At 43.5% G+C, this 57671-nt stretch carries 52 protein-coding genes and 1 pseudogene (1 of these 53 running past the window's edge); 14 read left to right on the top strand and 39 right to left on the bottom strand.

Features of this window, described 5'->3' with window-relative positions; all coding sequences use genetic code 11:
* The 3 genes in view from H9629_RS11135 to H9629_RS11125 are tightly spaced (at most 22 nt apart) and all read right to left on the bottom strand, a layout consistent with a single transcriptional unit that may run on beyond the window.
* A protein-coding gene (locus H9629_RS11135; RefSeq protein ID WP_191731096.1) for a M3 family metallopeptidase crosses the window boundary here: on the bottom strand, window positions 1–379 show its start. Its footprint begins 1628 nt before the window's first position; the window shows 379 of its 2007 coding nt (coding positions 1–379); its start codon is at window positions 377–379; its stop codon lies off the left edge, out of view.
* A gap of 20 nt (window positions 380–399) precedes the next feature.
* Window positions 400–2202: an ABC transporter substrate-binding protein gene (locus H9629_RS11130; protein WP_191731095.1), complete on the bottom strand. Its 1803-nt coding sequence runs from the start codon at window positions 2200–2202 to the stop codon at window positions 400–402.
* 22 nt (window positions 2203–2224) lie between these two features.
* On the bottom strand, window positions 2225–3982 hold the full coding sequence (locus tag H9629_RS11125; RefSeq protein WP_064101800.1) for an ABC transporter substrate-binding protein: 1758 nt from the start codon (window positions 3980–3982) through the stop codon (window positions 2225–2227).
* 739 nt (window positions 3983–4721) lie between these two features.
* Between H9629_RS11125 and H9629_RS11120 the strand changes: the two are divergent.
* The 5 genes and pseudogenes from H9629_RS11120 to H9629_RS11100 all read left to right on the top strand — a co-directional run bounded on the left by H9629_RS11120 (window position 4722) and on the right by H9629_RS11100 (window position 10063).
* A pseudogene (locus H9629_RS11120) lies at window positions 4722–7390 on the top strand (TonB-dependent receptor).
* A gap of 149 nt (window positions 7391–7539) precedes the next feature.
* Window positions 7540–8244 carry an energy transducer TonB gene (locus H9629_RS11115; RefSeq protein WP_064101801.1) on the top strand — a complete coding sequence of 235 codons (705 nt, stop codon included), beginning with the start codon at window positions 7540–7542 and terminating at the stop codon, window positions 8242–8244.
* Window positions 8245–8280: 36 nt separating this feature from the next.
* Window positions 8281–9180, top strand: a complete 900-nt coding sequence (locus H9629_RS11110) for a MotA/TolQ/ExbB proton channel family protein (protein WP_171255270.1) — start codon at window positions 8281–8283, stop codon at window positions 9178–9180.
* Window positions 9181–9196: 16 nt separating this feature from the next.
* Window positions 9197–9622 (top strand): ExbD/TolR family protein, encoded by a 426-nt coding sequence (locus H9629_RS11105; protein ID WP_064097007.1) that lies wholly within the window; start codon window positions 9197–9199, stop codon window positions 9620–9622.
* Window positions 9623–9643: 21 nt separating this feature from the next.
* Window positions 9644–10063 (top strand): ExbD/TolR family protein, encoded by a 420-nt coding sequence (locus H9629_RS11100; protein ID WP_064097008.1) that lies wholly within the window; start codon window positions 9644–9646, stop codon window positions 10061–10063.
* A gap of 55 nt (window positions 10064–10118) precedes the next feature.
* Here the strand turns inward: H9629_RS11100 and ftn are convergent, their stop codons facing one another.
* Window positions 10119–10583: a heteropolymeric bacterioferritin subunit Ftn gene (ftn, locus tag H9629_RS11095; protein WP_064097009.1), complete on the bottom strand. Its 465-nt coding sequence runs from the start codon at window positions 10581–10583 to the stop codon at window positions 10119–10121.
* Between the two features lie 336 nt (window positions 10584–10919).
* Here ftn and H9629_RS11090 point away from each other — a divergent pair, with 336 nt between their 5' ends.
* The gene (locus H9629_RS11090; protein ID WP_191731094.1) at window positions 10920–11987 is read left to right on the top strand and encodes an SDR family oxidoreductase; all 1068 of its coding nucleotides are present in this window, start codon (window positions 10920–10922) and stop codon (window positions 11985–11987) included.
* Window positions 11988–12064: 77 nt separating this feature from the next.
* Here the strand turns inward: H9629_RS11090 and ligA are convergent, their stop codons facing one another.
* The 5 genes from ligA to H9629_RS11065 all read right to left on the bottom strand — a co-directional run bounded on the left by ligA (window position 12065) and on the right by H9629_RS11065 (window position 20370).
* Window positions 12065–14104 (bottom strand): NAD-dependent DNA ligase LigA, encoded by a 2040-nt coding sequence (gene ligA, locus H9629_RS11085; protein WP_191731093.1) that lies wholly within the window; start codon window positions 14102–14104, stop codon window positions 12065–12067.
* Between the two features lie 115 nt (window positions 14105–14219).
* A complete protein-coding gene (locus tag H9629_RS11080) occupies window positions 14220–15206 on the bottom strand; it encodes a cell division protein ZipA C-terminal FtsZ-binding domain-containing protein (protein WP_191731092.1) in 987 nt (328 codons plus the stop codon).
* Between the two features lies 1 nt (window position 15207).
* Window positions 15208–18660, bottom strand: a complete 3453-nt coding sequence (smc, locus tag H9629_RS11075) for a chromosome segregation protein SMC (protein WP_191731102.1) — start codon at window positions 18658–18660, stop codon at window positions 15208–15210.
* Window positions 18661–18671: 11 nt separating this feature from the next.
* The gene (locus H9629_RS11070; protein WP_191731091.1) at window positions 18672–19367 is read right to left on the bottom strand and encodes a GntR family transcriptional regulator; all 696 of its coding nucleotides are present in this window, start codon (window positions 19365–19367) and stop codon (window positions 18672–18674) included.
* Window positions 19368–19566: 199 nt separating this feature from the next.
* Complete coding sequence (locus H9629_RS11065) at window positions 19567–20370, bottom strand: sulfite exporter TauE/SafE family protein (RefSeq protein ID WP_064097015.1); 804 nt, start codon at window positions 20368–20370, stop codon at window positions 19567–19569.
* A gap of 27 nt (window positions 20371–20397) precedes the next feature.
* Here H9629_RS11065 and H9629_RS11060 point away from each other — a divergent pair, with 27 nt between their 5' ends.
* Together H9629_RS11060 and H9629_RS11055 are read left to right on the top strand one after the other, a co-directional pair.
* Window positions 20398–21153 carry a biotin--[acetyl-CoA-carboxylase] ligase gene (locus tag H9629_RS11060; RefSeq protein ID WP_064097016.1) on the top strand — a complete coding sequence of 252 codons (756 nt, stop codon included), beginning with the start codon at window positions 20398–20400 and terminating at the stop codon, window positions 21151–21153.
* 14 nt (window positions 21154–21167) lie between these two features.
* Window positions 21168–21908, top strand: a complete 741-nt coding sequence (locus H9629_RS11055; protein ID WP_191731090.1) for a type III pantothenate kinase — start codon at window positions 21168–21170, stop codon at window positions 21906–21908.
* On the opposite strand, the gene H9629_RS11050 is transcribed toward H9629_RS11055, so the two are convergent.
* The 3 genes from H9629_RS11050 to ffh form a co-directional block, all read right to left on the bottom strand.
* Window positions 21862–22467: an RBBP9/YdeN family alpha/beta hydrolase gene (locus H9629_RS11050; protein WP_191731089.1), complete on the bottom strand. Its 606-nt coding sequence runs from the start codon at window positions 22465–22467 to the stop codon at window positions 21862–21864. The genes H9629_RS11055 and H9629_RS11050 overlap by 47 nt on opposite strands.
* A 143-nt stretch (window positions 22468–22610) precedes the next feature.
* The gene (locus tag H9629_RS11045) at window positions 22611–23177 is read right to left on the bottom strand and encodes an RBBP9/YdeN family alpha/beta hydrolase (RefSeq protein WP_064097019.1); all 567 of its coding nucleotides are present in this window, start codon (window positions 23175–23177) and stop codon (window positions 22611–22613) included.
* A 151-nt stretch (window positions 23178–23328) separates the two neighbouring features.
* Window positions 23329–24735, bottom strand: a complete 1407-nt coding sequence (gene ffh, locus H9629_RS11040) for a signal recognition particle protein (RefSeq protein ID WP_064097020.1) — start codon at window positions 24733–24735, stop codon at window positions 23329–23331.
* A gap of 138 nt (window positions 24736–24873) precedes the next feature.
* Here ffh and H9629_RS11035 point away from each other — a divergent pair, with 138 nt between their 5' ends.
* Window positions 24874–25683 carry a cytochrome C assembly family protein gene (locus tag H9629_RS11035; protein ID WP_064097021.1) on the top strand — a complete coding sequence of 270 codons (810 nt, stop codon included), beginning with the start codon at window positions 24874–24876 and terminating at the stop codon, window positions 25681–25683.
* Between the two features lie 106 nt (window positions 25684–25789).
* Here the strand turns inward: H9629_RS11035 and H9629_RS11030 are convergent, their stop codons facing one another.
* The gene (locus H9629_RS11030; protein WP_191731088.1) at window positions 25790–26515 is read right to left on the bottom strand and encodes a class I SAM-dependent methyltransferase; all 726 of its coding nucleotides are present in this window, start codon (window positions 26513–26515) and stop codon (window positions 25790–25792) included.
* Between the two features lie 211 nt (window positions 26516–26726).
* Between H9629_RS11030 and H9629_RS11025 the strand changes: the two genes are divergently transcribed.
* Entirely contained in the window at window positions 26727–27662 is a 936-nt protein-coding gene (locus tag H9629_RS11025) for a tRNA dihydrouridine synthase (protein WP_191731087.1), read from the top strand.
* A gap of 52 nt (window positions 27663–27714) precedes the next feature.
* Here the strand turns inward: H9629_RS11025 and H9629_RS11020 are convergent, their stop codons facing one another.
* From H9629_RS11020 to rpe, 4 genes are all read right to left on the bottom strand, one after another.
* Window positions 27715–28377, bottom strand: a complete 663-nt coding sequence (locus H9629_RS11020; protein WP_064097024.1) for a nuclease-related domain-containing protein — start codon at window positions 28375–28377, stop codon at window positions 27715–27717.
* 34 nt (window positions 28378–28411) lie between these two features.
* The gene (locus H9629_RS11015; protein ID WP_064097025.1) at window positions 28412–28894 is read right to left on the bottom strand and encodes a methylated-DNA--[protein]-cysteine S-methyltransferase; all 483 of its coding nucleotides are present in this window, start codon (window positions 28892–28894) and stop codon (window positions 28412–28414) included.
* Window positions 28895–28967: 73 nt separating this feature from the next.
* The gene (locus H9629_RS11010) at window positions 28968–29285 is read right to left on the bottom strand and encodes a DMT family transporter (protein WP_064097026.1); all 318 of its coding nucleotides are present in this window, start codon (window positions 29283–29285) and stop codon (window positions 28968–28970) included.
* Window positions 29286–29917: 632 nt separating this feature from the next.
* Complete coding sequence (gene rpe / locus H9629_RS11005) at window positions 29918–30604, bottom strand: ribulose-phosphate 3-epimerase (protein ID WP_064097027.1); 687 nt, start codon at window positions 30602–30604, stop codon at window positions 29918–29920.
* Window positions 30605–30772: 168 nt separating this feature from the next.
* On the opposite strand from rpe, the gene H9629_RS11000 reads away from it, so the two are divergent.
* A complete protein-coding gene (locus tag H9629_RS11000) occupies window positions 30773–31057 on the top strand; it encodes a DUF2218 domain-containing protein (RefSeq protein ID WP_064097028.1) in 285 nt (94 codons plus the stop codon).
* Between the two features lies 1 nt (window position 31058).
* Here H9629_RS11000 and H9629_RS10995 read toward each other — a convergent pair whose 3' ends face one another.
* The 9 genes from H9629_RS10995 to H9629_RS10955 form a co-directional block, all read right to left on the bottom strand.
* Entirely contained in the window at window positions 31059–32129 is a 1071-nt protein-coding gene (locus H9629_RS10995) for a M48 family metallopeptidase (protein WP_191731086.1), read from the bottom strand.
* 11 nt (window positions 32130–32140) lie between these two features.
* A complete protein-coding gene (locus H9629_RS10990; protein ID WP_064097029.1) occupies window positions 32141–33241 on the bottom strand; it encodes a YjgN family protein in 1101 nt (366 codons plus the stop codon).
* A 120-nt stretch (window positions 33242–33361) separates the two neighbouring features.
* Window positions 33362–34198, bottom strand: coding sequence for an S-formylglutathione hydrolase (fghA, locus tag H9629_RS10985; RefSeq protein WP_064097030.1), 837 nt, complete (start codon window positions 34196–34198; stop codon window positions 33362–33364).
* Between the two features lie 43 nt (window positions 34199–34241).
* Window positions 34242–35624, bottom strand: a complete 1383-nt coding sequence (locus H9629_RS10980) for a C13 family peptidase (RefSeq protein WP_064097031.1) — start codon at window positions 35622–35624, stop codon at window positions 34242–34244.
* Window positions 35625–35744: 120 nt separating this feature from the next.
* Window positions 35745–36566, bottom strand: a complete 822-nt coding sequence (locus tag H9629_RS10975; protein ID WP_191731085.1) for a class I SAM-dependent methyltransferase — start codon at window positions 36564–36566, stop codon at window positions 35745–35747.
* A complete protein-coding gene (locus H9629_RS10970; protein ID WP_064101820.1) occupies window positions 36560–37384 on the bottom strand; it encodes an undecaprenyl-diphosphate phosphatase in 825 nt (274 codons plus the stop codon). The genes H9629_RS10975 and H9629_RS10970 overlap by 7 nt, the downstream gene beginning before the upstream one ends.
* Before the next feature lie 16 nt (window positions 37385–37400).
* Window positions 37401–38066: a tRNA (adenosine(37)-N6)-threonylcarbamoyltransferase complex dimerization subunit type 1 TsaB gene (gene tsaB, locus H9629_RS10965; protein WP_191731084.1), complete on the bottom strand. Its 666-nt coding sequence runs from the start codon at window positions 38064–38066 to the stop codon at window positions 37401–37403.
* A gap of 142 nt (window positions 38067–38208) precedes the next feature.
* Complete coding sequence (locus H9629_RS10960) at window positions 38209–38736, bottom strand: gamma carbonic anhydrase family protein (protein WP_191731101.1); 528 nt, start codon at window positions 38734–38736, stop codon at window positions 38209–38211.
* Window positions 38737–38753: 17 nt separating this feature from the next.
* Entirely contained in the window at window positions 38754–39368 is a 615-nt protein-coding gene (locus H9629_RS10955) for an NUDIX hydrolase (protein WP_191731083.1), read from the bottom strand.
* A 123-nt stretch (window positions 39369–39491) separates the two neighbouring features.
* On the opposite strand from H9629_RS10955, the gene H9629_RS10950 reads away from it, so the two are divergent.
* On the top strand, window positions 39492–40040 hold the full coding sequence (locus H9629_RS10950; RefSeq protein ID WP_171255272.1) for an NUDIX hydrolase: 549 nt from the start codon (window positions 39492–39494) through the stop codon (window positions 40038–40040).
* Window positions 40041–40096: 56 nt separating this feature from the next.
* Here H9629_RS10950 and filF read toward each other — a convergent pair whose 3' ends face one another.
* The 6 genes from filF to filA form a co-directional block, all read right to left on the bottom strand.
* Entirely contained in the window at window positions 40097–42025 is a 1929-nt protein-coding gene (gene filF / locus H9629_RS10945) for a putative pilus system protein FilF (RefSeq protein ID WP_191731082.1), read from the bottom strand.
* A 20-nt stretch (window positions 42026–42045) separates the two neighbouring features.
* On the bottom strand, window positions 42046–43203 hold the full coding sequence (gene filE / locus H9629_RS10940) for a putative pilus assembly protein FilE (RefSeq protein WP_191731081.1): 1158 nt from the start codon (window positions 43201–43203) through the stop codon (window positions 42046–42048).
* Between the two features lie 7 nt (window positions 43204–43210).
* A complete protein-coding gene (gene filD / locus H9629_RS10935; protein ID WP_191731080.1) occupies window positions 43211–44875 on the bottom strand; it encodes a putative pilus system OmpP1/FadL family transporter FilD in 1665 nt (554 codons plus the stop codon).
* A 12-nt stretch (window positions 44876–44887) separates the two neighbouring features.
* Window positions 44888–46093, bottom strand: coding sequence for a putative pilus system protein FilC (gene filC / locus H9629_RS10930; RefSeq protein WP_144724239.1), 1206 nt, complete (start codon window positions 46091–46093; stop codon window positions 44888–44890).
* Between the two features lie 37 nt (window positions 46094–46130).
* Window positions 46131–46964, bottom strand: coding sequence for a putative pilus system C39 family peptidase FilB (gene filB, locus H9629_RS10925; RefSeq protein ID WP_064097041.1), 834 nt, complete (start codon window positions 46962–46964; stop codon window positions 46131–46133).
* A gap of 192 nt (window positions 46965–47156) precedes the next feature.
* Entirely contained in the window at window positions 47157–48254 is a 1098-nt protein-coding gene (gene filA / locus H9629_RS10920; protein ID WP_191731079.1) for a putative pilus system protein FilA, read from the bottom strand.
* A gap of 259 nt (window positions 48255–48513) precedes the next feature.
* On the opposite strand from filA, the gene H9629_RS10915 reads away from it, so the two are divergent.
* Complete coding sequence (locus H9629_RS10915) at window positions 48514–49845, top strand: anthranilate synthase component I family protein (protein ID WP_191731078.1); 1332 nt, start codon at window positions 48514–48516, stop codon at window positions 49843–49845.
* Between the two features lie 145 nt (window positions 49846–49990).
* Here H9629_RS10915 and hisC read toward each other — a convergent pair whose 3' ends face one another.
* Complete coding sequence (hisC, locus tag H9629_RS10910; protein ID WP_191731077.1) at window positions 49991–51079, bottom strand: histidinol-phosphate transaminase; 1089 nt, start codon at window positions 51077–51079, stop codon at window positions 49991–49993.
* A 142-nt stretch (window positions 51080–51221) separates the two neighbouring features.
* Window positions 51222–52523: a histidinol dehydrogenase gene (gene hisD / locus H9629_RS10905; protein ID WP_191731100.1), complete on the bottom strand. Its 1302-nt coding sequence runs from the start codon at window positions 52521–52523 to the stop codon at window positions 51222–51224.
* A 174-nt stretch (window positions 52524–52697) separates the two neighbouring features.
* Here hisD and H9629_RS10900 point away from each other — a divergent pair, with 174 nt between their 5' ends.
* A complete protein-coding gene (locus tag H9629_RS10900; protein ID WP_064101828.1) occupies window positions 52698–53045 on the top strand; it encodes a nuclear transport factor 2 family protein in 348 nt (115 codons plus the stop codon).
* Window positions 53046–53108: 63 nt separating this feature from the next.
* Here H9629_RS10900 and hisG read toward each other — a convergent pair whose 3' ends face one another.
* The 5 genes from hisG to H9629_RS10875 form a co-directional block, all read right to left on the bottom strand.
* Window positions 53109–53810 carry an ATP phosphoribosyltransferase gene (gene hisG, locus H9629_RS10895; protein ID WP_064101829.1) on the bottom strand — a complete coding sequence of 234 codons (702 nt, stop codon included), beginning with the start codon at window positions 53808–53810 and terminating at the stop codon, window positions 53109–53111.
* Window positions 53810–55066, bottom strand: coding sequence for a UDP-N-acetylglucosamine 1-carboxyvinyltransferase (gene murA / locus H9629_RS10890; RefSeq protein WP_191731076.1), 1257 nt, complete (start codon window positions 55064–55066; stop codon window positions 53810–53812). The genes hisG and murA overlap by 1 nt, the downstream gene beginning before the upstream one ends.
* A 7-nt stretch (window positions 55067–55073) precedes the next feature.
* A complete protein-coding gene (gene ibaG / locus H9629_RS10885) occupies window positions 55074–55325 on the bottom strand; it encodes a BolA family iron metabolism protein IbaG (RefSeq protein ID WP_004646023.1) in 252 nt (83 codons plus the stop codon).
* Between the two features lie 133 nt (window positions 55326–55458).
* A complete protein-coding gene (gene hpf / locus H9629_RS10880; protein ID WP_064097049.1) occupies window positions 55459–55791 on the bottom strand; it encodes a ribosome hibernation-promoting factor, HPF/YfiA family in 333 nt (110 codons plus the stop codon).
* Between the two features lie 184 nt (window positions 55792–55975).
* Window positions 55976–57427 (bottom strand): RNA polymerase factor sigma-54, encoded by a 1452-nt coding sequence (locus H9629_RS10875; RefSeq protein WP_144724233.1) that lies wholly within the window; start codon window positions 57425–57427, stop codon window positions 55976–55978.
* Between the last annotated feature and the right edge of the window lie 244 nt (window positions 57428–57671).

The following is a 57671-nucleotide window of genomic DNA, read 5'->3' as shown; positions in this document are numbered from 1 at the left end:
CATACAGTTTCGGATTCTGATACAGGGTGGTCTGGTATTTGCTGATTTTAAGTTCACAGTCATCGGCTGCCTGACGCAATGCAGGATCCGGATCGACATTACTATATAGTCCTACTGCAGCACCGAAATCACGGGCTTTGGCATGCAACTCATCCCATTCGGCCAGATAAGGCCCTGCCTTGGCATTATCTTTAATTTTCTTATTTTCAAATATCTGGATATTTTTTTGCATGGAAGCCAGACTGGCATCACATAAAGACGGAATTTCTGCAGCCTTGAATAATGGCAGCAGCTGTACTTGGGTATCTGCCGCTACACCTTGATACCCCCCCATCATCATTAAACATAAGGTACTTAATTTTAAAGGCTTTAACTTCATATTCATCTCCAGATTTTTTCTTACTTTTTCGTATTAATATCGATATACATCCATTCTGAAGACAGAATCGGATGGGACTTATGTCCGATAATTTGGGGTTGGGTCAAGGCATTACGGTAGCTGCTATAGAGCATCAGGGCCGGCATGTTGACTTCGAGAATCCGGGTCATTTTGCGGTAGAGCAGATCACGCTCTGGACCTGGCGGCATGCTCTGGGTTTGTTCGTACAGACGGTCAAATTCAGGATGTTTAAAGCAGGCATTGTTGGTGACATTGACATTCTTGCCATAGAACAGCTGCATAAAGTTGTCAGCATCAGGATAGTCGGCAATCCATGCAGAACTCTTGAACATGGTTTTACATTGCTTTTCCAGCTTGATACTTTCAGCAAATGGCATGGCCTTACTGGTCATTTGAATATGAATACTGTCCAGGGTCTTTTTCCAGAATTCACCCTGCTGCTGGCCCCGACTGGTATTGTAAACAATCATTTCAATTACCAGAGGTTTACCTTCAGGCGTCTTTCGCCAGCCATCTGCACCGATCTTGTAGTTATAGCGGTCGAGTAACATGTTGGCTGCTTTGACTGAATAGGGAATACTGCTTTTATAGGACGGTGAATAACCTGCTACTCCTGGGGGAATAGGCATGTGCAGTTTTGCTCCATCTCCCTTAAGTAATACATTGATCATGTTTTCTACAGAAAATGCCATTGCCATGGCTCGACGTAAGGCAATTTTTTCTGGCGCGAAACCACCCACGACCGGATTTTGCATATTCCAGTAATGGTAACTAATGGAGGGCTCTAAAATACGTGACAGCTTCACCCCCTGCTGGGCCAGCTCAGGCTTTAATTTATCGCCATCGAGCGCCTGTACGACGATATCGCCCTCAATTTCGAGCAGGTCCAGTTCATTTTTCTTAAATGCCAGCATCCGGGATTGCGCTTCTTCAATAACACGCACATCAATAGTGCCGATTTGAGGCATTTTTTTGCCCTGCATGGCTTTTACAATGGCCTGATCTTCTGCACCACTGGCTTTAAAGTCCCAGACAAAACCACGATAAGCTGGATTTGGTTTTAAGATAATCCGTGAGCCTGGTGTCCAGCGGCTGAGCACGTAAGGACCACTTCCTACTGGCCTATTCATGACCCAACCCGCCTTGTCTTTATATTTTTCAATCACTTCACGAGCTACTGCAGCGGCAGGCCCATGTGCCAGCAACATCGGAAAGTTCTGATCCGGATTATTCAGCTTTAATACCAAGGTATAGCGGTCTGGGGTCTGAATACCTTCAAACGGATTTTCATAGGCTTTGCCATTCTTTTTGGTTAGGGCCATCCATGCGTCCAGCCCTTTAATTCGGCCATCCAGCAACCAGCTGTTCGGTGAATGCAGCTTTGGGTCCAGTAGACGTTTCAAGCTATAAGCATAGTCATACGAGGTCAGTTCACGTTTTTTACCGCCAAAGACCGGATCATCGGCAAAGTAAATACCCTTTTTGATTTTGATGGTATAAGTCAGGCCATCCGCACTCACTTGAGGCAGACTGACTGCAGTCAATGGCACTAATTTTGCCGGTGAGGCCAGATAATCATAGGTATATAAGGTTTCGAAAATCGCCGAGTTAATCTTGGCCGAATAACGGTCATGGATATAGCCCGGATCAAAACCGGTTTCAGCTGCCAGAAATACTGTTTTTAAAACCTTATTCGGGTTGGCAGGATTGCTGGCCCATGTCGATGCACTCCCTGCCATCATCAAACCGGCCACTAACACCCCACTGGCCAGTTTTTTTAAAGTATTTTTATTCACATTCATACTGGTTCTTAATCTTCTCAAGTTATTTTTTAACAGGTTCAATATCCATATATTGCCAAACTGCTCTGGTCACCGGATGGGCTTTAAAGCCCTGTACATGCGGATGAATCAACCAGTTACGTATCCGGGTATTGTGCAGAATCCATGGATTATCGGCCTCCATCTGACGGTTCATCTGCTCATAATATGGCATCCGCTGCTGCGGCGGCAGTTTCATCGCGGTCTGGTACAACGCGTCATAGGCTTTTGAGGTATAGCAACTCAGGTTGCCTTGCTGCGCATTTGGCCCATACAGTAACTGGGCAAAGTTTTCCCCTTCCGGATAATCCGCAATCCAGGCTCCACCCCACATCATATGTTTGCATTGGGTGGCTTCTTTTAAATTGTCAGCAAAATTACTGACCTTGAACTCAATTCGTACCCCGATCGCATCCAGATTCTTTTTCCATAACTCTGCAGAAATCACCGAAGAGCTTGAGCTGGTCGAATTCATTTTTAGTATCAAAGGCTTTCCATCAGGCAAGGTTCGGTAACCATCAGCACCTTTCTTATAGCCAAAGCGGTCAAGCAGTTTATTGGCCAATAATGGGTTATAAGCAATACTGCTTTTATACTTCGGGTCATGTCCACCCACTCCCTCTGGCAAAATCATTTCAGCTTTATCGGCATGACCTTTGTACAACTGCTGGATAGCTTCTTTCTGGTTATAGGACAAGGCGAGAGCACGACGTAAGGCAATTTTTTCCAGTGAATTCCCACCAATTAACGGATCACGCATATTCATGATGGTATAGGTAATTTCCGGTTCTTTATTCGGATAATGCAGGATGCCTTTTTTCTTGTATTCGCTTTTCAGCTGCTTATTTTCCAGGGCCTGTTCGGCGCCGCTCGCAGTGAGTTTGTCATAGTCCAGTTGTCCAGACTTTAAAGCCAGCCAGCGAGACTGTTCCTCTTCAATAATACTGATTTTGATCTTGCCAATTTGCGGCATCTGCTTGCCTTGCATGGCTTTGACAATACGTTGATCCCATTCAGAACCATCACCCTTAAAGTTCCAGACAAAACCACGATAATTCGGGTTGGCAGTCAGTTCAATACGGCTACGCGGCACATATTTGTGTAATTGATACGCCCCTGTTCCAACCGGATGCTGACCTGCCCGATGACCATAATGTTCGATCGCTTCTCGTGCGGTACCACTAAAAGCCACATAGGCCAGAATATATGGAAAATTCAGGTCGGAACGGGTCAGGGTAATTTGTAAAGTATATTTGTCTAGTGCTTTTAAACCGGGAATAGCTGCATCGTAGTTGAACTTGCCAGTTTTTTTAGCCTGCTGGATGACCTGATCTGCCCCAAGGATTTTTCCCTCGATAAAAGAAAAAGAAGGAGAATGATTTTTGGGATCCATGATCCTTTGCATGGAGTAGATATAATCACGCGCCACCAGTTCACGCTTCTTGCCCTGAAATGCCGGATCTGGGCTGAAGTAGATTCCCGGCTTGACTTTAAAGGTATAGACTTTCCCATCCTGCTCAACCTTGGGTAAGGATTCGGCGGTATTTGGTACCAGGATTGCCGGCCGCGCCAGATAGTCATAACGTAACAAAGGTTCAAAAATAGCCTCGGCAACGCTACCACTATAAAAATTATAAGTTTTGACCATATCAAAACCATCATCAGGTGCTTCGAAAGCCAGGTTTAAAACCTTATCTGGTTGTGCAGGTGATTTTGCTAAGGTTATTTCCCCGGATACCACTGCCAGCGCTAAAACTGTCATCCTTATAATTGCTGATTTCAAATTCATACCTATTTTTGTTTATTTAAGCTATTTAAACGATTAAGTTTTTTTGAAAGCATCTATCTTTTTTTGATTGGCTGCATGTTTTTTATTTTTCAACACTCAGCCTATCTTATGACTCCAGCGTTTGAAAGCTAATTTCATGCCACTCTAAGTTTCAAGCAGTAATTAAGTTCTTTTTACAGCAAAAAACATATTTTTATTAATTATTTAAAATAATAATGATTTAGAAAATTATTCAGATAAATTCCGAAATATTTATTACATTAATCCTACAATGACTTTCATTATATTGCACAAAAATAATTCACCCGTGAGTCATTTTATAGCACATCTCAACTTTTCAATTTATAACTAAAAAAATAATCCTTTATATTTTAATAACTAAGAGCATGATCAATAATTGATCAATTATTCTCTACAGCCCATTTCATATCTATGTTACAGAATTTTTAAATGTGAACTATTTCACATATTTTCTAAATAACACTTACTAGAAAACAATTAATACTGATTTTCAATATCATTTTTTCTTATATTTTCCAATACAGCCTGTCTGCTTTCCATGACGCACAAGTTCTTTCTTTATAAATCCTTATAAAGTAAACATTTCTCAATATATTCAATATTTTTATAAGAATTACAGCTAAGTTGGCACTTGCTTTGCTTAAAAAGAATACAGCATTATCTTCACACAACAAGAAAGGTGAACTTTACGATGAAAATAAACAAACTAGTCGGATCTATGGGGGCTCCAACAGTTGGCAAAACAATACTCAAGTTAAGTACGCTTACCTTAAGTATGATGTGTTTGTCTTTGGCACATGCAGCCGATGAACCAGAAAACTCCGCTACGCAGCCGACCAAGGTGCAAAAAGTGACAGTAACGGGTTCATCTATTAAAGGGGTAGCTGCACAGAGTGCATCACCAATTACTGTACTTAAAGTTGAAGATCTGGTGAATCAGGGGGTCACCACTGTTGAGGAAGCACTGAATAGGGTCAGCGCCAATCAGGCCGGTTTTGCTGTATCCCAGAATATTGGTAAAAGTAATACTTCAGGCTCTTCTGCCAACCTTCGTGGTATTGGTACCGATAAGACCCTGATTTTATTAAATGGTCGCCGTCTGGCCAACAGTCCTTTCAGTACATCTGAAGTTAACTTAAATATTATTCCACTCGCTATGGTTGAACGTATTGAGGTGCTACGCGATGGTGCTTCTGCCGTGTATGGTGCAGATGCTATTGCCGGGGTAATCAACTTCATTCTCAAGAAAGAATACCAAGGTTTTGGCATATCTGGTGGACTTCAATTACCTGAACACAAGAATGGGGATGAATATGATGTTTCCATCTTCGGTGGCTATGGTGATCTGGACGAGCAAGGATTCAACGTCTATGGGGTAATCGATTATCGTACGTCCGACATGATCATGGCGAAAGACCGCAAAGTCAGCCGCCGCGGCGGTCTGATTCCTGAACTAGGGATGGCGATCGGTTCGACTGCTGGCTTTCCAGCAAATATTTCAAATCCAGGCGTGGGTATAGTTAACCCTTATATCACAACCAGAACTGTAATAATGCTCCAAATACGTTTATCTCTGGCACACGCTGCCTGCTGAATACACAGGCATTAATTGGTATTACTCCGGATGAAGAAGCCTTCTCCGCTTTAGCGAAAGGTACCTTAAAACTTACCGATTCATTAAACGCGGTCGCGGAATATGTTTACACTAAAAGCGAAGTGACCACTTCTATTGCACCTGATGTATGGGGTGGTAGCCTGACTATTCCAGACAGCAGCAAATACTATCCTGGTCAAGGAATCACTCCAGATATTCCCGGCTTGACAGGCACATCCTCAATACTTTATTTACGTTCCCAGGCTGGCAACCGTGTATCTAAATCAGAGAATGAATCCAACCGGATCTTTGCTGGAATCGAAGGTGAAGCCTACGGCTGGGACCTCAACGGTGGTGTAACTTATGCCAAAGGCGAAGCGACTGATAATTTCGTCAGCGGTTACTTAAACCAAAGTAGAGTCCAGGCAGCCCTGAATGACGGCACACTCAACCCGTTTGGCCCTCAAGCACCGGAAGATGCCGGAAAATGGTCTACTTTTGATGTCGCAGGTCCGACAAATCAGGCAACGCTAGATTCAACTACCGTGGATTTCACCCTAAGCCGTCCTATCTATGAATTGCCTGCAGGTGAGGTCGGTTTTGCCGTAGGTGGTAGTTACACTACCCAAGACTGGGAAGCCAAAATAAATTCCGATCTTGTCCGTCAGGTGCCAGGCAGTGGTATAGACCCGGACAAACCAATCAGTAAAGGTGATCGCGATATCACTGCAATATTTACTGAATTTCACATACCAATCGTAGCCGGGTTAGAAGCTCAACTTGCTGCACGTTATGATGACTATAGCGACTTTGGCGATTCTTTCAATCCGAAAGCCTCGCTACGTTGGGAGCCGGTAAAAGAGCTCATGTTCCGTACTTCATATAGCACAGGTTTCCGTGCACCGAGCTTATGGGAAATAAACTCTCCGCAAAGCGAAACCTATACCAGTTCACCTTTCAATAACCCGCGTTTCTGTAATGCTGATGGCACACCGAACAACCTTCAGTTTGCCGATCAGTGCGGTATGCAGTTTAAACGTAAACAAGGCGGTAACCCGGACTTACAACCTGAAGAGTCAACTTCTTATACTGCCGGTTTTGTCTACGAGCCAATCAAGAACCTGGTTTTCACAGCCGATTATTACAACATCAAGATTGAAGATCTGGTCGGTACAGTCTCTCCAGATATGATTTTTGATGATCTTGATCGCTATGGCAACCTGATTGTTTATGCACCAGATGGCCGTATCCAGTATTTAAATACGACCTTACAAAATATGGGTGGCCTAAAAACTCAAGGGATCGACCTCAGTCTGAACTATTTAAGTCCAATGACAGCGACTGGCCGTTTTGGTTTCGGAATTGATGGGACTTATGTCATCAAAATGGATTACCAAATAGAACCAGGTGGTGAATGGGAAGATTACGTAGGTATTTATGATGATCCGGCAGTCGTTCGCTGGAAACATATTGCCAATGTGAACTGGACTTATGAAAACTGGAGAATGTTGCTGGAGCAACAATATATCCGTGGATATAAAGATTTTTCAGAAACACGTGATGTAGGTGCATGGATGGTTTACAACTTTGCAGGAACATATAAAGGATTCAAGAACCTTGAATTGACTGCAGGGATCAAGAACATGTTTGATAAAGAACCACCTGCGTCTGATGCAACCAACAATGCACAATATGGCTATGACCCTCGTCATGGTGACCCTACAGGCCGTAGCTACTTCTTACGCGGTACTTATAAATTCTTTTAATTAATCACTTTGCAAACACTGCTGCCAAGCGGTGTTTGCAGTTTTCCCCGTTTAATTTTGGCCAAACAAAAAATAATGCAGCCTGTAACTAAAAATAATTTTCTCATCAGTGCACTATTTCCTGTTTGTCTTAAATTCTAGGAGTCATGATGGGCACAAAGTTTGAAGACTTAGAAAAAAACTCCGCCAAAAAACTGACTGGTATTGGGGTGGTAATTTTATTGCATATTCTGGTGGGCCTGGTGCTGATAGCTGGTATGGCAAAAGAAATAATAAAGCCGTCAGAACAGCCGGTAGAACTGATGATCATTCAGGATATTAAGCCGCCTGAACCTGAACCACCAAAAGAAACACCACCTGAACCACCCAAAATAGTGGAGAAAGTGGCACAAGTGCCTGAAGTGAAACCGGTTGAAAAAGTCGTTCCTGTACAGAAAACACTTCCAACGCCGACTCAACCGACAACTGTTGCAGTACCTACCCCTGTTGCAGCCAGTCCTTCGCCAAGTCCAGTAGCAGCCCCGGCTCCAGTTGTTGCAGCCGCTCCAGCACCAGCTCCACCTCAACCTTCTGGAGTCACTCGTGGTGTTTCTCAAGGTGAAGCGGGTTGTAAACGCCCAGACTATCCACGTGATGCACTAATGAATGAAGAACAAGGTGAAGTGCTGATCTCTGTATATGTAAATACTGCTGGCAAGGTCCAGGATGCGAAGGTGAAAAAGTCGAGCGGGAGCCGTGCATTGGATCGTGCAGCATCGAAGGCCTTCAGTTTATGTACCTTTAAGCCGGCAATGAAAAATGGCGAACCGCAAGAATCTTGGTATGACATTCCATATGAATTTGTCCTTGACTAACAGATACAACAGATAAAGAAAAAAATCAGGAGATCTATGATGAAAAAATCACTAAAACCTTTAAAAAATATGACTGCTGCCGGCGTAATTGCCATGAGCACTTTATTGCCTTTACAAGCAGTTTTTGCAGAACAGTCTGCTACACCCAATACCAGTGCTGTCACTGAAACAGCGGTAACAACACCAGCAACAGCGGCTACACCGACCCCGCCGCCATTATCAGCTGAAGCTAAGGATGAAAAGGCTGGATATAATCCTTATGGTCTGGAAGCCATGTGGAAAGAAGGTGATATTGTTTCGAAAATTACCCTGTTCATTCTATTGATTATGTCGATTGGTACCTGGTACATCATGATCAGCAAATGCCTGCAACAAGGCAAGATTCGTAAGCAAGCCAAGGAAGCTGAACACCAGTTCTGGGAATCGTCTTCTCTGGATAACGCAGCCCAAAACCTCAATGAAGCCAGCGTTTACCGTTTTATTGCAGAAAAAGGTATCAAGTCGACCCAAAATCATGGTGGTAATTTACTTGAACGTATTGATTTCAATACTTGGGTCACCATTTCGATTTCCCGTGCAATCGACAAAATCCAGAACCATCTGAGTGGTGGCCTGGCCTTCCTTGCCACAGTCGGTTCTACTGCACCCTTTGTTGGCCTGTTTGGTACGGTTTGGGGTATCTACCACGCGCTTACCGCGATTGGTGTTTCTGGTCAGGCTTCGATTGATAAAGTAGCAGGTCCAGTGGGTGAAGCACTGATCATGACTGCAATCGGTCTGGCCGTCGCTGTACCGGCAGTACTGGGCTACAACTGGTTGACTCGCCGTAATAAAGCGGTCATGGAAGAAGTGCGTACTTTTGGTTCTGATTTACACGCAGTATTACTCAGCGGTGAAATTACAACCAATAATCCTGTTAATCGTGACGTGAAATAAGAGTGAGGCATCAGCCATGGGAATGATGGTCAATTCAAACGACAGCGATGATGAGGTAATTGGAACCATTAATACCACCCCTTTGGTTGATATTATGCTGGTTCTGCTCATTATCTTCCTGATTACTGTACCGGTTGCCATTCATACCGTACCTGTCGATCTACCCGAAGAAAGAAATGTACCGTATGAAACCAAACCGGAAAACATCCAGCTGGCAGTCAACAAAACAGGTGATATTTTCTGGAACGAAATCTATATCGCAGATAAATCAGTTTTACTGACCCGTTTACAGGCAGAAGCCCAGAAACGTCCGCAGCCTGAAGTGCATATCCGTGGTGATCAGATAACGCCTTATGAGGCAATTGATCAGGTGATCAGCACGACCCAGCAAGCGGGTATTGGCAAAATTGCTTTTGTCACCACTCCGCCCGCTACACCTTAAGCACAAAGAGGGATTAAGTTTATGGGTATGAATGTTGGTTCAAATCAAGATGATGATGTGATGCTAGATGTCAACATGACACCACTGATTGATGTCATGCTGGTCTTGTTGATTATGTTTATCATCACAATTCCTTTACCAAACAACTCGATTAATATTGACCTGCCAAATGGCACACCGCCTGTAACCGAAGAAAAACCGCCTGAGCTGGTGGAATTACGTCTGGATGCACAAGGTAAGATTTTCTGGAATGATCAACCAGTAGAGAATACCCAGGCTCTGGAAAACTTATTCAAGACAGTAGCGCAAAAAGCGGATCAGGATCAGATTAAAATCAAGGCAGATCGTGCGACAGAATATAAGCATATCGCCATGGTCATGGCGGCAGCTCAACGGCTGGAAGTCAAAAAAATCGGGATCGTGAGTAATAATAATTCTTAAGTCATCAGTTATAAAAAAACCCAGCAAATGCTGGGTTTTTTTATAACTGCATATTTTACATTTGTGACTGAATATAATTTTGCAGACCAATCAGCTCGATCAAGCGTAACTGTTTTTCTAACCAGTAGGTATGATCTTCTTCAGTATCCGACATTTGCTGGCGCAGCATGTCACGGGTTACATAATCACCCTGCTCTTCGCAAAGTTTTACCCCTTGAGCCAGTTTTTCACGCACATGATATTCAAGCTTGAGGTCAGCTTTCAGACAAGTCACAACATCTGCACCCACTTCAATATCATCTCGCTGCATATTCGGCGTACCTTCCAGGAACAGGACACGACGGATCAGGGCATCTGCATGCTGTGCTTCTTCCTGCATTTCATGATCGATGCGTTCAAAGATTTTAGTCAGACCCCAATCTTCATACATACGAGAGTGAATCAGGTATTGGTCACGAGCAGCCAGTTCGCCACCGATCAGCATATTTAAATAATCTACGACTTCTGGATTACCGCGCATTTGCATTACTCCCTGCTTTTATCTTGCTATTATGGAGAAAAGATTTTTGATTTGCAAAATTAAAATTATTGTAAATATATGATTTTTATATAATTAAAATGAGAAGCACTTGCATTTACGCTCTCTGTTAGGCCAAATCCCATTTATAAAACAAGGTGTTGCATTTTTTGTACCCGCTTTATTCAGATGAACTGGCTGGAATATTCAAACGTTTATTTTTGTAAATATTAATAAGCACTTATCTTGTTACTTATTTTTGTCTTGGACTCACTAGTTTGGTCTGGTTCGTGCATAATTGTGACGACGATGCGAAGTTAAAACAACAATGGTTAAAATATGACATTACAACACAGTACAGCACCTGTTCTGGTGACCGGTGCATCTGGCTATATTGCCAGCTGGGTGATCCAGAAACTTCTGACACAAGGTTATACCGTACATGCCACGGTACGTGATCTAAACAAAAGCCAGAGTTATACGCATTTGGAACAAATTGCTGACAGCAGTCCGGGCACACTTAAACTGTTTGAAGCCAATCTGCTCAAGCCAGGTTCTTTTGATGCAGCCATGCAAGGCTGTGAGATTGTCTTTCATATGGCTTCGCCTTTTGTGGTGACCAATTATAAAGATGCGCTCAAGGATATTATTGAACCTGCGATTTTAGGCACACAAAATGTGCTCAACAGCGTCAATAAAACCGAATCGGTCCAACGTGTGATCGTGACGTCAAGTATTGCTTCAACTTATGGTGATGCAATTGATATTTTGCAAACCGAGCACACCAGCTTTGATGAATCACACTGGAACACCACCAGTTCAGAAACCCATCAACCTTATCCATACTCCAAGGTTATGGCAGAACGTAAAGCCTGGGAAATGGCTGAAGCACAGGATCGCTGGGATCTAGTCTGTATCAATCCTGCACTGGTTTTTGGGCAATCCTTAACGCCAAATACCCAGTCTGGCAGCGTAGAAGTCCTGCAACAGTTTGCCAACGGCATGACCCTGCTTGGCGTTCCACCGATGTGGAATGGCGTGGTCGATGTTCAGGATGTCGCTGAAGCACATATCCGTGCTGCGTTTAACCCACAAGCGCACGGTCGCTATATTGTCTGTAGTGAGACTTTAAGCCTGCTGGAAATGGGTAAAATCCTGCGTAAAGCGTTTGGTCCTAAATTCCCGTTCCCGCGTAATCAACTGCCGAAAACAGCCTTCAAGCTGTTTGGTCCTATGGCAGGCTTTAGTCGCAAGTTTGTCGAATTAAATATGGGCTATCCAATTTTCTTTAATGCACAAAAAAGCAAGGATGAGCTCGGCATCGAATACCGCCCTGTGAATGAAAGTCTGGTCGAACATTTCCAGCAGCTGCTGGATGATGGTCTGGTCAAAAAATATATTCCTTAATTTTTTCTTCCATTCATAAAAAAGCCACCTTCTGGTGGCTTTTTTATGAACTAAAAGTCTAAGAGATCTTGGAAAAATCAGCCCTCAAGCTGGCCATAGTTCTGCATCAAGGCAATAAATTGTTGTTCATTGATTACCGGTACGCCAAGCTTTTCTGCTTTGTCCAGTTTTGAGCCGGCTTTTTCACCTGCAACTACACATTTGGTCTTGCTAGACACACTCCCGCTAACACGGGCACCTAATGCCTGTAATAATTGAGTCGCTTCATCACGTCCCATCGAACTTAAAGTGCCAGTCACGACCCAGCTTTCACCATTCAGTGGCTGGCGCGTGGGTGCAATTGGTGCATCCCAGTGAATGCCTGCTGCCAGCAAACGGTCCAGAACTTCCAGATTATGTGGGGCCTGGAAGAAATCCACAATCCACTCAGCAGTAATATCACCGACATCCGGGGTTTTCTTTAATGCTTCAATATCAGCATCGCGTAATGCTTCCAAAGTCTGGAAAGTATTGGCCAGCATACGTGCCGTAGTTTCTCCCACGCCACGAATACCGAGTGCATAGATGAAAGCTGCCAGTGTGGTTTTCTTGCTGTTCTCGATAGAATCAATTAAATTCTGGACCGATTTCTCCCCCATTTTTTCGATCTGGAGTAACTGCTCACGGTGTTCATGCAGATGGTAAATATCTGATACATCTTTTAGAAGATTTAGATGTAGCAGTGACTCTACCCAGCGATCACCCAGCCCTTCGATATCCATGGCCTTACGCGACACAAAGTGACGAATGGTTTCGATCCGCTGCGCAGCACAATAAAGTTCGCCAGAACAGCGAGCCAATGCTTCACCTTCCGGCATCACCACTGGTGAATCACATACTGGACAATTGGCCGGTAAATGCACTACTACCGCATCGACTGGGCGGAATTCCGGCCAGACCTTTTCGACTTTAGGAATCACATCACCGCTGCGGTATACGCTGACTGTATCCCCGATTCTTACGTCTAAACGGTGAATTTCACCGATATTATGCAAGGTCACATTAGAAACTGTCACCCCACCGACTGCAACCGGATTTAAACGTGCGACCGGCGTCAGGGTTCCGGTACGACCTACCTGCCAGTCAATATTTTCTACTGTGGTCAGTGCAGCCACTGCAGGGAATTTATAGGCAGTGGCCCAGCGTGGTTCCCGGCTCAGAAAACCTAGTTTTTGTTGCTGTTTCAGATCATTGACCTTGATCACCATGCCATCAATTTCAACGCTCAGCTTTGGACGTTTCTCCATGACCTGCTCGTAAACCTGCTGCACTTCTTCAATACTGCTACAGACAAAATGGCACTCACCTACAGTAAAGCCAAATTGTTGTAGCCATTCCAGACTGCCCGACATGGTGCTTTGACCATGAGGTGGTACGCACTGGGCAATGCCATACGCATAAAATGCCAATGGTCGTGAAGCAGCAATATTCGGATCTAGCTGACGTAAACTGCCTGCAGCAGCATTACGCGGATTGGCAAAGGTTTTTTCGCCCTTGGCGGCATTGGCAGCATTCAGACGTTCAAATCCAGACTTGGGCATCAGTACTTCGCCGCGTACCTCCAGAAGCTCTGGAATAATTCCATTGACTGGAGGCAGGAATTTTGGCAGGTTACGGATCGTTTTGACATTCTGGGTAATATCTTCACCCGTTTCGCCATCACCACGCGTGACACCGCGCACCAGTACGCCATGTTCATACCAGAGTGAAATCGCCAGGCCATCAAATTTCAGCTCAACATCATATTCAATTTTTTGATTTGGCAAACGTTCTTCAATACGGCGGGCAAAAGCCAGCAGATCTTCCTGATTGAACACATTCCCTAAAGACAGCATCGGCACGGCATGCGTGACAGTTACAAATTTTGCAAGTGCCTGCCCCCCCACCTTGATAGTGGGTGTATCGGGTTGCTGCAAGTGTGGATATTGTTCTTCTAGGGCTTTGAGCTGATGAAAGAGCTGATCATATTCACTGTCTTCAATGCTCGGCTGATCCATCACATAATAAGCATGATTATGCTTGGCAAGCAGTTGAATCAATTGACGCATTTGCGCAATCACAGTGGCATCTTGGGTCATAATTTCACCATAAAAAAGGGCGGAAAATCCGCCCTGTAGAATATTCAGCTTTTGGCTATTATAAAAATTGCAGTCTACAGATTCAACTTGGAGATTGAACAAAGCAATCTTCGAGTCAGGTGGCCTGTCCCGGGCGATAATCAATCGCTTGATGGCGCCAGAATTCACGTAATTGCGGCGTGAATTCCTGTTGGTTCTGATCGTAGACCAGACCATCCACTTCACGAGCAATTAACCGCGAAATACTGTCCATGGTATCAAAAGCATTTTGTACATCACTATGCGGTAAAGCTAGGAAGAATGCCAGACCTTTGACTTCCTGAGTCGACAGGGTTTCCAGATCAAAGCCTTCCATACCTGTATCAGTCATTTGCAGTACCGAAAACAGCAGTTTTGAACCATCTTCACTATAACGGTGAAAACAGGCCAGCTCGCCATAACGCAGACCATATTTCAGTAGAACTTTCAAAGTTTTATCACCTGAAAGCACACGACCTTGCGGATAGATATGCAAAGAAATAATGGTCTCAGCACTGGATAATGCACTTTCTTCATCCACTATTTTCTGTTCATGCAGATGTGCATCCAGAATACTGCTTTCATCATTAAATTCAGAAATTTCAGCTTTTTCAATATTGCTGTTCAGACTGAATTCGGCAGCTTTATCTTTATTTTCGAGGTGATTGTTTTCCTGTTTTGTTTCAGCCGGCTTTTGCTCTATTGCTGTGTCGGCTACTTCTGTCGCGACCGACGTTGCCACCACTTTAGCCTCTGTCACATCGCTCGACTGGGCAGCTACAGGAGTTTCGACTGCTTTTGGCTCAACCGGAGTTGATTCAGCCTTGCGAAAAGCAGATGGCTTTTCAGGAGCCGGTTCATTTGCACTCAGGCTTGGCTCTATGCGTTGTGTTGAATCTGCGTCCTGCTTTGCCAGTTGCGATCGTACATGCCGAGGAATGACAGGGGTCTGGCTATCCGGGTCGATATGCAGGCTGGCATCCAGGGAAGGAGCTGCCTCGACAGGTTTTTTGAGCAACATTCTGATGCCCAACAGCATGATGATAATTGCAATAACAATCCCGATAATGGTGGTGATTTCCATATTATACCTCCGCAGCTAAGCCGTATTCTTTTGCCTGTTCCAAATTTACTGTCACTAATTTTGAGGTTCCCGGTTCAGGCATGGTTACACCTAAAAGATCAGTCGCCATCATCATTGCAAGTTTGTTATGGGTAATATAAATAAATTGCACTTGTTCAGAAAGCTCTTTGACTAAATTACAAAAACGTCCCACATTGGCATCATCCAGGGGTGCATCGACTTCATCCAGTACACAAAATGGTGCCGGATTTAAGCGGAAAATTGCGAAGACCAATGCCAAGGCAGTTAAAGCCTTTTCCCCGCCAGAAAGTAACGCGAGTGAACTGTTACGCTTGCCTGGTGGTCGGGCCATTAGTTTTACACCCGATTGCCATCCATCTTCAAGACTTAAACTCGCTTCACCGCCCTCAAATACTTTCGGAAACAGGTTTTGCAGCTCGGCATTGACCTGATCAAACGTGTGCATAAACAGTTTACGGGTTTCCTGGTCAATACTCTTCATCGCAGCCTGTAGCTGTTCAACCGTATTTTCCAGATCCTGCATCTGGTGACTCAGTTCCTCGTAACGTTTTGATACTTCTTCATATTCTTCAGAAGCCGCCAGATTCACGGCACCCAGCTTATCGAACTGGGTTTGGGCTTTTTCCAGCTTCGCCTGATGGGCTTTGATATCAATATTTAAGCCGCTAATGACATCATGGTTCAGTTCTTTCAGCTGTTCTGAATAATGCTGTAAATCAGATCTGGCTGCCTGCCAGGCTAAACGTTTGGCTTCCAGCTCGCTACGCAGCTGTTCATCCTGCTGTTGGAAACGATGACGCTGTTCGGTCAGCTGCTGCTGCTTGCTCTGCACCTGATTTAATTCAACCTGCCAGTCGGCCCAGGTCTTTTGCAGCTTTTCAGTGATCTGCGCCTGTTCATTAAACTGGCTCTGTAAAGCAGGTAATTCTAGCTGTACCGGATCGACAAATTTCTTGGCTTGTTCGATTTGTGCAGTAATTTGCTGAGACTGTTCTTTTAGGAAGACCTGATCTTTTTCCAGTAATTCGATCTGCTGCTGGGTTTGCACACATTGACGGCGCAGCAATTCCAGTTCCTGCTGCGCTTGCTGGCTAAGCTGCTGCGAGTCATCCAGCTGAGCACTCAATTCTTCTAGCTGAAATTGCAGGGTTTTATAATTCGGTAAAGCCTGTTCCAGCTTTAGATTCAGGGCATGCAGATCAATTTCCAGATCGTCTTTCTGCATGGCATCTTCTTCAAGCTGCTCATCCAGTTGTTGTAACTGATGCTGTAATTGCTGCTTTTGCAATGCGAAAGCCTGCGCACTACTTTGTACTTTGGCAATATTGACATCGAGTTGCTGCAGCTGTTTTTGGGTATGCTTGTGCTGCTCGCCGATGCTTTGAATCTGGCTTTGCAAAGCTTTAACCTGATCGGTGAGTTCAGGTAACTGCTGCTCCAGCTGCATAAACCTAGGTTCAAGTTCTGCAAGTTGCTGCTCGATTTCATCCAGTCGAATTCGATGGCTTAAAGCACCTTGTCCGGCCTGACTGGCTTCATCATAATCCAGGGCAATGACCCAGTCTGCACCGACATGGTAGCCATCCAGACTTAAAATCGACTGGCCTGCGCTTAGTTGGGTTTGCAAATCAAGAGCATGTCTAAAGTTCTCAGTCACAGCCACCTGTTGCCAGAGTGAATATTGAGGCTCATCAATCCAGTCTGCCAGACATGGGAGACCGGCAATCTGAATTTTATCCTGAACAGCCTGTTGCTTTAACTGACGCGCACAATCTTCAAGGAAGTACTCGCCCTCAGCCAGAATCTGGGCAGACAGCCATTTTGCCAGAAATTTTTCGATCAGGCTGGCATGTACCTTGCCTGCATCATTGAGCTTAAGTACATGCATCAGCTGTACCGCATCACTCTTGTTATTCGGGTTGGCTTTGGTCAGTAATTGGCTCAGGTTTTTCTGTTCTGAATGTAGCACCTGAATTTCAGATTTGAGCTGCATCAAGCGCTGTTGTTGGGTCGCCTGCTCTTCCTGAATCTGCTCGAATTGAGTTCTTAAATTTGTTAATTGAATTTCATAGCCAACGATTTGCTGTTCAGCTTGGGCTTTGTCTGCCTGATATTGCTCCAGCTCATCTTGCTGCGCCTGTTGCTGAATCTGTGTGCTTTGCTGTTGTAGCGTCTGTTTCTGCTGTTCAATCCGTTCAATATTCTTTGCCAGTTGCTCGCTTTGAGCCAGCATTTGCAATTTACGCTGTTGCTGCTGTTCGACCTGAGTTTTAATCTGTGCGAATTGCGCTGTAATTGTACTCTGCTGGGATTTGAGCTCACTCAGATTCTGGCTATGCGTCTGACTCTGGCCATCTTGTTGCTGCAATTGTGCCTGTTGATCTTCAAATTGCTGCTGCAAGGTTTCGAGTTGCAGTTCAATCAACTGCAAACGCTCTTTGGTCTGGGCTTTTTGCTGTTCCAGTTTGATCAAACTGGTAGAATTCTGCTCCAGCAAAGACTGCTTTTGCTGCAGGGTCATTTCCAGTTCAGCCAGTTTTTTCTCGGCCTGTTGCCATTCGCTTTGCAAAGGGGTGGATTGCTGAATCAGACGCTGGAACAGTTCACTGGTACTGCCTAAATCATGTTCTACGGTAGTCAGTTCAGAACGCACCAGCTTAAACTTTTCCCCGAGCGTATTCATCTCAAGGGTATATTCTTCCTGTAAGCGCTGACTCTGCTCACATTGAAAAGACAGAATTTCAATCTTGATCGTACGGATCTGCCCTTCCAGTTCTTTATATTGAATCGCACTTTCCGACTGACGTTTCAGGGTTTTTAGCTGAGATTTCAGTTCGGAGGCGATATCTTCCAGACGCGACAGGTTTTGTGTGGTGTGATCCAGATGCAGCATGGTTTCACGGCGACGCGCCTGATAGCGCGATACCCCAGCCGCTTCTTCGATATAAACCCGCATTTCCTCTGGCTTGGCATCGACCAGACGGTTAATCATACCCTGCTCAATAATCGCATAGGAACGCGGACCCAAACCGGTGCCAAGGAAAATATCGGTAATATCACGACGACGGCATTTGCTGCCATTCAGGAAATATTCGGACTTGCCATCGCGGTTGACCTGCCGGCGTACCGCCAGTTCATTATAGGCATTATAGGCACCGCCGAGCTTGCCATAAGTATTGTCAAAGCGCAGTTCCACACTGGCCATACCGACCGGTTTACGCTTGGCAGTTCCGGTAAAGATGACATCCTGCATGCTGCCACCACGCAACTGACGCGCACTGGACTCGCCCATGACCCAGCGTATGGCATCAATGACATTGGATTTACCACAACCATTTGGTCCCACGACCGCAGTACGATTATCTTTAAAATGTAAGGTGGTACTGTCGGCAAAAGATTTAAAGCCTGAAAGTTTTAAACTGCTTAAACGCATAATGTCCTGATTTAACGTCGTGAGCGTCTGGCCCACGCGAGTTCAATTTGTTTCATCCGTGTCAGAGATTCCAACACAAGGTTGCGCAAGTGTCGACAAAAATCTTCCATAAATAAAGTGGCCTGATGGGTTTTTCGTATCAAAATTGCTTCAGTGACCAGTTTAAATAAGTCAAAAGATTCTTGTGACTCGCGTCTGGAAATATTCAGGGTCAGAAAATAGCTCCGACGTAAAGATGGCAGCAGTTCCTGATAGTAGCGCATCAGATAAGGATTCCCCACCATCTCATGCTGCTGGGCCATGCCCTGAAAGATCAGATCATAAAACTTTTCAGTGTGTCCTTGGCGGGTTTCTGCTTCCAATTGCTCTAATAATAGCTGAATGCGCTCAGCTTCATGCACCCGCCAGGTCTCCGCCATGCGATGCACCATCTGCCCGAGCAATAACGAGGTCATGTCAAATAAGGCACGTACCTGCAAGGCCGACATTTCTGAAACAATTGCTCCCCGGCGTGGAAAAATTTCAATCAGTTGGGTGCGTTCCAGCAACAACAGTGCTTCACGAACCGAACCCCGGCTGACATCAAGCTCCGAGGCAATCCTAAGTTCCTGTATACGTTCGCCTTCGACCAGTTCACCGCGAATAATCTGTTCGCTAATATGCTTGGCAATCTGCTCAGACAAACTTTGCGCTTGTTCTAATGGCATACCGTTCCTGTGTTTATTTTTATGGATAGTGGCTTAACCCTTTATTTGGGCTATGTTGCTATTAAACGGCTTTTTTTTAATGAATACTTTGACATTGTCAGACAATCTTGTGTCTATACAGCCAACTCCCACTTACAAAAAAGGAGAATAGTGACCTATTCTCCTGCAGCGACACATTGATTTAACCTGAACATTTGAATCAGGCAATGAAACCCTGATAAATAAAATACAGGCCGACGGTAGTCAGCAAGGCCGCAAAACATTTTTTCAATACAGCCGGTGAAAGCAGATGTGCCACTTTTGCGCCCAGTTTCGCAGTGAAAAAGCTCATCGTGCTGATACCGAGAAACGCATAAATATGAATATAACCGATGGTATTCGGTACGGTGACCTGCGCCTGTTTACCAAACCACATGAACCCTAATGCACCCGCGATTGCAATTGGCAAGCCACAAGCGGCAGAGGTCGCTACTGCTTTTTGCATGACAACCCCACAGCGATTCAGAAATGGAACCGTCAAACTGCCCCCGCCAATTCCAAAAATGGCCGATGCCACACCGATACCGCCACCCGCAGCAATTTGCAGCGGTGTTGAAGGTAATTTTTGGTTTGGGTCGACCTGAACATTGGCACCTTTAAACATTCGAAACGCTACCCAGACCGCAAAGAACCCGATTAACAATTGCAAACCTCGACCAGATAAATAATCGGCAATCCCCGCACCCACAAATGACCCTATCACCAGACCTGGCGCCAGATTACGAAACACGGGCCACAGCACTGCCCCTCGTTGATGATGTGCCATGACCGAGCTGATCGAAGTCACAATAATCGTCGCCAGGGAAGTACCCACCGCCATATGCATAATCACGTTAGGATCGTACTGAAGCTGGGTAAAAACAATGTAGAGGATGGGTACAATGATCAAACCTCCACCGACCCCAAACAGGCCTGCGGCAAATCCGGCAATTGCACCAATCAATAAATATATGATTAACTCCATAACGATATTTACCACGTTTAGATTCAAATGGATGTAGAAACTCGTGAACTGCAACAACGATTAAGCGATGCAGGCCAACTCCCGGAAGTATTACTCATCAAACCGATTACCACATCGACCAATGATGATGTGCGCGAATTGGCAACGAAAGGGGTACAGCAGGTTCTGGTATGCAGTCATGTGCAGACCCAAGGCCGTGGACAGCGTCAACGTCAGTGGATATCACCTGAAGGGAACATCTATTTAAGCACATTGCTGCATACACAAAAACCCATTGATGGTCGTCTGGCGCTAGAAATTGCGTTAAATATCCTGCAAATGCCAAGTCTAAAAGGCCTGGAATTACAGGTGAAATGGCCGAATGACCTGTATAGCCTGCATGGAAAATGGGGGGGTATTCTGGTCGAGCCGGTTTCAACCACGCAGGTGGTGGTCGGGGTCGGGCTAAATATTGATCCTCTGTCCACCGATCTTCCAGACCAGCAGGTCAGCTCCTTGAGCGAGCTGGGATTATCGCATACATCAAGAGTCGAGCTAATTGCCCAGTTATATCTGGCGATTCAGCAAGCCGGGCAATGGTTTAATTATGGCAGTCAAAACCTGGCGGCGCGTTTCAATCGATCGGCTGCATTTATGCAACAAACAGTTGAATTTACCGATGTGCAAGGGCAATATTCCGGTACTTTTCTCGGGATTCAGGACGATGGTGCAGTCAAGATTTTGACCGATCAAGGAATCCAGACCTTTTATCAGGGACAGCTCCGCCTTCAACACGGTGGATGAACAGGCATACAGCAATGAAAAAATTATGGTTGGATATTGGCAATACCAGACTGAAATACTGGATTACCGAGCATGATCAGATTATTGAACAGGCAGCGGAATTACATTTACAGTCTCCTGCTGATTTATTACTGGGCCTGATCCAGCATTTTAAAACACTGGGCTTGCATCAGGTGGGGCTATCTTCGGTCCAGGATAAAATCAGTAATGAGCGTATTCTCAGTATTTTAGAAAGTCTGCATATTCCAGTGATTTTTGCTCAGGTACAGGCGGAATATGCCGGTCTGATCTGTGGCTATGATGAACCTTCTCAGCTGGGCATTGACCGCTGGTTACAGGTACTTGCAGTGGCGACTCAAGCGCATGAAAATTACTGTGTAATTAGTTGTGGTACGGCACTGACCATTGATCTGGCGCAAGGACAACAACATTTGGGTGGATTTATTCTGCCGAATCTGTACTTGCAACGTGATGCACTGATTCAGAATACCAAAGGTATTAAAATTCCGGATGGTGCTTTTTCTGAACTTAATCCTGGCCGCAATACCCTGGATGCTGTACATCATGGCATTCTGCTGGGCCTGCTCAGCACCATTGAAAAAGTACTGCATGATTTCCCAGCACAGCTGGTTTTAACCGGTGGAGATGCCCCACTTTTTGCGCAGCATCTCAGCCATTACCATCCCCGGATTGAACCTGATCTTTTACTTAAAGGCCTGCAGCATTTTGCAGCTCATTTGCCAGACACTGTGTGATAATATCCAGCAATTGAGGGAATTCGGAAAAGCCATCAGATTTATTGAAATGTCCGGCTTTTTTGATCTCAAAAATTTTTGCATTCAAGCTATGGGCTAAACGCAAGGAAATCGGTGCAGGCACATAGGGATCATTACTGGAGATCAGCATCACCGCACGTTTATAGCTATAGGGCAAGTTTCTCAGATCGAGTCGCACAGCCTGCAGTATTTTATTCAGTTCTGACCAGGCCACCAAAGGTGTATCAAAGGCTGAGACCATAATGATACCGCCGATCTTGCGTTGCTGCTGAATATAATGTTCCTGTAAAAAGTTTAAAACACTGATGCAACTCAGGCCATGTGCAACTAAAAAGGTATGTTCATCCATGTGCGGAATGTGCAGTTTCAGATTCTGCTGCCACTCTTCTAAATCAGGCTGAAAAGGGTTGGCCAGCATAATCCGCTTGGACTCAAAACCGGCATTTTTAAGCTGGCGACTGAGCCAAGGGTACCAGTGATCATTGGAGGTCGCCTGATAATCCGGCACGATATAGACTTTTTTTATTATATTTTTCATAGTGCATTACTTATAATTATTGAACGCAAACGGCGTCGATAAAAATCAGTTTTAAACAGTCTGGAGATGGAATTCAAGTACCTTTTTGAACACCATCTCATATTAAATTTTAAAATTTAGTGAATACAATAACATGCTTAAATTTAAGATTTAATCAGATAAGGCTCGATCACTTTCCAGAGCTCCGGCAGATCAGTACAGCCTTGTGAATCAATAAAATGTCCGTGATGCTTGGCATTCACCACAATTGCATCAAGACTGTCCGCTTGTTCCAGACTAAATTCTGGTGCAACCCGGTCATCTCCTTCGGAGTAGATCACCACACGCTCTGCAACCTGTTGTTTGAGTAAATCAAAATCGATATCCGCGGCATCAATAAAAGGGTTTACTTCATCCAGACGACCCAGCCGGCCATTAAATCCTGCGATCAATACCAGTTGCTGAATTTTCTGCTGTTTTAATTCTCTGGATAGGTAATGTAATGCGGCCACAGTTCCCAAGCTATGTGCAATAAAAATACTGTCCTCATCAATTGCATCAATCTGTTCACGCATTTGCTGATCCCAGGTGTCCAGTGTCGGTGTAGTTGATGGATCCAGCCGGAGGACTTTTAAACTGACATTTTCCTGTTGGGCTTTTTCCTGAATCCAGGGGTACCAGTTTTCTTCCGGGCTTGCAGTATAACCATGTACGACAATTACTTGGTTCATTTGAAATTTCTCTTTATTTTGTGCTGATATTCCCGAGTCTGCCTGATTAGATTTTTATTTTGGGTAAGTAAATGTTGTTTTGTTTAAACCAGTTTGACCATCTATTCGCAATAAAAAAAAGGCGCATATTGCGCCTTTTTTAAAACAAAACTTATTTCTTGTCGTTGCCGCCGAACAATGGTCCCATACCACCGCCGCCGCCAAACTGTTTCTGCAGACCGCCGAGTGATTTCATCATTTTTGCCATACCGGATGGATTGGCAAATTTTTTCATCATCTTGGCCATCTGCGCATGTTGCTTGATCAGCTTGTTGACTTCTGCCACTTCCATACCACAACCTGCTGCGATACGTTTTTTACGGCTTGGGTTCATCAAGTCTGGATTACGGCGCTCTTTCAGGGTCATCGACTGGATAATCGCTTCCATTTTCTTGACCTGCTTTTCAGGATTGGCTTGCGCCAATGCATCTTGCAGACCGGCATTGCTCATGCCAGGAAGTTTGTCCAGGAAGCCCATCATGCCGCCCATCTTGTTCATCTGCTCAAACTGCATCAGCATGTCTTCAAAGTTGAAGCTGCCGCCTTTTTGCAGTTTTTTCGCCATTTTTTCGGCTTTTTCTTTGTCGACCTTACGTTCAAGTTCTTCGACCAAAGAAAGTACATCACCCATACCGAGAATACGCTGTGCAACACGCTCAGGATGGAATGGCTCCAAGGCATCGAGTTTCTCACCCATACCCAAGAATTTGATTGGCTTACCGGTAATTGCACGTACTGACAGTGCCGCACCACCGCGTGCATCACCATCAGTTTTGGTCAGGATCACACCAGTTAAAGGCAAGGCATCATTGAATGCTTTGGCGGTGTTTGCCGCATCCTGACCAGTCATGGCATCGACCACGAACAGGGTTTCAGTCGGGTTAATCGCTGCATGCAGCTCTTTGATTTCACCCATCATGTCATCATCGATATGCAAACGGCCTGCCGTATCGACAATCAGCACATCGGCAAACTGGATTTTTGCCTGTTCAATCGCACGTTTTGCAATATCAATTGGGCGTTCATCTGCGTGAGATTCTAAGAAAATCGCACCGACTTCACCCGCGACGGTCTGTAGCTGTTTGATCGCTGCTGGACGGTATACGTCGGCAGAGACCATCGCGACTTTTTTCTTTTGACGTTCTTGTAAGAAGCGTGCAAGTTTCGCTGCGGTTGTTGTTTTACCTGCACCCTGCAGGCCTGCTAGCAGGACAACAACAGGTGGTTTTGCAGCGAGGTCGAGGCTTTCATTGGCCTCGCCCATCATTTTGGTCAATTCGTCATGAACGATTTTGACAAAAGCCTGCCCAGGAGATAACTGAGTCATCACTTCCTGGCCCAATGCTTCTTCCTTAACTTTCGCGATGAATTCACGAGTTACAGGTAACGCAACATCGGCCTCAAGAAGCGCCATACGCACTTCACGTAACGTATCTTTAATATTGTCTTCGGTTAGCTGCCCTGAGCCAGTAACATTTCTTAAACTCTGCGTGAGTCGTTCTGTTAAGGTATCAAACATTGCAAAATCCGCTTAAAATAGCCATGAGCAAAAAATTGTTTCTTAAAATAGAAAATTTATGCATAGAATGCTATAGGATACTGTAGTTCGCAGCGAATTTATATAAATGAATATTCATCACCCTTAAAAAGGTTTGACATGGTTAGCCTCCCCTTGGTTTATACGATCTTAGCATTAGTCGCTTATACCGCTTCTTTCTGGTATCTGTTCATTCATTTAATGTCTAAACGTACTCCTAATCAATGGTTTGTTTCGCTAACTGCACTGCTTGGACTGAGCCTGCATGCACTGGTGTTATATGGTGATATGCATACTCCGCTAGGCATCAATTATGATGTCTTTTCCCTGTTTTCTTTTACCTCGGGTTTGATGCTGCTGCTCAGTATTATTTACAGTACTTATCGTCCGATTATTGCCCTGAACCTGATCGGGATTCCAGTGGCTGCCACAGGTTTGATCCTCGGTTTTGTCTTTACCCAGCCAGCTAAAATTATTATCCAGAACTCTCTAGGCTTGGACATTCATATTATTTTGTCTTTGTCTGCTTATGCAGTATTGCTCATGGCAACCATTCAGGCTGTAATTTTACGTTTTCAGGATCGTGAGCTGAAAAAGAAGCACAAACGCCGGGTTTGGGTCAGTTTGCTACCCTCTTATCAAGACATGGAATCACTGCTGTTTGATATGCTGATGACCGGTTTTGTTTTACTTACCCTCGCTTTGGGCTTTGGCTTCTTTACCATCGACAATTTCTTTGCTCAGCATCTGGCACATAAAACTGCGTTCAGTATTATTTCTTGGCTGGTTTATGGTTCACTATTAATCGGACACTGGAAGTTTGGTTGGCGTGGTCAGAAAGCCGTGCGCTTTACCCTGCTCGGTTTTGGCTTGCTGGCACTGGGTTTTATTGGGTCTAAATTTGTGCTGGAAATGATTCTAGGGCGATAATTCTGAGCCTTGAAATATTCAATTCATTGTCCAATAAAGTTCAATAAACAGGCTTTAGCTTGAATAATCTTTAAACGGTTATACGCCCCGCACGTACTGATAATGGCTAGCCAATGACTCTAGGCAATTCTGGATCTTCCCATTCTGGCAATAAGGCATCTGCCAGTACATTCAGTGGATTATGTCCAAGTGCGTTAGTGGCAGCTTTCACAGCTGACCAAGTACTCATATAACCAATTAACTGATAAAAGTTCCATTCAACCTCTAATACAGGTGGCTGAATCGCAATTTCCTGAAATGGAAATGGTAGATTTTTATATCCTTCATCTACATGGCGACGTTCAGGCGGCCAGTACGGTGCAAGCGTGACTTCATAAAAATGCTTAAAATACTGATTCAGATGTGGCTCATCCACACTGAACACGCCATAGCTAATTAAAGCCAGAATGGCTTTAGGTTTCGCGATGCGTCGAACTTCTGCGTAGAATTTTTCCAGATCGAGCCAATGCGCTGCTTGAGCCACTGAAATCAGATCAATACTCTGGTCAGCACACGGAATCTCTTCAGCAAATGCCTGACCATACTGAATTTTTGGATGCGGTTTGGCTTGGGCAAGCTGTTCAGCACTCGCATCAATTGCAATCACCTGATCAAAATAATTCGCCAAAACTTCTGAAAGCTGTCCAGAACCACAGCCGACATCTACAGCCAGTTTGGTACCTGGTGACAGCTCTGCCAATAGCTTTCCCAATGCATCCGGATAATGCGGACGAAACAAGGCATAATCCTGTGATTGCTGGGAGAAATGATCCTTGAAATGAGGCTGTTCCATACTACCACCTGATATATTTATGATTCTTTTCAATATAGCTATCAATCTTTAAAACTCTATTATTTTATTGTGCTGAAGACAGCTGTTTTGTTGATATGTCCTAAACCCATTCTCACTCTCTCTCCCCTTTATGAAGCGTGAAATTTAGACTGCCTGGACATTCAGGCTAAAAAAACGTATAACACCGTTTTAAATTTACAGGTGTGCATCGTTGAAACTTGTGCTTGCTCCCATGGAAGGCTTAACCGATCCGATTATGCGTGATGTGCTGACATCCGTAGGTAGCTTTGACTGGTGCGTGACCGAGTTTATCCGTGTCACCGACTCCATTCTGCCCGATCATATTTATCATACTTACTGTCCTGAACTGTTGAATGGTGGCAAGACGGCGGCAGGTACACCGGTACATGTGCAGTTTCTGGGAAATAATCCGGAGATGCTGGCAGCGAATGCCGCCAAAGTGGCAGCCATGGGCGCACCGGCAATTGACATGAATTTTGGCTGTCCGGCCAAAACCGTGAACCGTCATCGCGGTGGCTCAATCTTGCTCGATGAACCCGACGTGGTGCATGAGCTGGTTAAAGCCGTGCGTGATGCCGTCCCTGCGCATATTCCGGTTTCCGCCAAAATGCGCCTGGGTTATATGGACCGCAATTTCATGCTGGAAAATGCGCATGCCATTGAAGATGCCGGAGCAGCGTGGGTTACCGTTCATGCGCGCACCAAAGCCGATGGCTATACCCCGCCCGCATTTTGGGACCAGCTACAACCGATTCGTGAAGCACTCAAGATCAATGTAATCGCCAATGGTGAAATCTGGAACAATGCCGATGCCAAACAGTGCCGTCTGGAATCCGGTTGTGAAGACCTGATGATTGGCCGTGGTGCAGTGACCACACCCGACCTGACCCAATGTATCCGTCAAAACTCGGATGCACCTTTGATGAACTGGAATGAACTGCTGCAACTGCAAATTCGTTTTATCAACGGCCCAGCCAAAACTGAGATCGGTATGGTCGGTCGTTACAAGCAATGGCTCGGCATGATGTCGAAACATTATCCTGAAGCCAAAGCATTATGGGATGAGGTAAAACGAATTAAAGTTCTAGCCGAAATTATCGAAAAACTGAAAGCTTCAAATATTTAAAACCCAAAAGCCTTTGAATCATTCAAAGGCTTTTTTATGGGCTCATAAAAGCTTATGACTGCTTACGCTGCTTTAAGTTTTCTACGTGATCCCGATTGGTTTTCCAAGATTTTTCTAAAACTTCTTTTTCTAGCCGCAGTTGTATCCGTTTTAATTTCGTTTCCGAAATCATCTGCCGATCAAAACTTTTCACATAGTCAGTCCAGCCTGCCCCCCGAAACACATGATTTGGCATCGGCGTTTTAAACACGGCATCCGGCATAAATACAATCACAGAATGCAAAAGATCTGGTTCCACAATATCTGCCAGTAGCCGCTCCAATACTTTGATGTGCTTATAGTTCTGATGAATCGGATTCTGAAATTTATAACTGTGTTTATAGATTTTCTGGGTCCAGGTTTTTTGTCGCTCGTTTCCAAATATCCAGCCTTTATAGTTTTTGGTCTCAATCACGAATATTCCGTAAGGACTTAATAACAGATGATCGATCTGCGTGGTCGCGCCTGTCCCGTCTGGAAGAGTCAAATCATTGAGCAGAATATATTGAGGATCTTTTAAATACAGTTTGACATGGGCAGCAACCGCAAATTCTCCTAATTTCCCTTTTAAAAATGGCTTGAATAATTTAAAAATCATCACGCCAAAGAAAAGCAGAAGAATCCACCCTAAGCTGGACCAGAGTGGACTTAATAGCTGTATCGTAGAATGTTCCATATTCTAATTTTCATTTATTTTAAGTGTTTAAATATTAATGCGTTCGCTCAATATTTAACAGGATTTGTTTTTTATCCAAACCACCGGCAAATCCTACCAGCTTGCCACTGCGACCAATCACCCGATGACAGGGTGCAATAATCGAAATCGGGTTTTTGCCATTGGCTGCACCCACGGCGCGTACTGCTTTAATATTACCCACCTGTTCAGCAATATCGCGATAGCTTCGCGTTTGTCCGTAGGGAATATTCAGGAGCGCCTGCCAGACTTTTTTCTGAAAATCAGTACCGGCAAAGTCCAAAGGCAGGTCAAAAACATTGCGCTGACCGGCAAAATATTCCTGAAGCTGACGTCTGGTTTCAATCAATACCGGATGCTGCGGATCTTCAACCAAGGTCGCCAGTTTCACCCGATTCGGCTGTTCACAGTCCCAAAGCACGGCCACCAGTGCGGTTTCATTCGCGACCAGTCGTAACTGTCCTACCGGAGAATCCATATAGAGATAACTTAAGTTCATGATGGCGCCCTGTCCCAATCACTATAGTTCATTTTCTATATTAACCCAGTTCACCGAGATAGGCAGAAACAAATTATGAAGAGGATACTTTCATCAGGACCAGACCGGAAATGATGAGTACAGCAGCCAGCATACGCAAGGCGGTAGCAGGTTCACCCAGAACCCAAATACCGATGAGAAATGAACCCACTGCACCAATCCCGGTCCAAATCGTATAGGCTGCACCTAGCGGCAAAGTACGCATCGCATAAGCCAGCAAAGCGAAACTCAGTACCATGAAAACAATGGTAATGATACTGGGGGTTAAACGAGTAAATCCTTCGGACAGCTTCATCGAATAAGCCCAAACGATTTCAAAAATACCTGCAAGAATAAGTACAATCCAGGCCATGCAGCCCTCCTCCTTTTATATAAGAATCAGGCCGTCCTGACGATTTTTCCTGTAAATTTTGCACTGCAATCCACAAGGGAGGTCGTTCCTCCTCAATATCCAGATATAGAAATTTTATTAATTCGCGTGCTAACAATGTGGTCATTGTTACAAAACATGACTTTTAGAGATACAAATTAACTTTGTCTTACTCAAGTCCTCACGACATTCTTATCTGCTCTGGTTATGGTAGAGACTAAAAATGGAAGTTAGTATAGTTCCATACTCGGGCAGTTGAATTAATAACAATTAAATGAGAGTTGCTCAGAATGTTAAGTTATACACATTAATTAAATTCAAACATTTTAGGGATAAATTACATGATTAAACATAAATTCGTGAGAGATTGATCATTTTTTACTTGGTTGAATTATTAACTCATGATTAACAAATAACCACTAAACATAAGGGTTATATGTAATAAAAAGAACCCAATTTGAGTTCTTTTTATACAAATATTGTCTAAATCGCAATCAACCGCGGTACAAATGATTACATTTTATGCAACATATCCATATGGTTATCAACATAGATATCTACACACTTATCCATAAAGTTATCCACATATTTATGCGCATCTGATGTTTTAGCGATTAGAGTTGAATCTGTCCTACTCTGGCTAACTCTGCACGCATTTCATCAATCACAGCTTTATAATCTGGCTTACCAAAAATAGCTGAACCCGCCACAAACATATCGGCACCCGCTTCAGCAATTTCACGAATATTACTCGGTGTAACACCACCATCGACTTCGAGACGAATATCACGACCTGAAGCATCGATCAGTTGACGTGCCTGACGCAATTTATCCAAAGTCATTGGAATAAATTTCTGTCCACCAAAGCCCGGGTTTACACTCATGAGCAGGATTTGATCGACTTTATCCAGTACATAGTCCAGATAATGCAGTGGCGTTGCCGGATTAAATACCAAGCCCGCTTTGGCACCACCCGACTTGATCAACTGTAAAGAACGGTCAATATGATCAGAAGCTTCCGGATGGAAAGTAATGATGTCGGCACCCGCTTCGAGAAAATCCCCGATCATGCGATCTACCGGCTTAACCATCAAATGCACATCAATAGGTGCTTCGATGCCATATTTTTTCAAAGCCTTACACACGCCAGCACCAAAAGTCAGATTCGGCACGTAATGGTTATCCATAACATCAAAATGGACAACGTCTGCACCTGCTTCCAACACGTTCTCGACTTCTTCACCTAGACGGGCAAAGTCAGCAGACAAAATAGAAGGGGCAATTAAATAAGGCTTAGACATGGAGAACCTGGCTTGTTGAAATTGGATTTTTCCCATTATATCAAATCCGCTCCGGCTACTGTGACTTCGATGTTGCAAGAATAAAACGCTATGTAACGCTTTGCGGCTTATGATTCCACCCATGACTGGTTTAAAGTACAGGGGAATGATTACAAGTGTATAAGATCAATGAAGAAAAGTACTGCCCATATCCAGACACAACAAGCCTCACGCGTTGCCAAACGCCTGGCCAATCACTGGAAACATAAATTCAATATTGATGAAACTGAATCGGCTTTTCTGATTCATTTTCCAAGTGCGGAAGTGAACCTGGCGCCAGAGGCCGAGCATCTTACCGTAACGATTCAAAGTAACGATGACGCTACTGATCTGAATAAACTTGAAAATGTTGTGCTGGATCATCTGATCCGTATGGGCCAAGAACCACTGGAAGCAAATTGGCAACGTGATTAACTCAATCATGGCTGACTGCTTGCTTAGACATTTTTGCATCAAAGGCATGAATACGCTCGATGCGTTCCTGTTCTTCGGGATGTGTATTCAGCCATTTTTCAAGTTCAATCTGAATTACCAGCTCCTCTTTCTTCGGCTGTGATAAACGCAGGTTTTCCACCCGTTGTAAGAAATTGGATAAATAAATACTGGAAATGCCGCGTCCGTATAAATGTTTCATGGCATAGTCGTCTGCATCATATTCCAGATGTTTTGAATAATCGGCATCACTTAACTTCACTGCAGCTGCAGTGAGCATACTGCTGCCATCCTGGAAAATCATTTCCCATGCCATCGCGACACTGGATGCCGCAATCAGCTTTTGCATGGCATGCTGGCGTACAATATGACCTTGTTCATGCGCCAGTACTGCAAGTACCTCTTCTTCCATTTCTGCGATCGCCACCAATTCATCCGTAACTAAAATAGTATTGTTCGGAATCGCCAAGGCATTGGCGCCCAGCTCTTTACCTTTACGGAAAATCAGTTTAGCAGGTGCATGCGGATTTTCAGCAATTTCCTGTTGAAAACGCTGACGCATGCGACTTTGATAATCAGCACTTAAAGCAGATACTTCCGTTCTTTTCACCAAATTTTGTTCAGTAACATCACCAATGCGCTGTACCGTATTGTCTGGCACCCAGGCTGCAACTTGTTTGGCGCCCCACGGAATCACCCATTTCACCACGCTAAAGATCATGACCAAAGCCAATACTAGCAAGGTGAGCAACTGCGCAGGTGAGCGCTCCAATTGCCATATTGCGTCATAAATAGCTTTTTGTGGTTTGGCAAACCAATATGGTACACGGCTAATAAACTCAATACGTGCATCATTCGGAAGTTCTACAATCGCAGGTCGACGGCCCACAGCACCAATAAAAGCCATCATTTTATAAGGAATCTCTACATCCCGGTTTTCGTCATCGATATAACTTAATTGAATGAGGTGCTGATCAAGGGGGCGGATTAAAGCGGGATGTGCTATTGCAGAGCTACCATCATAATAAAGCACTTCAACAGGTCTTTTTTGCATGATGATTTCCCCTACAATGATGCATCAAAATCAAACATAGAACTGAATTCAGCTGCCAGGGAATTAGGGTCAGGCTGCAACATATTTTGTAATTTGTTAGGGTCATCCAAGACAAAGAGTTCCAACATACTGGTTTTATATTGATAAAAACGGATGTCGGCCCATGCGGATAACAGGCCCAAACTGATAATTTTTAATACCCAGTTTGACAAAACAATCCATGCATAACGCCATGGATTGGCACGTGTTTTAAAAAAATTCTCCCCTAGAAACAGATTGTTCCATGTGGTGATATAGATCCGTGCCAACATGATCGGTAAGATAAAAATCAGGCCAATGACCCACAGCAATAATAAAATCACAATCAACAAGTCATATTCTGAGTTTGACGATTGACTTGCATCGATCAGGGCCACCATCGCAAAGCTAAAAGCCAGCATCAACAGTAAAGGTCGATAGACAGCCGACATATAGTTTTTGTGGGTAGCGTTCAAGCGAAATTTAAATTGTCCCAATTGTAAATGATCGAAGCAATAATGCTTATAGAGCCAAATTAAACGAGGTAGCAAAATAAATAAACTTAAGAGAGTCTTGATTACCTCGACACTCAATAAGCGATATAAATATTTGTTTTCACCATAGAAATAAAAACGTGTATTGCCAAATTTGGTGTTGCGACTTCTAAATTTAAGCGTCAGGCGAAACAACCACGGTACCGCCATATACAACATGCCCAAGCCCAGAGTAGTCAACAACACCGAGTAGTTCGACACCACCAAGAACACTATATAAATTTCCAGGGCTAAAAGCCGGCCAAGAAAAATCTTGCTGGGTAAACCGGTAAAATCAAAGCGACGCTGCAAAAATTCGGTATTGCCATAAAAATAACGCTGACGACGCGATTTCGCCCAAGGTGAATACAAGGTCAAGGTCAATACTGTCAATAAAATATTACTCAACCAAATACCAAAATATTCCGAGGTACTACCATGAAACTTGAATTCATATCGCTGATATTTCGGTCTGACCGAAGGCGTGGCTTCAGTCGAAAAACTTGAAGCAGCTGGAAATAATGGCTCACTGACACGAATACCGCCTGCTGTCTGCTGCATGACGACCCCAATTTTTTATACTTTTATACAACTGATATTAAAAGAAAAACCCCCAGAATGTAAAAACATTTTGGAGGTTTTTTAATCTTTTTAGCGCTATTACATCTTTGCAATACCGATTTAAGGATTTAACTGCACGGCATGGAATTGCAAATGATCATCTACAAAACTTTGAATAAAGTAATACCCATGATCATAGCCCTGATGTTCACGCAAAGTTAAGGGCTGGTTCACGGTATCACAAGCCTGCTGAAACAAGGCTGGATTGAGCTGACTATAGAACTGGTCTGAGAACCCCTGATCAATCAGGATATCATTGAACAATGCGCCTTTCTCCTGAACCAAAGCGGTCGCATCATGCTTGAGCCATTCTTCACGGTTTTCACCCAGATAATTCGAAAACGCCTTGTCGCCCCACGGGCACTGGCTTGGCGCACAAATGGGTGCAAAGGCTGAAACAGATTTGAATTTTTCCGGATATTTAAATGCCAGGGTCAAGGCACCATGCCCACCCATAGAGTGGCCAAAGATGCCGATTCTACCGGAATGGATCACGAATTCCTCAGTGACCAGTGCATAGAGCTCATCCACAATGAAGCTTTCCATCTGGTAATGTTCAGCCCACGGCTCCTGGGTGGCATTGATATAGAAACCCGCACCCTGACCAATATCCCAGTTGTCACCTTCTGCCACGCCTTCACCACGTGGTGAGGTATCCGGTGTGATTAAAATTAACCCCAATTGTGATGCCAGGCGCTGGGCATGTGCCTTGATGGCAAAGGTTTCTTCAGTACAGGTCAAACCTGCCAGATAGAATAATGCCGGACAGCTATGACCTTCCAAGGCTTGAGGCGGCAGATAAATTCCAAATTTAGTCGGGGTTTTAAGATAGCGCGAATCAAAACGATAAATCCGCTGTTCACCTTCAAAGCTTCTATTGTTCTGTATAAGTTCCATGGCTATTCCTTATTATTGCAGCTGATCTATTGAGGATATTGGGCTAGGGAGACTGTATCGTGGTGCTGTTCTGGGGAAATAAACGCTGCTCCAGTTGAGGCAACATCAATTCCATATTCTTGCCAATCACCCATTGCGGTTCTGAAGGTTCGAAGCCCTGGACTGCCTCCCATTTAGCTACCGTGGTTTTAGCCTGTTCAAAAGAAGCTTTTAGACTATTATTTTCACGCATGGCTTCATCAAATAATGCCCGGCCAAAATAGGTATAATCCGCTTCATTGGAACAGCCAAAAGACTGGCGGTCAGCTGCTGAGGCAGTGATAATCAGGGTATTATCATTCTGCAAGGCAGAAGCAAAACTGCCCGAGAAACAGGCTGAAATCACAATCACCCGCCAACGGATTCCAGATGCATCCAAGGTATCACGCAACCATTTTGGATCGACTTGGGCCAGATCCAGTGGAGCATTTTCCATTTCGAACACATTTGGCAAACCGTGAGAAGTCATATATAAAAACAGCACATCACTTTCACGGTTCATCTGCTGCCCCATACGGCGCAATGCCAGTTCCATACTGGTTCTGGAAGCAATCGGTACGGTGGTACGTGTCGCCGGATGATTAACTAGGGCAATGGATCGGCCAAAAGTACCAAAACGGGTATCAAACTGTTCTTTAATCCGCTCGACTTCAGAATAGAATACATCCTGATAGCTGGCTCCAGCCACCCCCATGAAATACCAGTGCGACTGTGCAAATTCACCATATTCAATGCTTTCCAGCGCTTTGTTCAGCAGAACTGGCTGGGCATAGAATGCATCTTCAGCAAAACTTGGTGGAATTTCTTCAACTTTCCAGATGGGCTGATCTTTGACTGAAATCTGCCAGACCACCAGGGTAAACAAGGTCGCCAGCATGATCAGCGCACGTTCCCACCACGGCCATTTTAATTCACGCGAGATGACCCAGACCACTGCCAGACTTTGCCAGACAAACAGCATGACAAAGAGCGTTGGAATATAGTCATAGAGGATATATGGCAGGTAATCCAGATCACCCAGATACTGGATCAGGCACTGGAACAGCATGATATGGGTATCTAACACCAGCCATAATAGGGCCGGTACCAGCATCAGGCGTGGATTATTGACCCGTTGCGAAAGAAAAATACCAACAATCAGAGCAATAAAAGGCCATAGCGCATAACTGATCAGGCCTTGAGAGTTAAAATCTCCCATACGGCCTGAACTGAGCCAGCTAAATAAACTGTTGGCACAACCTCCCAAAATACCCCAGAACACCAGTTGCATGATGGATGGTCGAACCAGCTGTAAAGAACGCCGAGATCCCAAAAATAACCACATCCCGGCAGTTTGGTTGCTTTTAAAATCGTGCCAAAAATTAATGGAGGGTTTAAAGTCGATCATAGGATGTCAAGGAGATAAGTGGTTCGCCAATGTGCTGAATAAGTTTATGCTTGATAAGCATTTAATCAATGTTAATTTTAAATATATAACAAATCTTTGCTTAATAAAGAAGCCATTCTCCTATTCAGCTACAAGTTCATGCTGAAAATACGCATCAAAGCGACAAGCATCACCTTGCCATTGATGATTAGGCTCTTTTCCGGCCAGAAATACTGCCAGACGCGGACGCTTGACCACGACACGCCTGCCAATTTTTTGTGCCAGTTCCAGAAGATTATCGCCCAGATCCATTTCACCATCTTCAGGCAACAACATATGTAACAGCTGCATCTGTTTTTTGACCTGTGCCTGTTTTTTGACTGCCTGCTGGTTTTGGTCACGCTGAGGGAACATCGGGTCAAGATAAACCACATCAACAATCTGCTGCTGCTCGGCCTGCTGTTTTAAATAATCGGCTGAATCTGAAAATACCAGTCGAATCCGGGATACGACTTGACTCAGGAATACATCCGACTGGGCACGTGTATGGCTATCTTCCAGCAAGGTGAATAAAATCGGATGCCGTTCAACCAAGGTGACTTTCGCGCCTAAATGTGCCATCAACAGACTGTCATGTCCAAGACCTGCAGTAGCATCAATCAAACTTGGTTTCTCAGCTAAATTACAGGCGCGTGCAATCATTTCCGATTTTAAAGAAGCCCGTTTTAACCGTCCGGTTTCCGCTCGCCAGTCCGGTTGCATTTTCATACCGTTGGCACATAACCAGAGTCCGTCAGCATCAACACAAAGGGCCAGTTCAGGATTTAAACGGAAAAAACGTGCATTGAGTTTTTCAACGTGTTCAATCTCGACCACTACCCCACGAGCAGAAAGCACAGCCTTGAAGTGCTGTGCTTTCTCTTGATAGTCAGATTCGGCATATAAGCGAATCGTGCTTACCATAATTTCCAACCTGTATAGGCAAATAATAAAATCAGCAGACCTGAAACAATACGGTACCAGGCAAAGATCATAAAGTCGCGCTTGGCCACATATGCTACCAGCGCACGGATGAGTAACAATGCCGAAACGAAAGAAACCAGAAGCCCGACCGCAATTACGGTCCAGTCTTCAGTGGTATTTAGAACATCATAGCTTTGATAAAGATCGAGCAGGCCTGCACCAATAATCACAGGAATACCCAGAAAAAATGAGAATTCAGTTGCGGCCTTGCGTGATACGCCCAGGAACATCGCACCGATAATGGTTGCACCAGAACGAGACGTCCCTGGAATCAACGACAAGACCTGAATCAGACCAATCCAGCACGCATCTTTAATGCTGAGCTCTTCAACTTCATGGACACGCACTTGAGGTGGATTCTTTTCAATCCAGATAATAATCAGACCCCCAATAATCAGACCCATGGCGATGGCAATATCATTGAACAGAAACTGCTTGACCGTTTGGCCAAAAGTCAGACCAATCAATACAATCGGGATAGATGCCAGAATAAGGCCTATACCTAAACGGCGACCTTGTGGCTCACCACTGACAATCCCGGTCGCTGCTCCCCAAAGACGTGCCCAGTATTCATAAATAACGGCAGCAATTGCCCCCATCTGGATTGCGATGACAAATACATCACTCTTTTCCTTGGTCCAGAAATTCATTAATTCTGATGCCAAAATCAAATGGCCAGTACTGGAAATAGGCAAAAACTCGGTAATGCCTTCGACAACACCCATGAGAGCCGCTTTGAGTAGCAGTAAAAGATCCATGCTTTATCCTAGTTAATTATGCTTTACCTTGTTCTGGAATTTTTTTCCATACGTTATCACGTAAATATACCGGTAATGCCAATTCTGCACTGACCCAGTTTTCGGTTTGTGCTGCTACACGTGCAATGCTGGCAATATCCTGTGCGGTCGCGTGCACATTTTTATAAATTGACGTTTCACTTTGTACCAGTTCAGCTCCTGAACCGACCGGAGTATACTTTACTGCCTGACTACCCTCAGCATAATTTAACAGTTGCTCAGCATCGACCGGCTGCATAATTCCTTGGGTATCCAGTTGATAGCTCGCGATATAGACTTCGCTCATCCGAGCATCCAACACGGCAGACACTTCAGTCAACCCGTGTAAGCGGTAGGCGGCTTGAGCTAAAGCCTGCAAAGTCGACACCGGAATCACTGGCAAATCATTTGACCAGGCCAGAGCCTGAGTTACAGCAGCATTAATCCGCACACCACTAAATGAACCCGGACCACGACTAAAGGCAATCGCGGTCAAGTCAGTAATGTCCAGTCCAAGATCTCGCAGACCTTGTTCAATCATCGGAAGAATTGTTTGCGTTTGTGCCCTGGCGCGCGCATCAAGCTGAAAAAATAATTCTTGTGTATCATCGATTACAGAAACGGAACACTGCTCATTGGCAGTCTCCAATGCCAGCACTTTCATGCACAACCTTAATTCAGAGAATATAAAAACGCGGATATGATACTCCACTCATATCCGCTGCGCGAGATTTTCCCGAAACAGATACAAAAATGCCTAGAAAATCTAGGCTTACAATTCAGACTATAGAATAAAGAAAAGTATCCTAAAGTTGCACTTCTTCCAAGTCCTGAAAGTTTTGAAAATGCTCGGCATAATGCATGGCACTCATTTTCAGTTTTTGAATACTGTCATCATCCAGCGTTTTTACCACTTTACCGGGTGAGCCCATCACCACAGAATTGTCTGGAATCACCTTACCTTCAGGAATCAGAGCATTGGCACCAATAATACAATTCTTGCCAATCACGGCATTATTTAGAATAACTGCCTGAATTCCGATCAGGCTATTATCACCAATGGTACAGCCATGCAGCATGGCCTGATGGCCGATTGTCACATAATCACCAATGTGCATCTCAATGCCTGCATCCGTATGCAACACTGCATTTTCCTGCACATTGCTAAAGTCACCCAATTTAATTTTACTGTTATCTGCACGTACTACAGCCCCAAACCAGACACTGACTTGGCGCCCAAGTTCAACTTGCCCAATCACGGTTGCCGTTGGTGCCACCCAGCCATCCCAAGGCTGATGTGTAGCAGTAGGGGTATATTCCTTAAATTTATACAACATTGATAAAATCCTGTTCAATGGTTAAAAAAGTTTGGAGATTTAAAGGCCGGCGAATTCAGCAAAAATGGCCAGTCTTTCTTATAATCCAGTCCATACTGGAACAGAGAAATCAACATACGTGCGGTCAACCCCCAGACCACTTCATTTTCTACCCGCATACTCGGAAAATATAAAGATTGCTGGGCAAAACGGACTTCATAGGGTGTGGGCGTCACTTCAAGCAAATGCTGCAGTGAAGCAAAGAAAATCCGGTCAATTTCTGTTGGCTGTGGAATCAGTTGCACTTGCGGAGGAATCAATCCCACAATCGGCTTGACCAGCATACCATTTCGGGCTTTTTGCATGGGCAAATCACCCATTAAATGCACATCAAAGGGGTTCAATGCCGTTTCTTCATAGGCCTCTCTTAAAGCCACTACAATATTACTGGTATCTTGCGGATCACGCTTTCCCCCGGGAAATGAGACTTCTCCAGCATGATTATTCAAATAAGCTGAACGGCGTGTCAGCAATACTTTGGGGTCAGCTTCATCTGTAATTGCAATCAACACGGCAGCATGCGCAGATCGGATACGCTTGGAAAAACGTAATCTCTGCCGCAACCTTTGTGTCAATTCACATCCATCCATTCTTTCAGCCCTAGCAATGATCATAATTTCATCATAGCTGATTTTTGTCAGGACGGGAGAGAAATGATGCCAAATTTAGGTTTTTCAGTTATCCTGAGCTTACTTTTATCATTGATGATGAATATGAACTTCTGTGTGAATTGTGGACATAAAACCACAGCTAAAATTCCTTTGGGCGATCAGCAGATTCGCAGCGTGTGTGACTCATGCGGCTCTATTCATTATATTAATCCGAAAGTCATTTGTGGTGCTTTAGTCCTGTTCGAAAACAAGGTGCTGCTGTGCCGTCGTGCCATTGAACCACGCTACGGCTTATGGACGTTACCTGCCGGCTATATGGAACTGTTTGAAACCATGGAGCAAGGCGCGGCACGGGAAACCCGTGAAGAAGCAGAAGCTGAAGTAGACATTGAACAGCTGTACTGCATGTATAACATTCCGCGTATTGGTCAGATTTATGTGCTGTTTAAAGCCAATCTGATTGATGGAAAATTTGGTGCGGGTGAAGAAACTATCGAAAGCCGTCTGTTCGATGAAGCTGATATTCCCTGGACTGAACTTGCCTTCCCGAGTGTAGAACATACCCTCAGACATTATTTTGAAGACCGGAAAAATAATACTTTCCCAATGCATCTGGAAACCTTAGGCACACGTCTAGACCATACCGGCTAAATTCAGCATAAATAAAAAATCCCACACTAAGATGGGATTTTTTATTTTTAAAAATATTATTTGGCTTTGACTTGATAACAATCTGCCAGCTTAAACTCAACAGACCCGCCATTTAGTTTGGCCAGTTGAGTATCTGCAGGCGTTAAATCCTTATTATTGTTATTATAAACTTTCTGAAAACTGGCATAGGTATTGGCCCACTGCACTTCTTCACCTACCGAATTCAGGAAAGTGACACGTCCAGTCTGGCCAACATTGCTATTCAATACATTAGACAAATTAAGTAATGCACCACCGATCACAATCGAATCCTTTGGATCCGTTGAGGACTGGATACGCGAGTCAAGCCCGACCAATGCACCATTTAAGTTGCCAAACTTTTCATTGGCCAGAATTAGGCGCATTGATACCGCTTTATCGGCAACAAATGCACGACCTAAAGTGCCAAGTCGGTATTGCTGTACACCGTTGATTAACAGGTTACTGCCTAATACATCTCCTTGGCAACCTGCTACCGGGTCAGTTGCCAAATTGCTGGCAGATTGCATATTGGTACGTACATCCCCATTACTGTCAATCACAATTCCCAAGGTAATTGGATTCACTGTGCTATCGGTAAATTTAAATTCCAGATTGGCATACATTGGGAAAATATAACTCTGCCCAGGTTCTACGTTCTCCGCTGTTCTAAAGATCTGACGATCCAGATAACTAATCGGGAAAATCTTGTAGAGGTCAAAGCTTCCAGCATAATTCTCATTATCAGCCGCTAAGCGCCATAAACCCAAGTTGGCTTGATCAGAGGCATCTAGTACCGTTTTGTTAGTTACTTTTTTATAAAAAGCTTCCTTACCTGCGATCACATAATCATTCAATAATTTGCCTTGGTACAGTTCAAGCGGATTACTAGAATTCGCCACATTCAGGCGATAAGGCGTGGTGATGGTTTTTCTGGTTGGGTGAATCCAGGAACTTTGTGGATCTGCAGTCATCTGTACCGGCTTCACCTTACGGATAAGCTGAGCATTAATGCCCCCCAAGGAAGATAAATTTTCTGTCGCCATTTTTAACTGTGTATCACGCCATTGCAGGCCGCTACCAAAGGTATAGCCTTGGCGATCGGTAATCAGCATAAAATGGCCAAATAAATATTTGGTATTTTTATTTTTAATATCACATGGACTTAGGTTACAACCCACCAGTCCATCTGAACCCGACAGATTAGTACCAATTACACCTGAAGTTGAGAACAATGAAAACTCTGGCTGATACACGGCTGCATTGGCAATCGTTACCAGTTTTTTAACTGTGGCAAAAGCCACCTCATCAGTAATCTGGCTGACATCCACAAAATCTTTAATTTTCTTTTCAAAATCAGTATCAGTCAGGCTGATATTTCCGCTGGTTTTTGCCAGGTCTTTGCGCATCTCTTCGGTAATATATAAAGGCTGTACATCCGATGGATTTACAATACGCCCTTCTTGTAGCGCCAAAGCTTGTAAAATTTTAACCAGACGCATAGCCACCTGAACGGTAGGGTCTGTAGTGACCAAATCACCTACTCGGCGTCCGGTAATCCCACTTGCAATATCAATTACACTTAAACGCGGCAACTGGGTCTGGGCATTAAAAATGGCATAGTCGCTCAGTTTAATTTGACCTAAATTGATCTTGTTTGAAGCAAAACTTTGAATATAAAATTCAATATTATCTGTCTTTGTACAGGTTCCGGAAGCTACACCATTTTTACTATCAAATAATGTGATAAATGTATTTTCTGTATCACTACTACAGTTAAAGTTCAGACCATCGAGTGGATATTCCAGTCCCCATTCCACACAGTTGGTGGTACCCGGAGTACACGTACCATTGGTTGTGGCTTCATCATTTTTTTCTGGAATAACATTGGCACTTTCCCCACCGCAACCACCGAGTGTGGCCAAAAGTGCAGTTACAGCAAATGGGTATAATAATTTATTTTTCATTTTTTATACTCGAATAGTCCTTATCGAATAGCGACTAATTTTAGTTGTCCATGATTTGTCAGCATCTTGTCTTCGACATCTATAGCTGAGGCTAAAGGTGTCAATAATACGTATTCAGTTTTTGCAGGTATCTGCAGGATCCCTTCAATATGTTCATGTTGAATAATATTCGCCGGCCCTTCCTGATTTTTAAAACCGCCAGCTCCTTCCAGCACACAGCCACGATTGTCTAAAAATACAACAAAAGGCCAATAATAAGTTGGATTTTTTTGGCTAGAAGCATAAGAGTTAATCTGAATATTTTTAATATCAGATTGAAGTTTCACCACTTCAAAATCAAATTCGTCTGCTTTAAGAGGCACACGAGGCCACAGATTGATCGCTTTTTTAAGGCTAACTTCTTTAGCATTTTTAATTTTTTTATCGTTAAAACACTGTTTTCCTAAGCTATCGATGGTTTCAGGCTGTGATATACGATAATAACTTTGTGCCAGTACCACAGGACCGGAATCTACCTCTGGCGTTTGAAACAGGGCTTTTAACAGGGATTGCCCGACGCCTTTTTCACGCTCAATCGTCTGGATCCGGGTAGCTCCCATATTTTTGTCTACCACACCTTCAGGCATGCTATAGAAACGTTTTTTACCATCCACATTGAATTCTTTATTTTCCAGATATTCACTATCCACATATTCAATGCCTTCTATCTGGCTAAATCCAGGTTTTTGCATAGTTGCTGCAGAAGTTTTAAGGCCAGTATTAGCAATTTGAGGAACTTGAGCTTGTGATTCAGACTTCAATCGCATTTTAGACTGCGTCCGTTCTGGGGCAATAACTGGTTGTACTGGTTGTACTGGTTGTACTGGTTGTACTGGTTGTACTGGTTGTACAACCATATTATGGTCCTGCCTAGACTTCACTTGTCTATTTTCAGTGACTGGTATTTTTTCCAAGTTTTGCTGCACTGAGGAGGATTGGACTGCTACCACAGTTCCTGTTTTTTTGGAGGATGGATATTTTTCTTCTGTTTTTTTCTCTGCAGGGTTACCGGGTACAATTAATGGTCGCCCATCCGGACCAATAATCGTAATAAATTCTTTAGCATTTGTAGTGAAAGATAAGGGTACCAGATTTAATACCAGCACCGCTGCCCATCCAACTTTCCCTGTCTTGATCATGTCTTTGTTACCAACGCGTGCGATAGTTCAAACCTAAAATGGTAATTTTGGTATCTGTTTTGATGTTTAAACCTGCATATGGGTTTAATAGCAAATTATTTACCCCGGTCTGGTTAGCTAAACTACTGGTATTTGCTGGAATCTGATCCTTACTGCGTAAAAAACCAATCGATAGATCCAGATCAGTGTCTGCATCAAAACGATAACCCACGCCCAAGCCAAATAACTGTGCACCATTAATAGGTACCATGGTATTACGCTTATCTTTTGGAATGGCACTGGTTCGTGGCTCATAACCTGCGCGAAGTTTTAGACGATCTGTTGCCGAATACTCCACCCCTATGCCAAAGTTCCACGGTGACTTAAATCCCATGGGTAAAGCCAGACTAGAATCTGTCACATTTCCAGACAAAATTTTGGCGATCTTTAAAGCGGAAAGCGTACGATCAAACTCGAATTTAAACTTATCCCAAACCTTATAATCCGTCCAGCCGACATCAAAATTCACCTGTAAATCAGGCATTACCTTATAGGTGATCCCTGCTTGGAAATGGGCTGGATATTCGAAATCCATCGACACCAAACCGGACTCACTGGAAGGAATATAATTTGGAAATCCCAGAATTGCAGCCAGAATCTGTCCGGTAGGCGAGGTCATTAAACCTTTAATCATTTCTTGCGGTGCTTTGGCATTATCAATATGGAATTTACCTTTTAGACGCATTTTCGCAGCGCTTTGATAAACCATACCAAAACTAAAGTCTTCGCGCGGTTCCCATAATATACCCAAGTTATAGCTGGGACTTAAATTTTGCTCGAGTGACAACTGCATTTGACCAAATTTGCCAAATGGATTCATGCCTTCGTCAGCATTACAAATTCCGAGTAAAAGAATGTCAGTAATGATGTCGGAATTTTCTTTAAACGGCGTACAGACAACCTCATCGATCATTCTTAGCATGCCGATCAGTTCATTTGGAAAACGCAAGTCTGTTTTCATCGCAATAGCCTGATACGACATCCCGACAGATGCACCAATCGACAGCTGGTCGTTAACCTCATAACCGACAGATGGAGACAGATAAGTAATCCGCTCCAAGGCAACCTGCTGACCCATGAAGTTTGCAGGACTTCCATCTTCCTGACCAAACCCGGCCATTAACGGTGCATAAATTGCGGTCGCATAGGTTGCTTTAGAACCAGGTGGATTGTAGGCAGCCCCCATGGTCGGCGCAACCAAAGGAAGGCCTTCGCCCAAATCGACCATTTTTTTAAGATAAGGCACAAAAAGACTAACGTATTCTACATCACCACTGACCTTGCCTTTAAAATCAGTACATATATCGGATGAAACTTCAGGTCCATCATGACAAACCATGGGGTCATCAGAATAGCCAAATACGTTATATCCAGCCGGCACTGAAAACTCACGCTGGATATCAAAATTAGCGACAATAATCTGCTGTTCTGTTTGCAGGCCCTGAATCTTAGTCAGGCCTGCCGGGTTAAAGTGAATGGCATTGACCCCTGGAGGATCTGCAGTTACAGCATTCCCCATAGATAATGCGCGCAGATCCACCGAAAGGTTGGCCCCTAGTTGCGCAAAAGTATAACTTGAACAGCCCGCAAGAATGATTCCTGTTAATAACGGGCTAAGTCGAATGGTTTTCATACGACACCCCTATTAACTGATTTTTTTACCAAAACCTAAAATATCAAGCGGGAATGACAATCCCAACGAAACATCCGGCGCATCTTCAGTCAGCCCTAGGCCGACAGTACCATTTACAATTGTTTCTGGAGAAACCCTGACCCCTAATGAAATCGCAAAAGTAGCACTGGTCTGATCTGCAGCAGAATAACTTTCACCCGTGTTATAGCTAAACTCAGCTCCCGTATTGAAGCTTTGTTGATAGGACATGGTCATCGAAACATCATAGTTAAATGAGTAGGCGAAACCGAATGCAAAACCCCCACTAATTCCGGGATCAAATTCTTCAATAATACGATAACCACGACGTTGGTTCAGACCGGATTCTTTAAACCCATAGTTGGCAGAAATTGATGCAAACAGTACGACCGGATCAATGTATTTACGCGTACTGGCCCCTAGCCCCGCAGAATAATATCCTTTACCGATACCGAGATCCGTGGCTGCATTAATTTCGTAGGGGCTTTCACCCGTTTTGGTAGATAAATTTGCAAATAAAATCAGAGGAAGACGGCCTGCTTTTAACGGAAAAGGCTCCCAACGCGCGCCCATGCTAATATCACCCAACCCGGCAGTAGAGGTATCTTTTAAGAGGTCGGTCTTGGCCACCAAAGGTAGGGATGCAGTTAATGTCAGATTATCTTTCACCCCATATTGGAAAGTGAAAGTATTGGTCAGAGTATGTGTCGCATTTTCTTGCACCCGCAGTTGATATAATTGTCCCTGAGCCATTTCTAGGTCAAGTTGGGTATCTCGATAGTAGGTATAATCAATATCGTAATAAGAGGAAATATCACCTTTTTTAATCAGTGAATATTGACGTTCATTTGACGTAAATACTTCTTCAAGATTGGCTGCCTGAGTAGCATCGCCCTCTTGTTGCTGTAAAGCCTGAGATGCATCTGTGACCTGTTTAGGTTGAGCTTCTACAGGTACTGTAGTTTTAACAGTAGTATCTTCAACTACTTCATATCCCCCTAATTCCACATCTTCTGCAACCTGTGTTTCGGCTTGCTCAGTTTGAGGCTGTACTGCTGCTGCAGTTTCAACTACAACTTCCTCATCAACCGTTTCGTATTCACCTAGTGCTGGTTCTTCTGCAGCAAATGCAACGCCCATTACCATTTGAATGCTCAGTGCCAAGAACGTCTTGTTCATCCATTTACTGTTCATATCCATTTCACCATTTTAATTTTTATTACTGTTTTTCTTTACTTTATTTATTCTTGTAATACAGTCTCAGGAAATTATATTGATACTCCCCAAACTTTTCTGACTCTGTATTACGATTACGGTCCATACGGATCGTAGAAGCTTTATCAGCAATTTTATCCATATAAAACTGTGGATATTGCATGTCGACCAAGGCATAGCGGTTAATTGTTGCATCCTCTACATGGCGCATATCTGATTCTTTTAATGCCAGAAATTTTTTGCGATATTGCTCAGGGACATTGATCAGGAACAAGGTGTTATTTTCCCAAATATCCTGAAAACGTCGCTCATCAAAACTGATATTGCCAAGTGCTGGATCCGCAACATAAACCCGGCCATTTTTATAGCCCTTATACACCACAAAATGCTTAAATCCCGCATAGGAAATCGGAACAATGGCAGGCTGATCTTGATTGACTAAATCCTTGAATTCTCCTCGATAGCCTCCGCTTTCCAACCCTAAGGCTGAAACAAAGCGCTTCATATCAAGTAGAGAAAAACTACGGCGTTCAACAATTTTATCCGTTTCACCGAATTTCATCAGCCCACTCATGACTTGCTGCTCATCCAGCTGCGTACCGACATAACCGTTGAGTAAGGTAGTAAGTGCTGCTGAACCACAACTATAGTCATAAGCCTGACGTACAATACCCTGGAATTGATCCAGCAGTGCCGGCTTTATTTCTACTGTTTCGCGGTGCATGCGCTTAAAAGAATCATTTCTTGAATCAAGGACTTCAGTATAGTGAACAGCGCCCGGTGGCTGTTTTTTGATATCTAGAGCTTCTTTGGCAGCGTAATACATCAATGCCGAGCCCAACGCGATCTCTAACATAATTATTAACTTTTCTTATGATTGGCATAATGTGCCTATTTTTCTTTTTATAGAGTATTCACTCTACTTCCCTGTAACTAGAAAGATACCTACTTTTTCAAAAAAATACAGCATTTTTTTTATTTTTTAGATAAGTGAGATTCTCATAAAAAAAAGCGCGTGTAAACACGCGCTTTTTTTTATGACTGAAGATTAGTGACCAGAAATAGTAATAATTGCACCTGGATGGTATGTACCTTGCGCTGGACTATAATAAGTCTGCATTCCTTGAACTTCCATATCACCAATTGATGCAGCATTACGAGATCCTAGGTGAATACCTTTCACATAGGTATCATGCGCGCCACTTGTGCTAACGATACGGACATACCCTTTAGATGCGGTATCCTCACCAAATACGCTAATATTTTGATTTAAAGTTAAATCTTTAGAATTAGCATCTGCAAGTTTAATACTTTCGATAAAGATTTCACCTGCAGCACGTGTATCAGTTTTTGTTGAATTATCAAGAATACCCAAGTTGTTGATTGTCAAACCGCCAATCATACTCGCGCTCAACTTGATCATCGCGCCTTGAGGTGCTGCACCCAATTGAATGTTTGCAGTCATAGGCCCGGTTTTAAGAGATAAGCCAGACAAAATGTCATTAACTTTGCCTGTACCACCACGACGAATAGTATTTGCATTAGCAGCAGGTACAGCACCACTTGCTTGTACACCAATTTTACCAATATTAATGTCTAAGCCTGAAACTTGAGCTGCAATGTTAATGAACGGATCACCACCACCTGCATCTGAATCAATTTTTAAATCCATAAGGTTGCGCGAAGCTAGTAAATAAGCGCCACCATTATCATAGTTTGCACCAATGACAATACCATGGTTTTCATTCTTATCACCCGCTTTACTATTACCATAGATGACGATCGCAGCAGCCCCATCTGTACCACCTAAGCTAACATCTTTTGCAACAGGGTCATATGAAGCTGTTCGTGTAGGGATATTTACTACATTTCCACCTTGATTCGTTGCCAATTGGCCAGTTGTATAGACAATGCCACTTGCATTTGTTACTAAACCTGTTGATGACATTGTAGCATCAGAAGCTAAACCAGTATTATCATGAATAAATAGTTTTTCAATTTCAATTTTTGAAATACCGATACCAATACTAATACCATCTTGACCCGTTGTTTCGCTTAGAGATGCGTCATCCATTGCTTGCATCGCCATTGCATTGGCACTAAATGCAACTGAAGTCGCTAGAACTAATTTTGTGAATTTCTTCATTGTTTACTCTCCCAAGAGTACTATTTTTTTTGATTGTGAATTACTCAGTGTTTAGGCTGTATTTTTTATTTTCTGACAGCTTAAACATCTTTCCTTGAGTAATTTGCTAGCCCACTTAAATTAGCGTCGAGTCAGTTTTTGATCAACTGTCGTTGGTCGCAATCTGTCGCTTACCGATAAACGGTATTTCATGATTTAAAAATATTTTCCCGTCTTCTTGATATAAAATAGTAAGTCATCCCGAACTCCCCATAACTGAATGACCGAAGCTCTCTATCATCGTCCCTTAAACTTTGAATCGCCGCTAATTGCAGATCTATTATCTGCATTGAAGGCATTGGATCATCTGGTGTATTTAAATAATAATGGTCAGCCTTTCATTGCCTGTTGTGCTCAGGAATATTTTATTGCCCAGACCTCAGAAACCCAGTGTTTTAAAAGAACAGAGATTGAACGATATCAAGCTGTTCCATCTGAATTCAATTTAGAAATTGATGGATCAAAAACCCCTCAAAAGCATGGATTTTCTGGAGGCTATGTAGGCTTTATTAGCTATGATTACGCAGCTCAGCAATATATTGATTATCCAGACCGTCCCCAACCCGGTTTATTCATTGGTCAGTTCTCGTCCTACATTAAGCCAAGTTCTGAAGGCTGGATGTTCTATAGTCACGATTCGCAAGCCGAGCAAATTTTCAATCATATCCAAGGCTTGCTTGAACGAGATTTAAGTTATCCAACATTTCAGTTAAAAAGCCCTTGTACTGCACGCTGGAAAAAATCTGTTTACACTCAGGCTTTTCAGGAGATTCAAGATTATATTGTTGCAGGTGACTGTTATCAGATTAACTTGACCCAAGAATTTTCAGGTCGTGCCCAAGGCTCCCTCTTAGCGACTGCCCAAGCGTTCTGGTCACTTACTGAAGCACCCTATGCGGGTTATTTGCGCATTGGTGATTTTGAATTACTTAGCTGCTCACCCGAGTTATTTATTGATTTTGAAGCAGATCGAAAAATCGTTACCAAGCCGATTAAAGGCACCATGCCACGCTATAGCGACCCTGTGCTAGACGAGCAATCTAAACATATCTTAAAAACATCGGAAAAAGATCAGGCAGAAAATGTCATGATTGTGGATTTATTACGTAATGATTTAAGTGTTTATGCGGAAACAGGTACAGTCAAAACACCCAAACTGTTTAACATTGAAAGCTTCAATCAAGTGCATCATATGGTGAGTGAAGTTGAGGCAACTCTAAAGGAAAATGTGAATCCTTTTGAGGTTTTAATGTCTGCACTGCCAGGCGGTTCAATTACGGGTGCACCTAAAATTCGTGCCATGCAAATTATTGGAGAACTCGAAGGTGCACCGCGTGGGGCTTATTGTGGCTCAATGGGGTATTTTAATTTTGATGGTACAGGCTCCTGGAATATTCTGATTCGCTCTATTCAGAAGTATCAGGAGGAAGTGTCTTTATGGGCTGGTGGTGGCATTACCATTGCATCTGACTGTGATGCCGAATATCAGGAATGTTTTGATAAAGTTGAAGCCATGCTGAATTTACTCAATACCTGGTATGAGCCTGAATAAATGAAAAAAGCGATTCAATTGAATCGCTTTTTTATTTTGAATCCACTCTCACCTTCTTCACCAAAGGAGGGAATCCTCTAATTCAGTAAAATCAGGAAAGTCCTTCTTTTCTAAAGATGAGAAACACCGCTTCGCAAGGGAGAGATTAAACCAAAATCTCGTTTTTTAATGTATCTACCAAACGCTGATTCTGTTCATCCGTACCAATGGTGATACGCAGGAACTGATTTATCCGTGGTTTATTAAAATAACGCACGATGATGCCACGTTCACGCAACTCACTTGCAAGTTCGCCTGCATCCTTAGATGGCAATGAGGCAAAAATAAAGTTGGCACTCGATGGTAAGACTTTAAAACCGAGTTCACTCAGTTGAGCAACTAGCTTTTCGCGACTGGCAATGACTTTGGCATTTTGCGTTTCAAAGTATGCTTGATCCTCAAAAGAAGCCACCGCGGCAGCAATTGCAAAACGATCCATTGGATAGGAGTTAAAGCTGTTTTTCACCGCTTCAAGTGCAGCAATTAAATGTGGTTGCGCAATTGCAAAACCAACCCGTAAACCTGCCAATGAACGTGATTTAGAAGTAGTTTGACACACAACTAGGTTGTCATACCTCTGTACCAAACTTACTGCCGATTCGGCACCAAAATCCACATAAGCTTCATCAATCACCACAACCGAATTTGGATTGGCTTGAAGAATGTCTTCAATTGCAGACAAACCTAAATCAATACTGGTTGGCGCATTTGGATTGGTAATGATAATTCCGCCATTTGGCTGTTTATAGTCATCCACCACAATTTCAAAGTCGTCATTGAGTGGCAAGACTTTGGTTTTGACACCAAAGAATTGACTATAAACTGGATAGAAACTGTAGGTAATATCTGGATATAAAAGCGGTAATTCTTGAATGAAAAAGGCTTTAAAAATATGCGCTAAAACTTCGTCCGAGCCATTTCCAACAAAGACATTTTCAACAGCAACTTTTTGCTGTTTAGCGATCGCCTGTTTTAGTTCAGATGCATCAGGATCAGGATATAAACGCAATGCATCTGCTGAATTTTCCAGTATTTTTTGCACCGCTTCCACGACTTTAGGCGAAGGCGGATAAGGGTTTTCATTGGTGTTCAGTTTTAACAGGTTCTGGATTTTTGGTTGCTCACCCGGCACATAGGGCTCGAGTTCACGCACCTCGGGACTCCAAAAACGCATTTGTTCTGCTGTGATCTTCATTTTTAAATTCTCTAAACTTCCTCTCTTTCCAGGAGAGGGTTAGGGAGAGGTCTCTTGATCACCCTTCTCCTAACTTCTCCCTGAGCCATATATGGCACAAAAGAGGAAATATTCATTTCTTTATTGATTTCTGCGGAATGACTTACTGATAACGATAACGTGCAGAACGTGCATGGGCATCCAGATTCTCTTGTTGCGCCAAAATATCTGCTGTTTTTGCTAAGGTTTTCACACCGTCTTGTGAGCACATGATCAAGCTTGAGCGTTTTTGGAAATCATACACGCCTAGAGGTGATGAGAAACGTGCTGTACCTGAGGTTGGCAGTACATGGTTCGGACCGGCGCAGTAATCACCAATCGCTTCCGGAGTATAACGCCCCATAAAGATCGCACCGGCATGGCGAATTTCTTCAGCCATTTCGACTGCTTCATCCAAGCATAACATCAAGTGTTCAGGTGCAACCTGGTTAATGAGCTCTACACCTTCTGCACGATCTTTCACCAATACCAATGCACCACGATTTTCAATCGATGTTCGCGCGATATCGGCTTTTGGCAAGGCTTGCAAATGCTCTTCAATGGCATCGGCTACATCATTCAACAACTGCTCATCCGGTGTAATAAATACCGCTTGTGCCACCGTATCATGCTCGGCTTGTGACAATAAATCCATTGCCAGCCATTTGGCATTGTTCTGACCTTCGGCATAGACCAGAATTTCAGAGGGTCCAGCGATCATATCAATCCCGACTTGACCGAACACGGCTCGCTTCGCAGCAGCCACGAAACGGTTACCCGGACCTGTGATTTTATCGACTGATGGAATGGTTTCTGTACCATAAGCCAAGGCAGCCACGGCTTGTGCACCACCAATCGTAAATACGCGTGTCACACCAGCTAAATAGGCAGCGGCCAATACCAATGGATTGAGTTCACCATTGGGTGCAGGCACCACCATGATAATTTCAGGCACCCCCGCCACATGTGCTGGCACGGCATTCATCAACACAGAAGATGGATAAGACGCCAAACCACCGGGTACATAGATCCCCACACGATCCAGTGGCGTAACTTTTTGACCTAGCGTATTGCCTAAAGCATCGACATAAGTCCAGCCATCTTGCTTTTGTGCTTGGTGGAATTCCCGAATACGATTCGCTGCAAGTTCAAGCGCTTCCCGGACTTCCGTGCTTAGACCATCAAATGCTGCTTTCAATTGTTCCTGGGTCAGCTCAAGCTCTGAGAATTGATGCGCTGGATGTCGATCGAACTGTTGGGTGAGTTTAAGAACATGAGCATCGCCATGCTGACGAACATCAGCGATGATTTGATCTACGGTTTTTAAAAGTTCGGGGTCACTCACAGTTTCAAAAGCCAACAAATCAGCAAAGACTTGTTTAAAATTCTGATCTTGAGTCGATAAACGTCGCATCAATTTATCCACAATGAAAATAAAGGGAGGCTTTAGTTTACCTTGTTTCCTATATTTTGTGGGCAACAATCCTCCAGCTTAAGATAGGGTTTAATGAAAAATTATTTTTAAGCGCCTCGGTAAATGATTGAGTACCTTACTTTCAGGCTAGAATAATTTCAAAATTAAAAGAATAGGTGAATTTTGATGATGCTTACAGATATAGCCCAATGCTTTTCCACTGGGCAGTTTAGTCAAATCCAATCCTATTTTTCAGAAGACCTCGTATGGGAAATCGTTGGCGAACAACGGCTCTCAGGAATTGAGCAAGTCCTGAAACATTGCCAGTCTATTGAACACTATTTTCAGCTCACACCCCATGAATTTCAGATTCAATCGATTCATCAAGTTGGCCATCACGTGATTATTCAGGGTGAAGCGTATTTTTATCATGTAAATCAGACGACTCATATTTCTGCATGCGATGTCTATAATTTTAATGATTCAAATCAACTGTTTCAGGTCCAATCATATTGTATTTCAATCCAAGAATAATTTTTAAATTTGCAGGCATAAAAAAACCGCCCTATTAAGGACGGTTTTTGTGTTCAGCATAAATTATGCTTTTTTCGCTTGCTCACGTGCTTCAACCGCTTGTTCCAGTTGAGCCAAAATCGGATTTAATAATGCCTGCTTACGCTTAAAGCTGGCTTTATTGACGATCAAACGTGAAGATACTTTACAGATTTCTTCAAGTGGCTCCAGACCATTGGCACGCAAGGTGTTACCGGTATCAACCACATCGACAATGTAATCACCCAGACCAACCAGTGGTGCGAGTTCCATTGAGCCATACAGCTTGATCACATCCACTTGCTCGCCCAGGCTGGCATAGTATTGACGGGTTAAGTTGACGTATTTGGTAGCAATTTTCAGACGGCCTTTCGGACGCTCCATGCCCACTTTCCCTGCCGTCATCAGTTTACAAACAGCAATTTTTAAGTCGAGTGGTTCATAGACATTTTGCGCGCCATGTTCCATGAGTACATCTTTACCCGCAACACCAATATCTGCCGCACCATTTTCCACATAGGTCGGTACATCAGAGGCACGTAAAATTAAAATACGTACCTGTTTATGCGTGGTGGGGAAAATTAACTTGCGCGATTTATCTGGATCTTCTAAAAGATTAATACCAGCTGTTTCAAGTAAAGGTAACGTTTCTTTCAAGATACGTCCTTTACTCAATGCCAAAGTTAAACCATGATCAAAATTGCCCATTACGTCAAAGTTTGGATCATCGTTTCTCATATCGCTCATTAACTTACTCGCTTAATTTGGGCACCTAAACCTTGTAACTTCGCTTCAATATTTTCATAACCGCGGTCAATATGATAAATACGGTCAATCAATGTTTCACCTTCAGCGGCAAGTGCTGCCAATACCAAAGAGAATGAAGCACGTAAATCTGTCGCCATCACGGGTGCTGCAGAAAGTTTATCCACACCTGTTACGACTGCATCATTACCTTCCACCTGAATATTTGCGCCCATTCGTGCCAATTCAGGTACATGCATAAATCGATTTTCAAAAATGGTTTCTGAAATTGTCGCAAACCCATGACCAATGGCATTCACCGCCATAATCTGAGCTTGCATATCTGTTGGGAAATCTGGATGTGGCAAGGTACGGAAGCTCACTGCTTTCGGACGTTTACCCATCATATCCAGTTCAATCCAGTCATCGCCACGGGTGACTTCTGCACCCATTTCTTCAAACTTTTCCAGCACAGCTTCCATCAGAGTTGGATCTGTATGTGTGGTTTTGATCTTACCACCCGTGATTGCAGCTGCAGCTAAATAGGAACCGGTTTCAATCCGGTCTGCAACCACTGAATATTCACAGCCGTGTAAGCTCTCAACCCCTGTCACTACCAAGGTGTCAGTGTCTAGACCTTCAATCTTGGCACCCATTTTAATGAGCATTTTTGCAAGATCAGTAATTTCAGGTTCACGTGCAGCATTACGAATTGTGGTGATGCCATCTGCTAACACTGCAGCCATCAGAATATTTTCAGTACCGCCGACAGTCACCATATCAAAGACCACTTCACCACCTTTCAGGCGACCATCGACTTTGGCATGTACATAACCGGCTTCTACTTCAATCTCGGCACCCAAAGCTTCCAAGGCTTTTAAATGCTGATCCACTGGTCGGGAACCAATGGCACAACCACCTGGAAGTGACACTTTTGCACTACCATAGCGCGCCAGCAATGGACCGAGCACCAAAATCGAAGCACGCATGGTTTTTACGAGTTCATATGGTGCAAACTGGTTATCTAAAGTAGAGGTATCAGCAACAACTGTATCGCCTTCATAAGTCATGGTAATCCCAAGACCTGCAATGAGCTGCACCAGCGTATTGACATCTTTCAGATTAGGCACATTTCTAAGCGTAATAGGAGTATCAGCCAGAATCATTGCCGCCAATAATGGAAGTGCTGCATTCTTTGCACCAGAAATACGCACTTCACCTTCGAGCTTAATACCGCCCTGAATTAAAAATTTATCCATTAAATGATTAAGCTCCAAATAAGCTTGCTTTGCGCCATTCTTCTTTTGTCATTGCTCGAATTGTCACTGCGTGAACTGCACCACTGGCAATATGGGCATTGAGAGGAGCATAAACAGCTTGTTGGCGTGCAACTGGACGCTTACCTTCAAATTGATCATCTACAATACGGAGATCAAATTTTCCGCCCTGACCACTCACAGCAACATCCGCCTCGGGAAAAGCGGCTTTTAAAATTTCAGTGAGCTGTTCATTATTCATCACAAGACCTCTAATAGGACTAAGGGTGTAAAACGAGCCATTTTACTATAAATAGCAAAAATAATTCATGAATCCCTACATTATATCTATAAAAAAAAGAGGCTTTTAAAACCTCTTTTTTATCATTTGTTCGTTATAGGACTAAAGCGTGCTGCTGTAAATGTATTTCCCGGTATCGATCAATTTGCCGTTTAAGTTTTTCTGCTAATATTTTAATCGATGTATACATATCATCTGCGGTGGCGTGAGCAAAAAATTCAATGCCCGGTAATCGGATAATAGCCTCTGCGATATGATTACTACTGCCCTTTCTGGAGGGTTTATCGATTTGATGATCTTTGGAGAGTTTCACTTGCATACTATTCACCTGATCCAGATGTTTCGTCATTTGTGAAAATTTGGTTTTTATACTTTCTTCAATTGCTGGCGTAATAGATAAATGATGTCCACGAATTGTTATTTGCATAGTTCTATCCCTCACCTTCGTTAGGATTAGAAGAGTCACAATATAAAATAATTTAAATACAGTAACTTATAAAATATATATTCCCATTGCAAGTCCTGAATAAAATCATTTTTACTGTCACTCAAAAGAAAGAAGATTCATTATGCTGTCATAATGAATCTCTAGAATAGCCAGATTTCAAATTTCAGATCAAGACTTTTCGCTCAGAAGATGAAGGAATATGTAACGATTCACGATATTTAGCTACCGTACGTCGTGCCACATCAATACCTTCATCTTTCAAAATAGTGGCGATCGCATTATCCGACAAAGGTTTGCGGGCATTTTCTTCAGAAACCAGTTTTTTGATTTTGGCACGAATGGCAGTAGAAGATGCCTCCCCTCCAGAGGTGGTACCCACATGACTCGAGAAGAAATATTTCAGTTCAAATAAGCCTCGTGGGGTTAGCATATACTTATTAGTAGTCACACGTGAAACTGTCGATTCATGCAATTCAACTTCTTCAGCGATATCTCTTAACACGAGAGGTTTCATGCCTTCCGCGCCGATTTCCAAGAACATTTTTTGATGTTCTACAATACAGGTTGCAACTTTCAATAAGGTTTTATGGCGTTCATCAATACTTTTAATAAAGTTTTTTGCTTCTAGCATCTGATTACGTAAATACTGATTATCGTCACTTTGATCGGCACGACGAATCATCTTGGCATAGAACGAGTTGATACGTAACTTTGGCAGGATATCCGAGTTTAAATTGACCTGCCAACAGTTATCCTTTTTCATCACGACAACATCGGGTACCTGATAATCTGATTCCTTATTTTCAAATTCCAGTCCCGGGTGCGGTTTCAGAGTTTTTAGCAGATCCACTGCACAGCGCAACTGTTCTGGATTGAGTCCAGTTTGCTTTATCAGCTTAGGAAGTTCATTAGTAATCAATAATTCATAATGTTGCAGAAGTTTAATCGCATCATTTCGACAAGGCGTTGATGCGGGCAAATTATCAAGTTGCACCAGGAGACATTCTGCCAAGCTTCTAGAACCTACACCCACCGGATCTAAACGCTGGATATGTTTTAAAACGACTGCCACTTCATCATCTTCAATTTCTTCTTCAAAGTCCATAGAAGATAAAAGGTGTTGTACCGAAGCCGTAATTTCACTCAAATCTGCATCTAGAAAGCCTTTATCATCCAAGGAGTCAATAATGCAATAAGCAATCAATTTATCCACTTGGGAAAAATTCAATAGATTGATTTGCTCCAGCATATACTCCTGCAGAGTCTGATGTCCTTGACGATTATCTTCCCGCTCTTCGAATTCGGCCGCCCCGAGGCTCGTAGGCTGATGTGTATAAACATCATCCCAATCTGTATCTACAGGTAAGTCATCAGGCAGATGATTAGCATTAAGTTCATTGGTTAGATCATTATGTTCATTGTCAGATTCAATAGTAGACAGGCTTTCAAGAGTAATTTGTTCTTCAACTTTTTCTAACAGAGGATTGCTATCAAGTTGCAACTGAACTTCTTGTTCCAGCTCCAGACTTGAAAGCTGCAATAACCGTATTGCTTGCTGTAATTGTGGAGTTAATGACAGCGAGTTTGCAATTTTTATGCCCACTGATAATCTCATTGTGACCCCCTTAATAAAAATCTCGTTTTATAAGCAATTTTTATGCCGTTTTATTTTTTATAACATAGTTTTGTTTAAAAACATACAAATTGAATTCTTAATTTATAGTCTGTGGGGTCAAATCACCTATCAAACGGTTCATTTTTAGAACATAAAAAAACACCCCCGGCCTTTAGACCGGGGGTGTTTTGAATAATGAGCTGGCGATGACTTACTCTCACATGGGTAATCCCACACTACCATC

It is taken from the genome of Acinetobacter pecorum (assembly GCF_014837015.1).
GTDB lineage: Bacteria > Pseudomonadota > Gammaproteobacteria > Pseudomonadales > Moraxellaceae > Acinetobacter > Acinetobacter pecorum.
Note: the sequence above shows the minus strand (reverse complement) of the source record. Positions and strands in the feature narration are given on the sequence as shown.

Bases quoted from the DNA above. Each gene is read 5' to 3' on its own strand.
- H9629_RS11130 (WP_191731095.1), bottom strand. From the start codon at position 2,202: ATGAATGTGAATAAAAATACTTTAAAAAAACTGGCCAGTGGGGTGTTA.
- H9629_RS11125 (WP_064101800.1), bottom strand. From the start codon at position 3,982: ATGACAGTTTTAGCGCTGGCAGTGGTATCCGGGGAAATAACCTTAGCA.
- H9629_RS11115 (WP_064101801.1), top strand. From the start codon at position 7,540: ATGGGCACAAAGTTTGAAGACTTAGAAAAAAACTCCGCCAAAAAACTG.
- H9629_RS11110 (WP_171255270.1), top strand. From the start codon at position 8,281: ATGATGAAAAAATCACTAAAACCTTTAAAAAATATGACTGCTGCCGGC.
- H9629_RS11105 (WP_064097007.1), top strand. From the start codon at position 9,197: ATGGGAATGATGGTCAATTCAAACGACAGCGATGATGAGGTAATTGGA.
- H9629_RS11100 (WP_064097008.1), top strand. From the start codon at position 9,644: ATGGGTATGAATGTTGGTTCAAATCAAGATGATGATGTGATGCTAGAT.
- ftn (WP_064097009.1), bottom strand. From the start codon at position 10,583: ATGCGCGGTAATCCAGAAGTCGTAGATTATTTAAATATGCTGATCGGT.
- H9629_RS11090 (WP_191731094.1), top strand. From the start codon at position 10,920: ATGACATTACAACACAGTACAGCACCTGTTCTGGTGACCGGTGCATCT.
- ligA (WP_191731093.1), bottom strand. From the start codon at position 14,104: ATGACCCAAGATGCCACTGTGATTGCGCAAATGCGTCAATTGATTCAA.
- H9629_RS11080 (WP_191731092.1), bottom strand. From the start codon at position 15,206: ATGGAAATCACCACCATTATCGGGATTGTTATTGCAATTATCATCATG.
- smc (WP_191731102.1), bottom strand. From the start codon at position 18,660: ATGCGTTTAAGCAGTTTAAAACTTTCAGGCTTTAAATCTTTTGCCGAC.
- H9629_RS11070 (WP_191731091.1), bottom strand. From the start codon at position 19,367: ATGCCATTAGAACAAGCGCAAAGTTTGTCTGAGCAGATTGCCAAGCAT.
- H9629_RS11065 (WP_064097015.1), bottom strand. From the start codon at position 20,370: ATGGAGTTAATCATATATTTATTGATTGGTGCAATTGCCGGATTTGCC.
- H9629_RS11060 (WP_064097016.1), top strand. From the start codon at position 20,398: ATGGATGTAGAAACTCGTGAACTGCAACAACGATTAAGCGATGCAGGC.
- H9629_RS11055 (WP_191731090.1), top strand. From the start codon at position 21,168: ATGAAAAAATTATGGTTGGATATTGGCAATACCAGACTGAAATACTGG.
- H9629_RS11050 (WP_191731089.1), bottom strand. From the start codon at position 22,467: ATGAAAAATATAATAAAAAAAGTCTATATCGTGCCGGATTATCAGGCG.
- H9629_RS11045 (WP_064097019.1), bottom strand. From the start codon at position 23,177: ATGAACCAAGTAATTGTCGTACATGGTTATACTGCAAGCCCGGAAGAA.
- ffh (WP_064097020.1), bottom strand. From the start codon at position 24,735: ATGTTTGATACCTTAACAGAACGACTCACGCAGAGTTTAAGAAATGTT.
- H9629_RS11035 (WP_064097021.1), top strand. From the start codon at position 24,874: ATGGTTAGCCTCCCCTTGGTTTATACGATCTTAGCATTAGTCGCTTAT.
- H9629_RS11030 (WP_191731088.1), bottom strand. From the start codon at position 26,515: ATGGAACAGCCTCATTTCAAGGATCATTTCTCCCAGCAATCACAGGAT.
- H9629_RS11020 (WP_064097024.1), bottom strand. From the start codon at position 28,377: ATGGAACATTCTACGATACAGCTATTAAGTCCACTCTGGTCCAGCTTA.
- H9629_RS11015 (WP_064097025.1), bottom strand. From the start codon at position 28,894: ATGAACTTAAGTTATCTCTATATGGATTCTCCGGTAGGACAGTTACGA.
- H9629_RS11010 (WP_064097026.1), bottom strand. From the start codon at position 29,285: ATGGCCTGGATTGTACTTATTCTTGCAGGTATTTTTGAAATCGTTTGG.
- rpe (WP_064097027.1), bottom strand. From the start codon at position 30,604: ATGTCTAAGCCTTATTTAATTGCCCCTTCTATTTTGTCTGCTGACTTT.
- H9629_RS11000 (WP_064097028.1), top strand. From the start codon at position 30,773: ATGAAGAAAAGTACTGCCCATATCCAGACACAACAAGCCTCACGCGTT.
- H9629_RS10995 (WP_191731086.1), bottom strand. From the start codon at position 32,129: ATGCAAAAAAGACCTGTTGAAGTGCTTTATTATGATGGTAGCTCTGCA.
- H9629_RS10990 (WP_064097029.1), bottom strand. From the start codon at position 33,241: ATGCAGCAGACAGCAGGCGGTATTCGTGTCAGTGAGCCATTATTTCCA.
- fghA (WP_064097030.1), bottom strand. From the start codon at position 34,198: ATGGAACTTATACAGAACAATAGAAGCTTTGAAGGTGAACAGCGGATT.
- H9629_RS10980 (WP_064097031.1), bottom strand. From the start codon at position 35,624: ATGATCGACTTTAAACCCTCCATTAATTTTTGGCACGATTTTAAAAGC.
- H9629_RS10975 (WP_191731085.1), bottom strand. From the start codon at position 36,566: ATGGTAAGCACGATTCGCTTATATGCCGAATCTGACTATCAAGAGAAA.
- H9629_RS10970 (WP_064101820.1), bottom strand. From the start codon at position 37,384: ATGGATCTTTTACTGCTACTCAAAGCGGCTCTCATGGGTGTTGTCGAA.
- tsaB (WP_191731084.1), bottom strand. From the start codon at position 38,066: ATGAAAGTGCTGGCATTGGAGACTGCCAATGAGCAGTGTTCCGTTTCT.
- H9629_RS10955 (WP_191731083.1), bottom strand. From the start codon at position 39,368: ATGGATGGATGTGAATTGACACAAAGGTTGCGGCAGAGATTACGTTTT.
- H9629_RS10950 (WP_171255272.1), top strand. From the start codon at position 39,492: ATGAACTTCTGTGTGAATTGTGGACATAAAACCACAGCTAAAATTCCT.
- filF (WP_191731082.1), bottom strand. From the start codon at position 42,025: ATGAAAAATAAATTATTATACCCATTTGCTGTAACTGCACTTTTGGCC.
- filE (WP_191731081.1), bottom strand. From the start codon at position 43,203: ATGATCAAGACAGGGAAAGTTGGATGGGCAGCGGTGCTGGTATTAAAT.
- filD (WP_191731080.1), bottom strand. From the start codon at position 44,875: ATGAAAACCATTCGACTTAGCCCGTTATTAACAGGAATCATTCTTGCG.
- filC (WP_144724239.1), bottom strand. From the start codon at position 46,093: ATGGATATGAACAGTAAATGGATGAACAAGACGTTCTTGGCACTGAGC.
- filB (WP_064097041.1), bottom strand. From the start codon at position 46,964: ATGTTAGAGATCGCGTTGGGCTCGGCATTGATGTATTACGCTGCCAAA.
- filA (WP_191731079.1), bottom strand. From the start codon at position 48,254: ATGAAGAAATTCACAAAATTAGTTCTAGCGACTTCAGTTGCATTTAGT.
- H9629_RS10915 (WP_191731078.1), top strand. From the start codon at position 48,514: ATGACCGAAGCTCTCTATCATCGTCCCTTAAACTTTGAATCGCCGCTA.
- hisC (WP_191731077.1), bottom strand. From the start codon at position 51,079: ATGAAGATCACAGCAGAACAAATGCGTTTTTGGAGTCCCGAGGTGCGT.
- H9629_RS10900 (WP_064101828.1), top strand. From the start codon at position 52,698: ATGATGCTTACAGATATAGCCCAATGCTTTTCCACTGGGCAGTTTAGT.
- hisG (WP_064101829.1), bottom strand. From the start codon at position 53,810: ATGAGCGATATGAGAAACGATGATCCAAACTTTGACGTAATGGGCAAT.
- murA (WP_191731076.1), bottom strand. From the start codon at position 55,066: ATGGATAAATTTTTAATTCAGGGCGGTATTAAGCTCGAAGGTGAAGTG.
- ibaG (WP_004646023.1), bottom strand. From the start codon at position 55,325: ATGAATAATGAACAGCTCACTGAAATTTTAAAAGCCGCTTTTCCCGAG.
- hpf (WP_064097049.1), bottom strand. From the start codon at position 55,791: ATGCAAATAACAATTCGTGGACATCATTTATCTATTACGCCAGCAATT.
- H9629_RS10875 (WP_144724233.1), bottom strand. From the start codon at position 57,427: ATGAGATTATCAGTGGGCATAAAAATTGCAAACTCGCTGTCATTAACT.